The sequence below is a fragment of the Porphyromonas somerae genome (assembly GCF_022845615.1).
Lineage (GTDB): Bacteria > Bacteroidota > Bacteroidia > Bacteroidales > Porphyromonadaceae > Porphyromonas_A > Porphyromonas_A somerae.
Window position 1 is genome coordinate 2,536,679 of record NZ_AP025559.1, and the last position, 57,671, is coordinate 2,594,349.

A 57,671-nucleotide genomic window follows, 5' to 3' on the forward strand; every position below is an offset into this window, starting at 1 on the left:
AGGTGCTGGACCGTGCTACTGGTGCCCCTGTGCCCAACGTACGGATTGATCTAATGGATGGAGATCGCAAGGTATTTGCCACGATGGCGACCGATAGTGAAGGACGAGCTTTACTCCAGAGCAAAACAAATTATTACTGGGCAGTGGTGAAGGATCCACGGCTGATGCGTGAGGAGGAAATCTATATTAATGAACTACCAAGAGCTCAAAAACAGAGAGAGATAAAGATTACACGATTCTACACCGACCGCCCTATCTACCGTCGTGGGCAGGAGGTTAAGGTGGGCACCGTCACCGCTAAGTACAACAAAGGTGATGACCGACACGTTTTGCCCTTTGAGCCTCTGACGATTAAGCTCCAAGCCTACCACAACTTCGACTTGGTTACCCTCGAGACAAAGAAGGTGACCACCAACCAGCACGGTGTGGCGGAGCTTACCTTCACCCTACCAGAGGATCAGGATCTCTCCAACTTCCAGCTCACCTCTAAGTGGGGCAATAAGGAGTTAGAGGTGCAGGACTACAAGCGTAGTTACCTCCAGGTCTCTATAGATAGTATCCCCACTGGTTACCTCTATGGCCATCCGATGAAGTTCTATGGGCAAACGACCGACCTCAATGGGCTACCTACGCCAGCTACCGTGGAGCTTCTCTATGGAGGTGATAAACGGATAAAGGTGACTTCGGGTGCCGATGGTCACTTCGTCATCACCACGCCAGCACTGCCTGAGGAAGAGGATGAGTATGGAGATAGGATTGAGCTATCTGCCTCAGACGCTTTCGGCAATACCGCACGCACCTCTCGTCACCTAGAGCTACTCGATACCGATATGCCCCTGGTTGCGGAGTCCCTTACCGATGAGGACACCTCTATTTATAAGGAGCAATTCACGCTCTCTACTACCCTCCAGCCCTATAATCATCGGTTGCTCGGGGATATCTCCGACCGCGTTATCTCTGCCTACTTGGTGAATGAGCAGGATACCATTTCGCTAGGCAACCTCCCAGTGAATGGCGAGCAACAGTTCTCCCTTCCTAACCTCCCTAGCGGTGGCTACCACCTACAGCTCCGCACGGTAGATGGGTATGGAGAGGAGCAGCGAGACGAATCCTACCAAAAGTACTATTTCTATAGTTCCAGCGATACTCAGCTACACGATAAGTACCCAATTTGGGCTGAGTTCCTTCCCGATGGGGCACTTCTCTTTGGTTCGAGCAACGATCAGCTCATCATCCTTTCTCTTGAAAAAAAGGACAAGACTATCTACAACAAGACTATCTACAAGGAGTACATCCAGGTGGTAGCTGGCACGCTTTACAAGCACACGCTACCACAAGTGGGTGCCGAAAGAGTGATGCTACAGTCGCTCCGTAATATGGAGACGAGGGTAAAGCGATTGGACCTACCAAAGGAGGAGGTCGCAAAGGAGAAGGCGAAGCTCGAAGGCTTTGCTTTCGATGAAAGCATTCGCCCAGGTAGTGAGGTGGAAAAACGGATCAAGGTGATTGGTAAGTCGGGACAACCGCTCGCCAGCACTCCGGTCTTTGCCACTGTTTATGATAAAGCAGTCAATGATGCTGCTTTGAGTATAGGGGCTATGCCATGGATTTCTATTGAGAGTGGAGTAATGCTCGAGAATAACTTGGAGGGAGCCCTCTATGGGGCTCGGGCTCCACTCCGTCTGATGGCGGTAACCGAAGTGGCACCAATGGAGATGAGTAAGCAGGCAGCCCTAGATGAAGTGGTGGTTACTGAAGCACCTGAGGAGCCGGCTCTCCGCACCAACTTTGCCGAGACAGCCTACTTCTCGGCACTCCTTGAGACCGATCAAGAGGGTGAGCTACTTCTGAAGTTCAAAGCCCCCGACACGCAGACTAAGTATGTTGCTTACCTCTATGCCTTTAACGACAACCTCACCGAAGAGATCTTGGAGGATACCACCTTAGAGGTCTACTCGCCACTCAGCATAGAGCTTTCCACCCCACGTTACCTCGTTTGGGGCGACCGCCTCGATGGCTCCGCTCAGATACGAAATACCAGTGACCAAAGCTACACTCCCACTTATGTGATTACCTCTGGTGCTGCACTATTGGCAGTGGGAACAATTGAGGTGCCAGCCCACGAAACGGTTAGCGTCCCCTTTAGCATCACCGCTCCACAAGCAACAGAGCTCCAATTACAGGCGAAAGTCACTTTGGGCGACCTGAGTGACGGACTAGAGCGGGTGATTCCGCTGATCAGCAACCTCTCCACCTACACGGTGGCGCTCCCTATTTCACTCTACAAGGAGTCGCAAGTGACCCTTACCCCACCAAAGCAAGAGCTCGCCAGCAGTGACCTGATGCTCCAGCTTTACTTAGATCCTATCCAGTTGCTTCTAAGCAAATTGGCCATTAGCCACAGAGAGAGTATCGAGAGTGACCTTTCACTCTTCGGAGAGCTCCACTTCTATAGCGTCTACAGCCGTCTTCATAGTTACCTCAAGTCCAATCCCAAGCTGGCAGTGCGTCTACAGAAGGAGGCGAAGGAGCTGAGCTTGATTAAAGAGAAGCCAGCACACTGGAGCGACCGAATAGCCGACCCTCAGACCTTAGCCAGCTTCTACCAATTCATCACCAATGAAAAGGCACTTACAGAGCGATTAGCTCAGATAGAGAAGAGCATTCAGAGCCACGCCGTCGCGGGCGGAGGCTTCCGCTATAGCCTCAAGACGTTGCACGCTTCTCCTTGGCTCACCCATTATATACTAGAGCAATTGGGAGGCTTGGAGGTGACCAATCCGGAGCTACAAAAGAGCCTACAGGCCGCTCTTCCTTACTTGGCTAAAGAGCTACAGAAGGAGGGTAACTACTACGCGGACTTCGTCGCCTTTGCACTTGTTGCGCACCAATATAGCTACCCACTGCCCGACTTTGGCGAACCGATGAAAAAGCAAGTGGATGCTCTCCGAAAGGGCTATCAATCTGCTAGCAATAGCACGATGCTACGATTTGCGGAGTACAGCCGGATCTATGACCAACCCGAGGTCTACGCCCAGGTGCGTCAGTTTATCAAGGAACGCAGTGGCTACACCTTTAATGACGATGAGAAGCTCACCCTCATGCTCTTCCTCAATCAAGATGAGCCAGAGGTGAGCCAAGAGGTGGTGAAGTTTGCCTTGCAGGTGAAGCAAAATGCCATTTGGTATGACCAAGCGATCGTACGGGTGGCACAGCTGATTCTTGATAAGGTGACCCCCACCACCATTAGCGACCGTGCCACACTCACCATCAATGGCGAGCGCTACCAGCTTTCGCCTACGGAGCGAGTGACCGGCACCCTAGCAGTGCGGTACCCCGCCAAGGAGGGGGCGCTCACGCTCACCTGGAGTGGTATTCAGAGCGATTATATCTTTGGTGCCCTCTCCTATCTCGTGACCGAACCGAGTGCTAAGGCCACCCCAACGGGTAAGCAGCTGACGATTGAGAAACAGCTCTACGTCCGCAAGGTCGATAGCAACGGGAAAGAAAGCTTTACCCTAGCTACCAACGTGCAGAAGGGCGATAAGCTGATAGTCCGCTACCTCCTTGAGGCAAAGCAAGACCTCAGTCTGGTCACCATACAAGACCCACGCCCAGCTGCGGCGGAGATGGGCTACGACTTTGAAGGCTTCCGATTGGCTGATCGCCTTTGGTTCGACTATAGTCGTCGCGACAATCACGATCGACTATACATCGACTACCTACCACGCGGACGCCATCAGATAGAGCTTGAAGCGGTCGCTACCCAGAGCGGTCACTTCACCTACGGCCCCGCCCAGATCCAGAGCTACTACGCCCCCGAGTATGCTGGTAACTCCTCCGGCGGCTCTCTCGAAGTGGCGAGATAACATCCCAACACATATATATATGGTAAACGACCCTTGTGGCTGCACCCCTGCAATCACAAGGGTCGTTGGTTTTGGACCCCTCGTAACCCGCCAGTGTTTGGCTCTGGGGGAGGGCGAGTCTTGACTGGGGGTTAGCTGAATGGCACCCTGTCGGGTGCTGTGGAGCTACTTATCGGACAAGTTGAAAAACGCTTTTATATCTTGCTATAAATCAGATGGTTAGAAAGGCGAAAACTGAGATGCAACTAAGCAATTGCTTTGTTGCATCTCGGCAATTGCTTAGTTGCATCTCGCCGATCGCTTAGTTGCAACTCCACTTTTGCTCTGCTACGGGAGGGTTAAGGATCGGACAAATTGGAAGGGGAAGGTACAAAAAAGGACCTCGGTGGGGAGGTCCTTTTTGATGGGTGATAAGGTTTGATGACTACTCGTGGTTGTCGTCCTTATGGCCATATCCGTATCCGTAGCCATATCCGTATCCATAACCGTAGCTCTTGACAAAGATGGAGTTATTGGTGTTGATGTCGTTGAGTATTAGGCTCATGCTGGATAGTTTCTGGTGGTCGGCGAGGTAATTGATATACTCCACATCGCGCTTATTGGTCTTATCGGATCGCAGTACATAGAGTGTGTGATCCACTACGCGACTGAGTACCAAGCTATCTACTACTGGCCCAACAGGGGCGGAGTCAACTAGGATATAGTCGTAGTGCTTCCGGAAGGTCTCGAATACCTCCTCTAGCCTAGGCCTAGCGAGTAGCTCGGTAGGGTTGGGTGGGATAGCACCGGCATTGATGATATCTAGGTTGGGGTACTCCTCTAGGTGCTGTATGAAGTGTATTGGATCTGTTGAGGTATCATTGAGTAGGTCGGTCATTCCGCCTAGAGATGCATTCTTGATCCCAAAGGTACGCTTCAGCTGAGGGTTACGGATATCTAGCCCCACGAGTAGCACTTTATACTGAAGTGCTGAGAGCGAGATGGCTAGGTTGCTGACTACAAAGGTCTTTCCCTCTCCACTCACGGTGGAGGTACACATCAGTACCAATGGTCGCTTATTCTGAGTGAGGAAGCTGAGGTTGGTACGGATATTTCTAAAGGCCTCTGTGGCTACACTATTACCCTCTAGCTGCACCAATAGCTCGGGAAGATCGCCCTCTCCTGAGGCTGATTTTTGCTGAGGTATTCCTCCGGCAATCGGTAGGTTGGTGAGCTTTTTGAGATCCTCTTCTGTGCGAATCTTGGTTTGAGTGAGCTTCCAGAGGTAGATCGCTATCGTTGGCAATATCAAGCCGAGTAATAGGCTGGCCAAATAAATGATTGGCTTTTTGGGGCTCGAAGGCTTAGTGGCGGCAAGTGCATTATCCACTACCTTGGCACTCTCAAGTGATGAGGCGAGCTCAATGGAGGTCTCTTCCCGGCGGGTGAGTAGCATCAGGTAGAGATTGGAGCGGATAGATCGCTGACGCTCGATATCTGTGCTGATGCGCTCAAAGGTAGGAGCTTGCGAGATGCGAGAGCTGTAGCGTTGCTCCATTCCCTTCAGACCATTCAGCTGTATCTGAAGCCCTTGCTTTGCCACATCGGCGGCCTCTAAGATATTGGTTCGTGCTACATTGAGGTTTTCGGTGAGGCTCTTTACCTTGGGGTGGTCTTTATTGGCAGCCTCTAGCAGACCGTCTCGCTCAAAGACCATTTGATTGTATATCTCCACGGCGGTTTGTAGGGTACCGTCGGTAAACCCTAGGCTACCAGGTATGATTTCATACTTCCCCTCCTTTGCCTTTAGGTCATTGATAAGGAAAGCGACCAGCTTCAGCTGCGTCTCTGCCTCTGCCCGCTTTTGATCGATCATAGCGGTGGAGGAGACGACTACGCCGAGGTCTTGGTAGCTGGTGACACCTTGGCTCTTCTTTACCTCCTCTAGTTTTTTCTCCGTGGCATTGAGCTCCTCACCGATGAGGTTGATTCGCTCATTGATGAAGTCGTAGGTGCGCTGTGCGGTAGCATTTTTATCGATCGCCCGCTCCCTATTGTATACCTCAATGAGTTTGGAGAGAAAGCGCTCGCCCTTGGCTCTATTCTTGGCGGTAATCCCCAAGACTGCCACAGAGCCTTGCTTATTGGCTCTATCCACTGTGAGCCCGCCCTTCTCGGCATAGTAGATGGCGAGCTTTTGTGGTGATTGTATGGTGACATCAAAGCTGCTGGGGAGCTCCATTTTCCCCTCCTTGTAGCTCTCCCGCTTGGTGATGGAGGCGATGCCTTCGCCCAATACAAAGGTGGCTGGTAGGGAGTCGATGACTATGGCTTCGCCCTTGACATAGTCTGAAGAGATCTTGTACCCCTTGTCGCTAATCGACTCTATGGTGAGCGTAATGGGGGCACCTATTTTACTTAGCCCTACGGGGTCCATGGATATCTCAAAGGGGAGCTCGCTATCCCATACTGTAGTGGTGAGCCCCTTTCGACTGGTCACCTCTACATACTGCTGGCTCTCCTCTATGGTCTTTTGAAGGATCTCACGCGAACCGAGTATCTCTAGCTCGTTATCTACATTGACATTCTTTACCCCCATGCCTAGCTCGGCAAAGTCGAGTCCCTGTATCTGTGGGCTACTTTTATCTTTTTGCTCTAGGAATAGCACCGAGGCCTTAACGGGATACTGTGGGCTGCTACTTTTGATAAATAGCCAGCCGAGGAGCAGGCAAAGCACCAGTGCAATGAGGTAGATGGGCCAATACCTAAAGTAGTCTATTAGGATGCTTAGAATATCCACCTCTTCTTCATTTCCCATTGCCTGTGATGGGCTCATCTCGGGCGCCGCGGGGATATGGGTGGGCTGCTGTGGGTTAGGGTTGTTATTTATTTGAGTCATAAGCTATGATCGATTTCTGCTTATCGTCTTAATATGGTGACTAGAAGGTTGGCTACTGTAAGTGCAATCGAAGAGATGCTGATCCATACAGTGGTGCCCGAGCTGATGTTGGACGATGAGGCTATGGCATTATTGGGCATCACGTAGACTACATCTCCCTGCTGTAGGTAGTAGTAGGGCGAATTGATGATGTTGGGATCCATCAGATTGACACTCACCAAGGTGGTGGAGCCATCTTTATTCTCCCGAAGTATCTTCACCTGATCTCGTATACCATATATAGTAAGGTCTCCCGCATTGGCGAGTGCCTCGAAGAGATTTACCTTGCCATTGGCCGAAACAAATGCCCCTGGCTTGTGCACTTCACCGAGCACTGAGTAGCGGTAGTTTTGGATCTGGACATTGACGCTGGGCACCTCATTGAGATAGGTTGTTAGTGCCTTTTTGACCACCTCCTCCGCCTCCCTTAGGGTGAGACCACCGAGCTTCGTGAGCCCTAGCACTGGTAGGTCGACCTCGCCAGAATTATCCACCAAAAAGGTGCGTATTCCATTTTGCACGCTAGAATACTGCTGCTGAGGGTTCCAGTAAATCCCATTGAAGCTTGCCACCAACTCGGGCTTGGAAGCTTGGATATTGACCGTGAGGATATCCTTTGGTTTGATGGTAGCATCTTGGAGGGCACGGGCTTCCGTTTGCATCTTATTCTCCGCATATTGTAGATAGGCAACATCCTTGGTGCTGGCACAGCTAGCCAGTAATAATAGGAGCAGTGCCGATAGAAGGGTCGAATGCAGTCTCATATCGTTCATTATTAAATTTGAGTTTGAATACAACACACCATATGCAAAAGTAACAATAATAAGTGATATACGGGTATCCTTGAGTGGGGGTTACGCTTTAGAGCGTCGTATCGTGTTGCATTTATCTGAGTGTTTATAGGGCGGGCCTCTGCGAGATCCTTTCTCCATTACCCTCAAAAACCTATATGAGACTGTTGCACGAAGGCGGTCTCTAAAGTGTGGCAATATAAAAAAGAGTAGGCGGAAAGCTAATTAGCCTTCCGCCTACTTTATTTAGGGTGAACGACGGGGATCGAACCCGCGACAACTGGAACCACAATCCAGGGCTCTACCAGCTGAGCTACGTCCACCATGTCCGACTAGATAATTCTAATCGCGTGGACAAAGATACATAATATTTCTATAATCCAAAAGAAACCTCCCTAAAAAAATCAGTGGTTCCGCATTTGGTTTCTCTTGACGTGTGGCATCAATGGGAGTGTCTGTGGGGTAAGGACCTCTTCTAATGCGTAACCCCTGTATTGCGAGTGGTTTTTGGTCAGGCAGTAAAAAGTAATAGGGTTCATAGAAACCTATGAACCCTATTACTAGTGTTAATGTGTCTCTGTCGCTAGAGCTTTACACGACCTGTAATATCCTTTTGCCCTGCTGGGGTATCTTGGTCTTGGTCGTGAAGGGGAGCATATTTCCCATCAGGAATGTCAGAGAGGATAAAACCATTTGCTTTGCGTGCGGCTACAATGTTATCGGAAAGGGCTGTCGCTACTGCATTTGCTACCAAGTTAAGTAGCATACTACTGGTGTTGGCCACCTTGCAATCTACGGTAACATCAGCACTTCTCTGAAAGAGTACTTTATTATCCTTGGTAGATTTTAAGATGTATTCAATATTCACATCCATAGTATTTGTAAGCACAATCTTCTGCCACTTATTTATTACAGTAAAGAGCACGGCGTCAGCTGTGAACACGTTATTGAATGGCTTTAGACTACCGTCAATAAATAATTCAGCATCTTCTGCGCTTTCACTTTGTAAAAGTTCTTGAGCTAATAGTGGTGAAAAGACGTAGTATCCTCTCTCTACAAGAGGGTGGAAAAGTGAGGCATACACCGCCTCTTTAGCCTCTACTTTATTTGTCTTATTGATCGGAGGCATTACTAGTATGCTTAAAGGTTTCTGGGCGTATAGCTCTTTGTATACCTCCCCTTTCTTGCCATAGTTGGCAGTAAGCCCACATGATGAAAGTAGCAATAGCAAGCTCAGAAGCGAAGCTATTGAAAAGGCTAGTCTATTGTAGTGAGTTTTCATTTTTCAAACTGCTTAATTATCCTTGTAATAAATACTTTGCTCTCTGGGTATAGCTCAATCTCTTTTTTTAGGAGCTGTAGTCCCTCTTCTCTTTTCCCCTGTTTGATAAGGAGATACCCATATTCTGCACATATTCCAGGCTGGACCATTTTTCGAGTGCCATTTGGGGTGTTTATAAGGCGTTCGTACTCTTTAATAAGGTGCTCTTCGCTTTTGGGCGTTCTGTCCTTAGTGAAAGTATGAACAGCATTGTCATAACCGTACCAAGAATATAGGGTTTTTGTAGTGCTACAGCTACAAAGGGAAAGTGTCAAGATTACTGGTAGCAAAAAAAGAATTAAACGTTTCATGTTTATCGTAGCTCTATCAATTTGGTTTTTCTAGTTGATAAAAATATCTTGCCACTATAGAGCACCCTTCCCTCTTTGCTCTTAACAGCAATGGAATAAGTGCCTGGCTTAAGATAAAACTGTGGCTTCTTCCCCTCGCTCCCTTTTGTCTGTATTACCTTTGTCTCTGTGGGGTTACTACCATTAATGGTTACTACCACGGTTTCTTTAACAAGGGTCTTGTTGTCGCTAATTATCTTTAAATAGGCCTCATCAGCCAAGCCCCCTGTTGCGGAATTTACGGTGCCACAGGAAAGGAGAGCGACTGCTAGTATGGCACTCAATGCGAGGCCAATCCAATTCAAATGCTTCATTTTTTTTATCTTATTTCTTGTATATAATAATCCGAGAGCTTAGAGCCGTCAATAGCTCCTTCGACGATATTGACTATGGAGAACTCAGTCATCGGAGTGTCTCCCAAGGTCATTTGCACCTCAATTGCTCCCACTTTTTTACCTGGAAGTTCAATCATAGCACCTGTCTGAGGGTTCTTCACCCTTTTTCCTTTTGCGTAGATGTCAAATCTATCGCCTGCAACAAGTCCTTGAGAGGCTCCACCAGCAATGATAGTTCCGTCGTCATCCATGGAGATTATATAGGTACGCCAAGGCTTGTCCGCACATTTGTTGATGATATTCTCTACTAGCTGATCAATAGCAGCAGAAATAGCTTTGTCGGCTAGAGAAGCATCATACCCACTTACGCCCCCCATTCCTAGAGTAGACTTGCTAGTGGTATTGGCATACCCTTTAGCCTCCTCAGAATAGGTTGCGACCCCCGTAGCGACATCAACCAGCCTAAGGCTCACTCCAGCCTCTACCTGCTGGGTCTTTTTGGCAGTTAGAAGACCTACTTCGCCAGAAGTCTTACGTCCGAATTCTGTTACTGAACCGAGGATCACATAGTCGGCAGTTACCTTGTTGTCGTTGTTGCCATCGGCAATCTCTTTTGCGATTGCTTCGGCATCAGAGCGCTCAACGAGGATGAATTTACCTGAAGCAATTAATTTTGCGGTTAAGATGTCTTGAGCCTGCTTGGCGATTGGATCATTCTCACGGTCATAAAAGATGCCTTTGCCATATTGGGTCTCATTAGAAAACCTCCCGATAGCGACTTTCCATTTTAAGCTCCTTCCTTCATTTTCTTGACCATAGAGGTGTAGACCTCCAGATAGAAGGAGTAGAAAGACTATCCATACACGATACGATACATTTCTCATAAATACTTAATTATATGATTTGTGTTTCTTATTTCCTTGTGCAAGTTACCACTTTTTTGGAAATTGAACACATTAATGTCCTAACTTATTAAATTGATTTAAGTGATTTCTTTATTGGAGTAATGGAGCGCCTTATTAGGAGGACGAAGGGGGTGGCGGTGGAAATGCGGGTATTCGGAAAATTATGTGTACTTTTGTGCAGTATAATAGGGAGTTTGATAAGTCACTGAACGTATGGAGTACAATAAAGAGGCAGAAGGGATATTGCAGAGAATCGATAAGATGGCTGACGACTTGCAGCGACTTCGTCGAGAGGTGGCTCAGCTCCTTGTGAAGCATACCGAGCTATGTGCCAAAGGCGAGTCGACTGAAGCGGGTTCCACAGAAGCTCCTAGTGGTGAGCGAAGTGAGATATCCTGTATCTCGAGCCTTGAGGAGCTCTATGCACGGGACTTTGAGAGTGATGACGAGCCGACGGAGCATGAGCCAATTGCTTTTGAGCCAGTTGGCGAGCCGATAAAGAACGAAAAGGAGAGTAGCGACTCTCTGGACGACCTCTTCGTTAAGGCTGGCTCGGAAGAGGCGATGGAGGATCTTTTTGAGGTACGTAAGGGCTTTGACCTTCTCTCCAATCTGACCATTGCTGATCGGTACCTCTTTGCTAATGAGCTCTTCTATGGAGATCAGGCGGCGTTGGAGGATATGTTGCGGGAAATGGAACCTTTGAGCAGTATGGCCCATGTGGAGAGCTATCTCTACGATGTGCGTAAGCTGGGGCGTGATGAGGAGGTGGTGAAGCACCTATTGGCGTTTGTTCAGGAGCATCGTTGTAAGTAACAAGCCTATGGTCTACCCACTAGTCGTCATACCTACCCCTGTGGGGAATATGGAGGATATTACGCTGAGGGCGTTGCGGCTGCTGAGGGAGGCGGATATGGTCTATGCTGAGGATACGCGGACCACTGCCAAGCTCTTTCAGGCGCACGATATACAGGCACCGCTCAAGAGCTTTCATATCCACAATGAGCACTCTGTAGCGGGGGAATTGGCGAGTAGAGTGGAGCGTGGCGAGCGGGTAGCTTTGGTCTCGGATGCCGGTACACCTGGGATTTCCGATCCTGGCTTTATGGCGGTGCGGGCCTGCTTGGAGCGGGGGCTTGAGGTGACTTGTTTGCCAGGACCAACTGCTTTTGTACCTGCTTTGGTGGGCTCGGGTTTACCTTGTGAGCGCTTCTTTTTTGAAGGTTTCTTGCCAAATAAAAAAGGGCGAAAGACGCGGATAGAGGCGCTAATGGAGCGTGATGTGACAACGGTTCTCTATGAATCACCAAAGCGCTTGGTGAAGCTACTGGGGGAGTTGCAAGAGATTGTGGGCGGTGACCGCCAAGTGGTGGTTGCTCGTGAATTGAGTAAAAAGTTTGAGGAGTTCCACCGCGGAAGTGTGTCGGAGCTTCAGAGTTATTTTGAGGAAAATGAGCCACTAGGCGAGATAGTGGTGATGGTCGCCCCCCAAGAGAAGCAGGAGAGCGTCCATGTGAATAAGTATAAAGAGCATAATTTTAGATAACAAACAGTATGAAACATCTTTTTTCATTGGCGACTATCGCCGCAATTGTTATGGTAGGTCTGTCCTCTTGTGACGGTAAAGGCTCGTCCTATACCAAGCTACAGCAGAGCTACGATTCGCTCCTAGTTCAGAACACCCGTAGCCAGCAGGAGTTGGAGAGTGTGCTGGGACTAGTAATGGATGTGGAGCAGGAGATCAATAAAGTTTCGAACGCTGAGAATAAACTCCGTATGGGGCAAGCAAGTGGTGAATTTACTGAGAACGACCGTGAGCAGCTCCTCTCGGATGTCCGCTCTATGACTGCCTCTTTGGAGAAAAATAAAGAGGAACTAGCAAGAAAGCTGGAGGATCTGAAGCGTAAGGATATCAATATCTCTGCCCTTAATAAGAAGATCAATATGCTGCAGCAGCAGATTGTACAAAAGGAGAATGCCATTGCCCACATGACGCAGTTGCTAGCCTCTAAGGACTCTTTGATCTTGCAACAGGGTCAGCGCATCAGTGAGCTAGATGAGACTACTGGTGCTCAGGAGACAACGATTGCCCTACAGGATAAGACCATCTCGGATCAAGACCGTAAGCTGCACCGAGCACACTACTGCTTTGGTACTCACGAGGAGCTGAAGGAGCAAAACATCATCAGTAGTCGCTTCTTGCGCTCCGATAAGGTGCTTCCTGAGGGATATAATAAGGACTATCTCATCACCATTGATATCCGTGAGGTGAGGGAGATTCCTCTATTCGCGCCTAAGGCCAAGGTGCTTACCGAGCACCCAAGTAGCTCGTACGAATTGATTAAGGATGGTAATAAGAATATGATCCTCAAGATTAAGGACGTCGATAGCTTCTGGAGCTTAGGTCGTAACTTAGTGGTAGAGGTGAGTCTATAAACCAAGGTGTACAAGACCATACTGATAGACCTAGACGATACGCTCTGGGCCACTCAGCAAAATAATAAGGAGGCTATCCATCAGCTCTACCTCGAGGAGGGGTGGGCTGGTGGATATGCCTCCTTTGACCATTTTTGGTCGGTCTATTGGCCGAGCAATGAAGCTCTGTGGCATCAGTATCGACACTCGGAGATTACTAAGTACGAGCTTACAATAGAGCGATTTCGCCGACCCCTCGAGGCTATTCGACACTTTACAGAGGAGGAGATTCTCCGCTTCAATGACCGCTTTCTGCACCTCTCTTCGCATAAGGAGGGGGTGGTAGAGGGAGCTATTGAGCTGCTTCAACACCTCAAAACCCTCTATAAGGTGGTGGTGGTCTCTAATGGCTTTACAGAGGTACAGCGGCGTAAGATGGAGGTGTCGGGCATTGCTCCCTATATCGATGTGACAGTGCTGAGTGAGGAGGTGGGGATCAGCAAGCCCTACAAGGGGATATTTGACCAAGCACTCAGCAAAAGCGGTACTAGAAGGAGTGAGGCGATCATGATAGGCGATAGTTGGGACGCCGATATTTTGGGCGCCCAGAATGCCAAGCTACCCAGTATCTGGTTCAATCCAGAGCAGCTCCCTTTCCCTGAACAGTCGCTCCGCTATCCAGTCACTGAGGTGACTCGACTTGATGAGATTCCAGCATTACTACGGCAAACGATATGAAAAAGAAGATAGTATTCTCCACCCTTCTACTCTTTTCGCTCGTGATGATGAGTGGGGTAGAGCCTCACAGGCAAGGCCGCGAGCTTCCTGATGAAGTGCCTGTAGCTGAGGTGGATAGTTGTGCCTTGCTCTACAGTCAGTTGGGCTTGGAGGGGAAGGTGAGTCCGAAGGCTTTTAGAACCGCCTATTACGGCTACTACAAAGTGACGCAAAGACACAAGGAGCTGCTTACGCTTATTGACTTCACCAAGCCCTCCAATAGTGAGCGCCTCTATGTGATCAATATGGCGGAGGGCACGATGCTCTTTGAGAGTGTGGTGGCACACGGTCGGAATAGCGGTTCGCTCTACGCCACTGACTTCTCCAATCGGAGCAATAGCCACCAAAGCTCGCTTGGCTTTTACCTTACAGGGGAGACCTACAGGGGGAGTAATGGTTACTCACTTCGGCTTGATGGGCTGGAGAAGGGCTTTAATGACAATGCCCGAGCTAGAGCCATCGTGATTCACGGGGCTAAGTATGCCAATCCCGCCATCTGCCGAGGGGGGCAGCGACTAGGTAGGAGCTTCGGTTGCCCTGCCTTGCCGGAGCAACTTAATCGTCCGATAATTGATGCGATCAAAGGGGGCAGTGTCCTCTTTATCTATGCCGAAGATCCCAACTACCTCTCCCAAAGTCAGTTGGTAGGGGAAGGCAATTCTGCCCATCTGAGTTAGCTCTATTCGGTGATGGATTACCTATTAGTCGCCTTAGGAGGTGCCTTTGGTGCCTTCTCGAGATATGGGCTTTCGTCGCTTTGGTCCACGCACATCACTACCGCTCCATCGTGGAGTGGTACGCTACTGATCAATGTGGTTGGAGGTTTCCTCATCGGCCTATTTTATGCCCTTTCGCAGCAAGAGGGTGCCACGTGGGGTGGGTGGAGCCTGCTCCTGATCACTGGCTTTTGTGGCGGTTTTACCACCTTCTCCACCTTCGGGCTAGAGCTCTTCCACACCCTCTCAGAGGGGCATTACCTCTCGGCACTCCTCTATGTGCTCCTCTCCGTACTGCTCACCCTCTTAGCCGTAGCCGGAGGCATCTCAATCATCGGCATCAAACATTAGCTGGTAGATATAGAAACTCCGCCACCTGTAGGCTTAGACCTATAGGTGGCGGAGTTGTTATTGATACTCTGAGGGAAGGGGATTACTCCTCCTCGTCGGTGTGGTGAGCCTCGATGAGTGCCTCTTGGATATCTCCAGGCACTAGTTCGTAGCTTGCAAACGTCATGGTGAAGGAAGCTCTACCTCCGGTAAGCGAACTGAGGGCAGTGGAGTAGTTGGAGAGCTCCTTTAGAGGTACCTTAGCCTTGATCTCCTCATAATCGGCCTTACTATCCATACCCATGATGATGCCTCTACGTCCCTGTAGATCGCTCATCACATCACCCATATAGTCGGCAGGCACCGCTACCGTTACGTCGTAAATCGGCTCCAGAATCTTAGGCGCTGCATTGCGGAATGCCTCATTGAAGGCGTTGCGTCCGGCTAGCATAAAGGAGACCTCATTACTATCTACAGGGTGCATCTTACCATCATAAACGATCACACGCACGTCACGGGCATAAGAGCCGGTTAGTGGCCCTTGCTCCATACACCCCATAATACCCTTAAGGATAGCAGGCATAAAGCGGGCATCGATGCTACCGCCCACAATGCTATTCACAAAGACTAGCTTGCCACCCCACTCGAGTGGAATCTCCTGAGTCTCCTTGGGGTTGATCTTGAACTCCTGACCATTGAACTTATAGACGCTCTGCACTGGTTGACCCTCGGTATAGGGCTCTAGGATCAGGTGTACCTCACCAAATTGACCAGCACCACCCGACTGCTTCTTGTGACGATAATCGGCACGAGCTGTCTTCGTGATGGTCTCACGATAAGGGATACGAGGCTCAAGGTACTCCACCTCAATCTTCTCATTATTCTCTAAGCGCCACTTCAGCGTACGTAGGTGGAACTCTCCCTGTCCGTAAACGATCAACTGGCGGAGCTCCTTGCTATGCTCAATGATCCAGGTAGGATCCTCATAGTGCATACGGTGCAGTGCCTCACTCATCTTCTCAGAGTCGGCCTCATTCACCGCCTTAATGGCACGGCGATACTTAGGAGCTGGGTACTCCATTGGTGGGAAGGTATAGCTAACGCCCTTGGCATTCAGCGTATTCCCCACACGTACGTCCTTTAGCTTGACCACCGCACCGATATCTCCAGCATGAAGGACACTCACTTTGGTGCGGTTACCACCTTGTGGTGTAAAGAACTGGGTGAGTCGCTCCTTGGACTCATTACGGTCTTGATTTACAAGGTCCACACCCTCTGTAAGGGTACCACTCACTACCTTGAAGTAATCAACCTGACCGATATGTGGCTCCATAGCACTCTTGAAGAAGTAGAGCGATACAGGAGCATTAGAGTCGGGCTTCACCTCTGTGCCGTCACTAGCTACGATAGGCTTTACTTTCTCTGTAGTAGGCACTACATTCCCTAGGAATTCCATCGTCCTCCGAACGCACATATCCTTCCCTGCACTTACGCAGAATACTGGGTACATATCTCTATTGATCAGGCCTTGGCGGATCCCTTCGCGCATCTCATCCTCTGTGAGGGTGCCGAGGTCAAAGAACTTCTCCATCAAAGTCTCGTCATTCTCAGCTGCCGCCTCAATCAGAGCTTGCTGATACACCTTCGCCTTATCCATTAGCTCATCAGGGATATCTAGCACCTCAGGCTTGCCACCCTCTGGTCCCCACTGATAGAGTTTCATTTTTAGCACATCCACAATCTGATTGAAGTTAGGCCCTGTAGTCACTGGGAATTGTACTGCTACTACCTTAGTACCATAGTGCTCTCTGAGCTGATGATAGCTATTCTCAAAGTCGGCCTTTTCGTGATCCAGCTGATTGATGATAAAGATTACCGGTTTTTGGAAACGGCGGGTCTGCCTAAATTGATTGATCGTCCCCACCTCTAGCCCTTGCTGAGCATTGATCACCATCAGGGCACAGTCAGTCACGTAGAGTGCACTTACCGTACCGCCGATAAAATCGTCCGAACCAGGACAGTCTATAAAATTAAGTTTCTTATCTTGCCACGGTACAGAAAATACACTAGTAAATACTGAGTAACCGTAGTCCTTCTCTACTGGGAAGTAGTCACTCACCGTATTGCCAGCCTCTACTGTACCGCGGCGCTGAATAGCGCCAGCCTCAAAGAGCATCGACTCTATCAGCGTGGTCTTACCGGAGCCCGAGCTACCGAGTAGAGCGATGTTGCGGATCTCATTCGTCTGAAATTCCTTCATGTCGTTCGTTTTTTAGATGGTTTGTATATTCTTGGTTTTCTGTATTCAGTTTGGTTGCGAACGGTCATTATATACGGTCTTCCCGCTATTTGATGATGTTTTTTCCTTCCGCTCCACAAGTTACGTAATTATTACGATATTTCCAATAGCTGCCCTTCCAAACACCGCAAGTTATTTCCTTTTGTAAGTTGTTACACATATAATATATATAGGCTGTCAGACGAAGGTGATTTGAGGTGTCTCTTTAGAAATTCGTATTTGGTAAAGTAGATAGGTATACTTTTTGAGCTGGTAGTTCCTTGGTCTCTATCGTGAAAAAATCCCATTGGTAGTAAGCCAAAAGTTTAGTTGCAACAAAGCGATCGGTGAGTTGCAACTAAGCTTTTGCTGAGATGCAACTAAGCGATTGCTTTGTTGCAACTCAGTTGACGGCTATATATGGTGTTGGATATCAGTGAATTGCAAAGGTCGATTTTGTGCTTTGATATCAGCTCTATTTTTACTCTATTTTTCACGATTATTGCAAGAAACTACCTACTGATTTGCCTTAGGAATTATAATGTTTGGCTTGCAATTGATAAATAAAGGGAGTGCAAGACGCCTTTTATTGTGTTAAATACGACAAGTTGTTAGAAACAAAGTTAATGTAAAGATGTATTCAAGTTATTTTGTGGTTATAATAATAATTCGTAATATTGTGCCACGAAGCTAATCATATCCATATTATCGCTTTATTGTTTTACATAATGACGTAAATTCGTATATAATGGCGTATTGTTGGCTTTGCTATTAAAAACAATTTTAACAACTATTGGTTATGAAAACACAACAATTCCTGACCATTGTAGGTCTACAGAGGTGGTTACCGTTTATTGCGGTGCTACTGCTGTTGTCGTGTAGTAGGAATCAAGTGGCTCCTGAGGAGCCCGAGGTTGCTCCTACAGACCTTAGCCAGCTATCTCTAGCACCTGGTATGCTTAGAGGGGGTGATCCGATCGCCCCACCCGAGCCTATTGGTGAGCCTGGAGAGGGCGGTGAGGTTATCCCTACAGTTCGTGACGGGCTCAAGGGGGTCATCATTAGTCGAAGCTCTATGTACAGTGCTGGGGTAGTTTATAATGAGTACTTGCTCTTCAATCCTATGAGCAACCTAATCTATCCGGGCAATGTGCTAGTCGGTAATTCAATTAGCAATGGCCGTTATCTGCCAGTAAGAGGGCAAAAAATAGGGGAAGTGACCTGGTCCAGCCCCGATATGGTGCCCCTCAATCCACAGGAGATGCGGTTTGTTAAGACGGTGAATGAGCCAAAGTTTAGCGACTATGCGAGCACTATGCAGGAGTGGCGTGGAACACCCCAATTGCCTACTTCAGCAGTGACTACCTTTGAGATGACTGAGGTAAAAGATCTCCGTGAATTCAGCGCTAAACTAGGCATGGGCTTTGAGAGCGAAAATGCCAAGGCAGGAATTGTATTTGAGGGTAAGAGAGGTTTGCTACGCACTCACATCTTGGTGAAGTTTGTCCAGAAGCTCTACTCCGTTTCTATGGACCTCCCCAATCGCCAGCATCTACTCAGTGCCAGCCCCAACGCCCTAGGTGGGGTGATGCCCGTATACATCTCCGATGTATTTTATGGTCGTATGGGGTATGCACTCATTTCTTCCGACCATGATTATAGAGAGGTCTTAGCAGCCCTAGAGATTATGGTGCCTAAGTTCCACTTTGAGCTCTCTGCTAAGTACAAGAAGATTCTTGATGAGACCTTTACCCAGTATGTCTTTACCGGCGGTAAGTCTGGCGACCACGGTCTGTCTGTAAAGGAGGGCTGGGAAGGCTTTAAGCAAGGAATGAGTACCGAGCTCCTTCCTTCAGAGGCAGTGCCCGTAGCCATCACCCTTAGGTATGCCGATGATAATTCTGTTGCTCGAGTAGTGCAGAGTGGTCAGTACCCAGTCACTGAGAGCTACTTCGTAAAGGATTGCGATGAGATCACCTTCTCATTGCGCCCTGCTCAGCTCAAGGCCAATGCTGGTACCAAAGATGACCTCCAGGTATGGGGCCACACAGTGCTTACCGTGCCACGAGAGCTATCGACCACGGGGGAAAGCACCGATTATCGACTAGTATGGATCCCAATGAGTAAGTATATAAAGCTCGATAAGCAGAAGCAATCAGGGCTTCCAAGTGCCGAGAACACCACGATTACCATTAAGCGTCCTGAGGGAATGAGTATGCAAGACTTCCTCAATCAGAGGGTCTACATCGATACGCACTTCTATAATACCAATGCAGCAGGTACCATTACTGGTGACGACCTCGGAGAGAGCAAGTACAGCATACGCCTACAGGATCTGCTCTTTAATGCAGTTCACCACTCCCTTACTGTTACAACGCGCAAAAATGCTAGTAGAGATTACTCTGCTACTGTGCTATTTGACCTTTTCCATGATGTTAAGGAGGTAGAAGAGGTACCCAACGGTTATACTGCTGTATCCTTTGGTGATGGAGAGCCTATTACTACTAGGTGTCTAGGTAGCCAGCCTCGGTCTTACTTTAATCAGAAATAACAATAATAAACGATAAGCAACTATGAAAAAGATATTTATTTCACTGCTATTCATCTTCGGTATGGTGATAGCACTTGCTAGCTGTAAAAAGGATAATATTGAGGTGCCTAACACCCCAGAGGAGACTCAAGATGCCTCTAATCTAAAGGCTCAGGTACGTGCCTTGCCTCTACCTGATGGTATGGATCAAGGGGAAGTTGGACAAAATCTTCCACCTCTTGATCCTATCGCTCCACAGATTGATGGCGAGGTAGTCGAGCCAGGTACCTTCGGTGGTTTGCATGGTATCTATATCACCCAGCGTAAGGTGTATAATTCGGGATTTGCCTTTGATGAGCTCTCTATATTCAACCCAGCAGGTAGCCTTATCTACCCAGGAAGTGTCTTTGTAGGTAGCTCTATCACCAATGGTAGGTATGTAAAGCTTCCTGGGACTACTGGTGAGGTGACTTGGAGTGCCATAGACCTTATCCCTGCCTCTCCGATGAATAACTATGTAGCCAGCTATATCAATCCTAAGGCTAGCGACTACAATCTTACGGTACAGCGTTGGTTTGGCTCACAAAACATGCCACTAGCAGCTACCACCGTATACGAAATCAACGAACTCTCTAGCTCTACAGAGATCGGGGCAGAGCTGGGTGTCGGTTACCAAAAGGAGGACCTTATTGCTAAGCTCAACCTAAGCACTTCACACCAGAAGATGAAGACCCACGTGCTCGTCAAGGCGATTCAAAAGGTATTTAGCATCGCAGTGGATATCCCTGACGGATTTATCCTCAAGACTGCCAATGTAGAGGATATGGACGGTGTGATGCCAGTCTATGTGTCCGAGGTATTCTATGGTCGTATGGGCTTTGCTGTTATTTCAAGCCAGCATGAGTATCACGATGTGGTAGCCGCCCTTAACCTCAATGTACCTACTGAGAATATTGATATCAATCTCCAAACCAAGTACAAGGAGATCCTAGATGCCTCTGTATCTAAGTCTCGTATCATCGGTGGTACCTCTGAGGAGCACGGATATGGTATGTCTATGGGTTGGGAAGGATTCAAGAAGAGCCTTTCAAGTCCACTTTCCGCCTCTTCGGCTAAGCCAGTGGCCTATACACTTAGGTATGTTCATGATAATTCAGTAGCAAGAGTAGTGCTCACGAGTGACTTTGTTCGCAACGAGTCTTACTTCGTTCCAGATATGGATGAGCTAGTCCTTCGCTTTACTCCACGTACGCTGAGAGCTAAGTCGGATAATATCAAGCCTTTGTATGTACATGGTAAGGTGACTATCGCACTAGCAGGTGGTCGTGAGCAGACTATCTTTGAGCGTCCAGTGAATAACTATATCCGTATCGATGACCCAGAGCAAGATGTTGCACTTCCTGATACGGAGGGTCTCGAGGTGTCTCTTAAGCGCCCACAGGGTATGAGTATGGCCGACTTCCTAAAGATGGAGGTGACCATCAGTGGATACTTCGGGCATGCTGTAGCCAATGGTACTCGCAACCTTTATGACCTCGGCTCTGAGAGCACTACTTGCACCGTTCGCGAGCTGCTCATGATGGCGAATAGGGGAGCATTCAACTTCTTTACCCAAGAGAAGCGAACCAACCAGCGCGAAGCTAACCTAGTGCTCGATATCCAAGCTGATAATGGTATCCGTCAGGTGGATGGCACTATCTCTCAACTGTAATATTAATGTGAACTAAATAATAATTAACCCAAACAACTTTTGACTATGAACAGAAGAAGTTATTTGTGGCTGCTGCTCATCGCAGGTCTATTCTTTGCCTCTGCCAGCCTATTGATAGGCTGTAAGTCGGAGGGAAGAGGAGTGCCTAGCGATGGTGACGACCAGCCCATTACCACTGAGGCACGCCACCTCTCCGTAGATGAGGCCAAGGCGATTGCCCTTAGGTTTTTTGCGGAGAATGGAGCCCTAAAGGGGGCTACTGATACCGATCAGATTTCGGGAATAGAATTAGCTTTTGCCGAGCCGACAAGTTCCACCGCTCTTCGGGCTGCTTCGTCTGATGCACAGACCGATGCTCAGTCATCTCTCCCAGCCTATTATGTATTCAATATCAATAAAGGCTTTGTGGTGGTCTCTGCGTGGGATGTCACCTTCCCTATCTTAGGGTATTCTGAGGATGGTAGCTTTTTCGGAGCAGAGCTCGCCAATGCTAGCGTAGAGGAGCGCCCAGCCGAGGCCTCCAACGTGCTTAGCTTCCTAGGAGCTTATGCCAGAAGCATTGACTCTCTCCGTCAGGTAACTCCTGTGACAAAGGCTCTCCGAGCAGCTTACGACCAAGCTATCAATGGCGTGGTGGTAGAGGAGTCGCTACGTGCCTATAATAATATTGCCCCATTGCTAGGCAATATCCGCTGGAATCAATCTCCCTACTACAATGAGTACATCCCATACGGTCATCCAGTAGGCTGTGTTGCTACAGCCACTACTCAAATTATGAGATACTGGAAGTACCCACCTCGTGGTACTGGCTCTCATACCTCTACCCACGATGGAAAGTATGCCAATTTTAATAAAGAGTACCTCTGGGATCAAATGCCAGCGGCTACCCTTCGCCAACGCAATCACCAAATTGCACAGCTCTCCTATGATGTGGCAGTGGGACTTAATATGATGTTCTCTGCTTATGGTAGCGGTACATGGCAGTACTACGTGCCAGGGCTATTGAGAGATCACTTCTATTACAAAAATACCATCCGTGATATCTATCGCTCCAATTATAATACGGCTCAGTGGACCAATATCGTCTACAATGAGCTAGCCAACGGGCGCCCAGTACAGTATGCTGGCTCGGGCAATGGTGGTGGTCACTCCTTTGTCTGCGATGGCTATAGCGGAGGTTACTTCCATATCAATTGGGGGTGGGGAGGTATGTCGGATGGATACTTCCTACTCCATGCCCTTGACCCCAACTCTCTCGGTACTGGTGGCGGTAGCGGAGGCTTTAACTATGGTCAGGATATCGTGATCGGCATTGAGCCTAATCAGAGGCCTAACCCCAACCCTGATCCCGATCCTACTCCTGAGACTGGCGACATCACTCCACTCAACATCAACCAATACAAGCAGATGCTCACCTTCCGTGGTGGCAATCGTGTAGATGTTGGTCGTGGCTATACCGCACCTATGGTCGTTTATCTCAAGGCGACTGATTGTAGCTACTGCGAGCATACTCAGCCAAGTGTGGAGCTATTAGCCCGTGAGTACAAGGGGAAGGTGAAGTTTTATAGCTTCGACGTGAACCCAGGTGGTCAATGGGAGCATTGGGATTTCATCACTCAGCAGCTAGGTATCAAGACGGTACCCGACCTATTATTTATCAGTAAAGAGGGTACCTTTGTACTCAAAAATGGTGTGATCGATAAGGGGCTTAATGCTGCAGGTGGAGCCAAGATATTCCGTCCTTATGTAGAAGCACTACTCCAAGGTGGCGGTGTAGATCCTACTCCTACCCCTTCGGGTGACTACTGCAAGTCTATGGGTAGGTATGCACGGAGCACCTACATTGCACAAGTATCTCTTGCTAATGTCAATAACGTTACCCGTGGTAATACCGGTGGCTACAATTACTTTAGTAGCAAAGCTATTGAGCTAACGAAGGGGGAGAGCTATACACTCACCCTCACACCAGGATCTATCTATGGTAGCTACCCAGAGTACTTTAGAGTATGGATCGACTTTAATGGTGATAAGGTATTCTCTAGTAATGAGCTAGTTGCCGACTTTAATACCACTCAGTCCAATGTGGCAGTCTCCAAGCGGATCTCTATCCCAGCAAGTGCTACCAAGGGCAATACCCGCATGAGGGTATCCATGAAGTGGGGAGCTGCAGCCGAGCCTTGTGAGGTCTTTGACCACGGAGAGGTAGAGGACTATCTCGTAAATATCAAGGATAAGTACACGCCAACTCCTGACCCAACCCCCGACCCAACTCCTGACCCAACTCCTGATCCAGAGGATGACCCTTATCCAGTTTCCTACGGTAAGGACTCCAACTATGGCTATATCAGCAGTGTGTATATTGGCGATATGAAGAATAATTCACGAGGTGATAACTATGCCTCCTATATCAATACCCATCACATAACTGGTACTCCTGGACGAGCACTTAGCTATTCTTTGAGCCCATCATTCGGAACTCAGCAGACCTATTGGTGCTACTGGCGTATTTGGATCGACTACAATAAGGACGGTAAGTTTACCAATAACGAGTTGGTAGCATCAAGATACGGTTACCAGCAAGTGAGCGGGTGGTTTACCCTTCCTTACAGAATGGAGCCAGGGCTCTATCGTGTAAGAGTAAGTATGAAGATGAACGAAGGCTATCCAATGCCTGATGAGGTCTTCAATTACGGAGAGGTAGAGGACTATCGACTAAGAATCCGCTAACCCACTACCCTTTTAAGTTACCCCGAGGGGGCTCCACCGCATTAAATAGCGATGGAGCCCTTTCCTTTCATCTTAACTCCTAGCCTACAAAATACCCGCCACTATAGTAGGGTAAAATTCGAGTTGCAACTAAGCGATCGGCGAGATGCAACTCAGTTTCCGATCAGATAAGACTATTGATTATCAGGTAGTTACAAAATCCCATCCCGAAAGCTTTTCAGCCATTCCCAATGACCTATTTTCACAAGGGAATCCTTACCTACGAGGGTGCCCTATTTTGTCCATCTGCAGATGGATAAAATAGGGCACTGCTGAACGAAAATGAGACTTATAGGTCAAAATGGTGGGTGAGTTAAAGGTCTTTTCTAGGTATAGAGAGACATATAAGGGTTTGAAAAGCTTTGAAGTGTTAAAAGTGAGCCAACGCGAATGTATAGGTCAAAACGGTGGGTGATACAGGGGGATAAGCCAGTGTTTATCGTATCTTTGAGCATTTGAAAAGGCGAAAAAATGAACCAAAAAATGTCCGAAGTGTGGGAGCCTCAGTGTGATTAGTCATGGACGCAGGGGTACACACAAGAGATATTTGTGCAAGAACTGTGGCTCATCGTTCACAGGAAAAAGGCACATAAGTAAGGAGCAGATATGGGACTTGTACCAGAGTGGCTTATCGCAGGCTAAAATCGCGGAAGCACTTGGAGTAAGTCCGAGCACGATAAAACGGAGACTTCAGGAGGTCTCAGTTGACTTTAAGACGCCCATATTAAGCGAGGGAGTTATTCACATAGATGCGACGTATTGGGGTAGAAACCAAGGACTAATCGTTGCGTTGGACGATAAAAGTGGTTGCGTACTCTATCGGGAGTGGATCTCTCACGAAAGCAAAGTGGACTACGCAACAGCCCTTAAAAAGATAGAGGAAGGGGGCTATAAGATATTGGCAGTGGTAACTGATGGAGGAGTCGGTCTTGATGTGGCACTGAAGCATTTTCCCACACAAATGTGCCAGTATCACTTTATCGCAATCGTCCGACGAAAACTTACTCTTCGACCCAAACTACCGGCGTCTCAAGAGCTTCTGGCACTTGCTATGAGTGTAGGAAAGATGTCCCATATCACATTCTGCTCGCAGCTCAAAAAGTGGGAGACCAAGTGGGATACTTTTCTCAAGGAGAAGACCATAAATGATGAAAACGGCAAATGGCAATACACGCACAAATCACTTAGATCAGCCCACTTTTCCTTTCGTCAATACCTCCCTACACTCTTTACTTACGAGGAACATCCGGATATACAGATCCCTAAAACCAATAACGCCATTGAAGGGCTATTTACTGCACTCAAAAGCCGTCTTAGAGCGCATAATGGAATGTCCCAAGCTCACAAGAAACGATTCGTGGATGGGTTTTTTAGGCATAGGGATATCGCCCAGTTTACATCCAAAAAAGAGGAGGGGCAATAGTACCCCTCCCCTGTCAGTGTAAACTGTTCTGACTCCATTGACCGTATCCCTCACCGGTTGCACCCCTGCAGAGCCGGCTACGTTTCAGGTCAACGAACAAAGGTATCTGTTTTTTTCTTCTACTTCGCCCACCATTTTGACCTATACTTCAGTACGAAAATGGCTATTAGGCTGTTTTACCCACCATTTTGACCTATACGCCGAAAATGATCGTCTGATCCTTGGTTACCGAAAGGTGTGGTGGCTGGCTTTATGACCCCTACATGGTGCTATAATGCCCTTTGGCGGTATGTACTTTACCGAATCGGTCGGTAGCTCTCACCTCTACCTCATATAGTCCAGGAGCTAGCGTTTTATCTAGCCTTCCGATCCAAATATGAGAGGATTCTATAGGTGAGGAGGGGCGCCTTCCCGATAGTTTTTCGGAGGTTGTATCCCATTTCATTACCATTTCGGTGAGAGAAGGATCGGCCATAGGGGTATGTCTCATCTTCTTCCACGCTCCGCCATTGATGCGATACTCTACGAGGTCATTCTCGTGACCCATAAAGAAGTTGGCGACAAAGTGGTAATTGCTACGCCCTTTGTGAGGCACTACTTTCGGGATAAATAGATTGATCTGATACTCAGATGGAGCACCTGCTACCCGATACTCGAGGGAGTACTGGGTACCATTGATATTGAGGTAGGCATATCCTTGGGGTGTTCCATCGCGCATCATAGCACAAGGTAGCCCATCGGCATCGAGCTCGCCACTATACCAATCGCCTGAGGTGGTGCCTACATTGTATTCCCAAATGGTCTCCTTGCCTTTCCACCCATCTTTGGCTGTAATTGGCAGCTGCATTTGGAAGTGAGTGTGACCTGAGAGAAAGAGTACCTTGGGGTAGTCTTTCAGGAGATCCAGTAATTGTTGTCTCTCCTCCTCATTGCCGAAGGGCTTATCGTCGGCCGAGGTGTCTTTCAGCTGGATATGCTGTGCAATGACTATTAGCTTGTCCTTTGGCACGAATTGTAAGTTGTTCTTCACAAACTTAAGCTGATCCTCGCGGTATCCAGCGGTATAGCCTCGCCCTCCATTGGGGTTGGGGTATCTGATATCATCAAGGATAATAAAGTGTGTATTTCCATAGTTGAATGCCGAGTTGGCCAAGCCATACTCAAGCTCAAAACGCTCATCGGCGAGCCATTCATTGGGGGCATCGTAATTATGATCGTGATTGCCGATCACGTGGTACCATGGGAGCTCTAGAGCTGCTAGCTCGGCCTTATATCCCTTATTTAGTGGCAGTGAGTCGCCTACGATATCGCCTAGTGATATGCCGAATAAAGTATCCTCTTTCTTGACCACTCTATCTACTATGGAGCGTCCGAAGTAGTTGACTTCGGTATCTGTATAGGGTTGGGGATCGCCAAATAGGATCACGGAGTAGTCTACCGGCTCATCATACTTGGTGAGACCAAAATTGACCTCCTTGGGTAGTTGCCCAGTCTTTGGTACCCCAGGGTACTTAAAAGCATCACTCTTGCCCATAGGTTTGTGATGATAGAAGTATTGAGGGATAAATTGGTGGTCGGTAGGCACTTTGTAGCCAGCTGGTTTTATCACAAAGATGGTAGTATCGTCGCCAATAGGTAGCTCATAGCAACCTCTGCTATCCGTCTGTACCACGTCCACACCATTAGAGACAGCTATTCCAGAAATCCCTTTCTCGCTTCGATCCATGCGTCCGTTGGCATTTTGGTCTTCAAATACATATCCTGTCACCTTGTCTTGTGCTACGGCGCTTGTGGCTAGTAGCAGTAAGGTACCTATGGTTAGGGTTATTTTCTTCATATCTCAGTCTATTAATCTATTATGTAATCTTATTAGTTTGTCACTTATCTAGTCCATCGACCCATCCTGGATTTTGTGTCAGGTTGGGGTTGAGTGTCCTATCATCAATAGGAATAGGGTAGAAGTAGTCTCTTTGCGCATTGAAGCCATTTCTCTCTGAATTATGATGAGGGTTGAGATACCCTTTGTCACCACCCGTTAGGAATATCTTCTTGCCGATTTCCAAGGTGACTACCCCCTCCTTTTCCTTGGGCTTACCTTGTTGGCTTGTATATAGGATGGTATCAATGTTTCCATCGCCAGAGAGGTCATACTCTCCAGGACCAGGAAAGTACATGCCGGTGATGGCTTGGTCAATAACGTACCCTGCTTTCCACCGCCTAATATCGTCAAACCTCAGTCCTTCGCGGTGAAGCTCAATAGTCCTCTCTCGGCGGATCTCTAGGATAACGCCCTTATTTGCACCTTCCACATTAGGATATCCTGTAATATCTGAGGTGAGATAGGGATCGGGAATAGCATTGGCATCGGCCATATTTATATTGGGGATTCCTGCACGGTCACGGATCACTTTTACCGTCTTATCCAAGTCCGCTTGCTCCAAAGTGCCTAGCTCTGCTTTTGCCTCTGCATAATTCAGCATCACCTCTGCTAGCCTGAATATGGGTAGGTCTACGTCCGAGGAGCCTGTGCGGTCGTTATTCCCGCTATTGGAGGCTGGATCTTGTACAAACTTAATAGGTTGATAGCCAGTTGGAGCAACGTTGAGATCCGGAGGAAGGATTTCCGATGTATTGATACGGGTATATCCTGGGGTGCGTATACTCTGAGCTAGTCTAGGATCGCGGTTAAGGACTTCTTCATTGAAGGTCATTGTCTCCCAACCGCTTTGATCCGTAAATCGAGACCCATCTTTCATCAGGAATGTATTGACAAATTTACGAGTGATGCCTGGAAGGCCTTGGGAAGGCTGAATGGTAAAGGCTGTGGTATTATTCCTAATACCGAGTGCATAGTCAAACTTAATCGCAAGGATGTACTCCTCTTTATTGGCATCGGGGGTTGCAAATAGCATGAGGTAGTCACGCTCGGGGTGTCCGGTATTATAGATCTTATAAGGACCTTTTTGGATGACCTCCAAGGCAGACTGCTCCGCGAGCTCTAGATAATACTTATAATCGTGCCCAGGTAAATTGATATTGTGGTACTTCCTAAAGGTTCCCTCAAAAAGTGTGACGCGCGACTTAAGTGCTAGAGCCGACCACTTATTCACTCTATAGACACTCTTTTTGGTTGGCAGGTATTTAATGGCATAATCAAGGTCTTCGATGATTTTGGTCATGATAAGCTCTCTCGAGTCTCTCGCTTTGTATAGCCCTTCATTCCCATCTTCCAAAGGCTTATCATACCATGGTACATCACCGAATCTCACCACCTTATCATAATAGAAGAATGCGCGGAAAAACTTAGCAACGGCCGAGTAATGGTTAACGGCCTCTTTATCTTCACACCGATCAATATATTCCAGAAGTGTATTGATGTCTCTGAGTACACCCCAGCTCCACCCTTTACCAGAGGCTGGCACTGTGCGACGGTTACCACCCTCCATCACCTCGCTCAGGATAGATTGTACCATAATATCGCTCTGCTTATCATAGGGGCTCTTATCTAAGATATCATCGTAAAATGGGTTGCTAAAGAGCTCCAACTCTGTTGCATTTTTGAAGTACTCTGGTTCTGTCATTTTATCTTTCGGAGATAGGTCCAGACCCTTACAGCTTGTCAGACCTATTACGAGCGTTAGTACAGTTGCGAGCAATATATCTTTTCGTTTCATACTTACTTCCTATTTATTAGAATTTTATATCGATTCCAATCATATACGTTTTGGGCCAAGGGTAATAGGCATTATTATTGACGGCACTCGACCTATTGAACGCTGCCTCAGGATCAATGTACTGTGTGACCTTTTTTAATGGCGACCAATAGTAGATATTTTCACCGCTAGCATATAGACGTAGGCTCTCTATGCCTACTTTTTCGAGTAGTTTGTGGGGTAATGAATAGCCTATGGTAAGGTTTTTAAGCCTTAGATACCTAGCGTTTAAGAGGTATCTATCATTCACCACGGCCAAGTAACCACCTGTTGCCCCATATGCACGAGGGCGGGGGAAGTAAGAGTCGGGGTTTTCTTCAGTCCATACTTTATCCATAAACCCCTTTGGGAGGTATGATAGATATGGATAACCAAAACCTCCCCAGTAGCTCATCGTCTGGCCATGAGGGTACCAGTAATGATTGCCGGTACCTTGGAAAAAGAGTGATACATCTATGCCACTCCAATTAAAGCTTGAGCTGATACCATAGGATAAGGAGGGGAGAGAGTTGCCCAGTATCTTTCGATCTCCTGGGTGATCCACTGTGTTTTGACCAATACCCCATTGCCCATCACCATCGAGGTCTACAAACTTGACGTCGCCTGCCAGCCACCCGCCAGTCAATCGCCCGCTCCTGTAGCTCAGATCTACTTCCTTAGCATACTGCTTTGCCTCTTCATCTGTCTTGAAAAGCCCATCAGTGACAAATCCCCAGATCTCTCCTAGTCTCATCCCTTCGTAATACTTCTTGGCAAAAGTCTTATTGGGATTGTCGAACTTAGTAATATAGCTGCGGTAGTCACTGAGTGAAAACCCTAGTGAATATCTGAATGGCTTATCGGCAAGCACTAGTTGATCCCGCCAATCGATAGAGATTTCATACCCCTTCGTTTGCATATCTGCAGCATTTGTTTCGGGCGATTTGGCTCCATACACACTTGGCAGTGCCACGCCTTCGGTGAGCATATTGAGCGTATTGCGTAGATAGATATCTGCGTCAATATTTAGCCTATTATTGAGCATCGCTAGGTCAAAGCCAAGATTCCACTGCTGTACAGTCTCCCAAGTCAAGTCGGGTGCGAGAGGGTCTGTAAGCTTTGAGTACTTAGCTTTCAAACCACCCTCCCCAAAGGTATACTCTCTGAGTGTGCCCATTTTTACCAGCCTCAGGTAGGGATAATAGGAGGAGACACTCTGATTACCGAGTGAACCAAATGATAGCCTTAGTTTGAGATTATCCACCCACGATTTAAGGGGTCTAAAAAATGGCTCCTCTGAGACTCTCCAACCAACCGATGCTGAGGGAAAGAAGCCCCATCGCTGACCCTCTTTGAAGCGTGAAGTGCCATCATACCTACTGCTTATCTCAATGAGGTACCGATCCATATAGGAGTAGTTGATTCTCCCGAAAAAGCCCAGTAGAGCGTAATCGACTTGCCCTCCACCTACGCCAGTTTCGGTAATTCCATCCTCATTCATGCCTACGAGGTCAAGGTCATCAAGGTCTATTGATGTGAGGTCATTTCCCCAAGCACTGATATTTTTCCGATAGTAATACTCAGAGTTCATACCAACGACAGCCGAGATGGAATGGACTTCATTAAACTTTTGATCGTAATTGACAAAGACATTGGTGGCGTAGAAGTCAGAGTTGGAGATCGTCTCAGTCAGATTATTCTGCCCTGCGCCTGTATTATACGATTCCAGCTTGTCACCTGGTCGTTGCCTAAACCACATCTCCGAGGAGCGTGCCTTTTTCTGCGACTGATTAAATCGGTAGGTAAAGTCGGCTGTCACAGAGAGTGGCTCAATGGGATGAAATACCAGCCTCGTGGTACTCGTCAAGTTGAGCCCTTTCTCGAGAAGTCTATGAGTATTCTCATTGAGCATAATATGCCGCCCATTTCCTACTTTATAGCTTTGATAGGGAGTGCCGTAGAGCCACGATCCATCTGGATTCTTGAGTGGGTAAACTGCCAAAGCATGCCTAGCACTATAAGCAATTAAATCCTCAATATCTCCATCCCCTATGGATGAGTAAGACGACTTGTAGAATGACGTGTTATTCTCAAGATCTAGCCACTTATTGATTTTTATTCCCACTTTGGACCGAAGCGTATACCTATCAAATATATCAGGATAGGTTCTCTGCATTCCTTCTTGACGGTTGTAATTGCCAGAGATAAAGTAAGATACAGCCTCCGTCCCACCAGAGATACTCACATTATGCTGCTGCACAGGGCGTTTGTCGCGAAATAATAGATGCCACCAATCGTTATTGCCGTAGTAAACCCATTGTTTCTTGCCATCGCGGATCTCCTCAACTACCCAAGGGCGCCCTGGTTGTTCAGTGGTGTCATTGACACGCGCCCAGAGCTCCTCCATATCTTTGTCGGTATACCTTATGTAGTTTTTACCATTATCTGCCTGCCAAAAAGTATTGACGTGGAGTACCGAATAATATCCTCTGCTATCAAAGTCTGTGGAGGTGGTTGGTTCGTCCCAACCAAAGCGGCCACTATACCTCACAGAAGTCTTTTGACTATCCGAGCCCGACTTAGTGCTTACAAGTACTACACCAAAAGCAGCACGGGCACCATATATAGCTGCTGCTGAGGCATCTTTAATGATCGAGATCGTTTTAATGTCGCTAGGATTAAGACGTGCAAGATCTGCCGCTGTCCCTGTGATTCCATCTATCACCACGAGAGGATCAGCTGAGTTGATAGAGTTGACGCCTCTAATATTCAGTGCACCTGAGGAGCCTGGTTTGCCCTTAGAGGTAGTGACATTTAGTCCAGGCACCGCTCCTTGTAGCATATTGGCTACGGAGTGTGAGAGCCTATCCTCCAGATCGTTACTGCTAATGGTAGATACCGCACCGGTTAGGTTAACCTTTTTCTGAGTTCCATACCCGATGACCACCACCTCACCCAAGAGCTGATTATCCTCCCTCAAAACCACATCAATCACGCTCCTACCATTGACCTTCTCCTCTACAGTATGAAAGCCCACAAAAGTAAAAGTCAGTCGGGCGTCACTGGAGACGTTTAGCCTATAGAGACCATCAGCATTGGTCGTGGTCCCTTTCCCTGCACCTTTTTGGGTTACCGTCACCCCTATCAGTGGTTGGTTTTGTTCATCCACCACCTTACCACGCACCTCTATCTCTTGCCCTTGTGCCATACCAAAGGAGGATAGAAGTATGAGCAACACAGGTAATAAATGATGTACCCACGCAGCCCTCATCTCATCATTAATCATCTTCATCTGTACTTCTGTAATCATTCATTTCGCTTAAGACACATGCAGTAGCTAGTGACAGTAAGCGGTTACCACCATTTTAGTTTGTATTTGAAATAACTTGTGCAAAAGTATCATTTCTAAGTAACCATCAGATTGCGCTCCCATTAAGCTACTGCGTCAAACAAATTAAGAAGTAGCAACAACCAATTGGAGGATTATATATAAAAAGCGAGGCATCTTTTGGGAGATGCCTCGCTTCGCAGTTGGTTGTATGTAGGTTGGGATGGCTACTTCTCGAGCCTGCGATTAATGGTGTTGAGGAGTAGCTTGTAGTGGGCTTTGAGGGTAGGGTCGCTGGTGTTTTTTGTGACCTTCTCAAGTAGCTTTCTCACCTTGATGGTATAGTCGAGGGTATAGTCGGTGGTGAGGTTGACTGCCTGTGCCCATAGGTGGTCCACCATACCGTAGTCATTGCCAAATCCGAGGAGTTGGATGGATGTTTCCTCACACTCGGTATGTGGGCATATAGGGCGTAGGTGGGGGTAGTTCTGGGCAAATTGAAGTGCTAGGTCGTCACTACCTTTGAAGCCTACTGGGTAGATGTTATCTAGTGAGTAGGCCATTGCTGCCACTAGGTACCTCACGAATATCTCCTGAAAACGCCGCTCGTAGCTGTTCACTCTTTCGTCTCCACTGAGGGTCTTACGGAATACGTGTTGGTAGACGTCCTCTAGATACTCTAATGGGGAGTAGGAGGTGGGGTCGAAGTAATTGGAGATGGCTAGCTTACTGGTATTGAGCATCGCCATCTTCATGATATCGCCCTCTGCTAGTTCGAAAGGTTTCAAAGCAGCCACTTGTAGGTGTGTTGCTTGTGCCTGCTCCCCTAGCTTGCGGAAGTTGGCTACATTATTGAGTAACCAAAGGGCTGCGGCGCGTTGCTTCTCGCGTGGTAGCACTTGGTATCGGGGTATTCCCGACTGCTCCGAGGACTGGGTGAGTATGACGCCAGGGACAAAGGCAAAGATGTTATTGTAATAGCCGTAGGCCTGTCCTAGGATCTGCTCATAGAGGTCGTTGCGGTGGTCGGCATCGGGGTCGTCTTGGATCCACTCATCGAGGTGGCTGAGGATGTACTGTAGGTTGCGTAGCCCTAGCTCACCTGCCTTTACAGGGTCATCGCTGAGGTCCTCCTCAATCGCTGAGGGGTCTAGGCGAAGTCCCAATTGCTGTGCACCGTACTTATAGAGGCGGTTGCTCTCGTGCTTTGCTACAAACTTTTGCAGTGCTTTGCTCTCCTTGATAAAGTCGCCACCTAGCTCAGGGAACACCTTGTATCCCCACTCAATGGCGTAGTAGTCGTAGACGCCTAAGAAGGGAGGATTGAGGTTGACCCCTTTGTCTTCGGGCTGTGCCACGTAGTTCCAGCGAGCATAGTCCATGATACTGGGGGTGGTACCGTACTTCTTGGTGAATTCGGGAGAGCGGAGTTGCTCTACCGTGTAGGCACTTGAAGCGGCCATATTATGCATCAGTCCAAGGGTATGACCTATCTCGTGTGCGATCACATACTCTAGTGCTTCCATAAATCGGTCGTCGGGAAGCGTTTTGGTGCGTACGGTAGGATCGAGCTGTGCGGTCTGTACAAAGCACCAGTTGTTGAGGGTCTTGATCACATTGCTATAGACCATCACCGAGGCATTGATGATCTCCCCTGTGCGGGGGTCATACCACGATGGACCCATAGCATTCTCAATCCCTACAGGGATGTAGCGGATGCAAGAGTACTTGATATTATCTGGGTCGAACTGTGGGTCGTCCTTTGGGAAGTCCCTTACCTGCACTACATCCTTGAGTCCAATCCGCTCAAAGGCTTTATTCCACCTAAGCACCCCTGCTTTGATAGCGGCACGCCATCGCTCGGGGAAGGTATCCTCTATGTAGTAGACGATTGGTTTCTTTACCTCCGATAGGCCGCCCTGGGCAATGACCTCGGGGTGGAGTGGCTCTACCCTCCAGCGTCGTGCAAAGGTGGCTGGCTCTATCTGACCGCTCTCGGTGTGTAGAATGTTTTTCTCCGTGAGGAAGTAGCCGATACGGGTATCGCTTAGTCGCGGTATCATCGGCTCCTCGGGGAGCTCTACAATGGAGTAGGTGAGGCGATAGGTGACGGGGTAATCCTTGAGGGCGGTACCCCTCTGATTGGCTAGCGATACCATAGCTGAGCGCTCAACGGTAACGACGGCATTATTTTCAAAAGACTTGATCTGATCGATGTAGGATAGTCCCGAATTGGGGCTAGAGGAGAGCCGGTAGGAGCCGACGTTGCTCACCAAGCCGTCAAAGAAACGCTGCTCTTTGAGGAAGAAGTCGGTCACCTCAAAAAGCAAGCTGGTGCTATCCGTTGCATAGCCTACCAACTTAAAGGTGTGGAGAGTGACATTGGTGTAGCTCCCCTTTACCTCCTCCAGGAGGTGCTGGCTGGCTTGGTCGAGCATCAGGTCGTTATTCACCACCTCCATGGTGATGAGGCTATCCTTCTGCACAAATTGGATAGGGATGGGACCATTATTCTTAAAGCCTGGGAGCGCGAGCTGTGGATTGGAAACATCGGTGACGGTAGCGGCCATCAGCATCTCCTTTTGTAGCTGCTCCACGGGTAGTTCAATATAGAGTCTTTGCTCCTTTTGATGTAGCTTTAGGAACTCTCCTTGGCTACTCTTGGGCTTATCCTTTTCAAAGAAACGCTCATAGGGGCTCAGCTTACTATCACGCTCCTTCTCCTCACGTTGTTCCTTAGCAAAGGTACGCTTGGACTTGAGCCACTGCGCCGAGACCTCTGGGCCCCCTAGCAGAAAGAGAAGCATCAATAGGAGGGGGAGCCTAGAGTGCTGTATCATATTACTTTTCATTACTTTCCTTCAAGTGCTTTCTTAGTCTTGAATACCATTACGGAGTAGTGCGCTTTGGCCTCGGGCGACTTTGCCTCTTTCGCTGCGCGCTCTAGCTGAGGGAGTAGCTTCTCTAGGGCAATCATAAAGTGGAGCCCCGACTCGTCGATATCCTCTAGCCGGATCATAGGGTAGGGGCTACGCTGTGGGTCGCCAAAGGAGGTAAGGGTAGGGGTATTTTCCTCCTTGAGTGCAGCAGGAATCATCTTGGTAGGGATCGTGGTGCCACTCACCTCTGCCTTGCCTAGGTTGATAAAGCCACGCTGTAACAAGATCTCGGCGTGCGTGGGGTCGCGATGCTCGCGGATGTTCCGAAAGACCTCTTGGCTCATATCGGCAAACCACTCTGCCTGAGAGTAGCTCCCCGGTACGATGTGAGAGGAGGTGAGCACTCTCATGCGGGTATTGTAGAGGTCGTTGATGAGGAATTCGAAGAGCTGGTCGTAGTAGCTAATGCGGATATTGCTCATGCGCTCTAGATCTTGATTGCCGTAGCTCTTAAATTCCTTGATCCTATCTACGCACCAGCGGAGAGAGTTTCGCTGTACCTCTTTGGAGAGCACGGTGTAGAGTGGGGTCTCCTTGGTGGGCTTTGCAGGATTAACCTGTATGCCACCGATCTGATGCATCACGTTTTTGAGGAGCTGATGAAATTGCTGTGCTATCACTAGGTCTAGGGCATCCTTCTTTCGGCTATCCTCATCATCTTTGATCCATGCAGGGAAGTTGTGAGAGATCTGCTGAAGGTTTTTAATCGCCAAGGTGCTGCTCTCGATCGGGTCGTCGCCAAGGTCATTGGCAATCACCCGTGGGTCAAAGGCATAGCTCTGCTCTGGGAGGTACTGGTAGATACGCTCTTGGCTCTTCTTATCGACCATTGCTTGGAGCACTTCGGAATCTTTATTGGTATCGCCATGGTGCTCGGGGAAGTAGCGATATAACCACTCCACTACATACTTATCATAAGGACCTACCTGTGGGAGGACAAAGGGAACCCGATCCTCGGGCTGAGCTACGTAATTGAGCCTTACGTAGTCCATAATACTGGGTGAGATACCGTGCTTAGCAACAAATGCAGGGTCTCGTAGGTCTTTGGTGCGATAGGCACTAGAGGCAAGCATATTGTGCTGCAGCCCTAGTATATGCCCTATTTCATGGGCAATTACCATGGTGAGCATGGCATCACGACGCTCTTTTGGAAGGGGGGTATTACGAATGGAAGGATCTACCAATGCCGATTGCGTAAAGTACCACTTGTAGAATAGCTTCTCGATATTATTGGAGACAAGAAGGCTCGAAGCAATGATCTCGCCCGTACGAGGATCCACCCACGAAGGGGCATAAATCTCTTCATCTCCATTGGGGATATATCGGATGCAGGAGTACTTAAGGTTGTCGGGATCAAAGTCGGGTACATCAGTCGGGTAGTCTACCACGCGAAGGGCATCCTTGAAGCCTGCCTGTGCCAGTGCCCCTTGCCATTGTAGCACCCCCTGTCGGATCGGTTCTTTCCAATCTTCGGGGAAGGTGGGGTCTAGGTAGAGTACGATTGGCTCTATCGGAGCTACTAACTCGCCACGCTGATAGGCCTCTAGGTCGCGGGGAATCAGGCGATACCTATTGGCGAGGTAGAGGCTTGAGGACTTATCGAGGTCGGGGCGGAACTGTAGTTTGGTAGTGGTGTAGGTGCCTACGCGTGTATCGGCAACCCTTACCGGCATGGCCTCTTTGGGAAGCTTAATGAGGGTAAAGGTGGCCTCTACAGTGGTGGGCATATCACTTGCCACAGAGACCATTCCCAGCATGGTGGCAGAGAGCTTGTAATTGAGCTCCACGCGCACTTGGACGTTATCCTCAAAGGAGCTCAGTGATTTGATAAAAGACATAGAGCTCTCGGGGGTAGCGGAAAGGGTAAATTCGCCTGAATGCTTGGGGATGACGCTGACCAGCTTATTCTCCCGAGCTAGTAGATTGGTGGCATCGATGAGAAAAGCACTTGAGTCGGGGGCGTATGCCTCAATCGGGAAAGCCTGTACGTAGGGGTCACGATAACTGATAGAGAGCGCCTTCTTTAGTTGTTCGTCGGCTCCATCATCATAGACGATGGTATTGGCTTTCTTGACTACTACGGTGCTATCTCTTAGCTCAAAGCTCATCAAGAGCGGCTCCTCGCTCTTCATGCCTAGTGTGAGGATGGTGCCGTCTGAGACACTCGATAGGGCGGCACCGAGGAGTAGCTCACTCCCTAGCTCCGACTTGGGGATCTCTAGGTAGAGCTTTCCATCTTTTTTGTATAGTCCAAGGAAGCCATCAACCGCTTTCTCTACCTTGGCATCCTTAAATACTTTGGCGTACTTCTCCTCCTTGCGCTTCTTCCCACCAGCAGACACTTCAGTGGGATTGCCCCACAGAAGTGCTACTGATAGAAGAAGAGCCGTAAGGACTCTTATCTCCTTTGTCATTACTCTTTACTCTGCGTTTGTTTTGTAATTATAGATTGGTTGGGTTGTCCTCTCTGAGTGCTATCTTCACGATCTTGACCTGAAGGTCGGTCCACTCCATATCTACCTGGTGATTCTCAAGGTCGATCCGCTGAATCGTAGACTTAGAGCCATCGGTAAGGGCTATATAGAGATACTTACTCTCTTTATCTACCTTCATATCCACCACCTTTTGCCCGGCAGGGGTCTTGAGGAGTGGTGAGCCTTGGTAATTGCCTTCCGATACGATGCTGTACCCATAGATATCTTTCCCCTCAGGGTCGGTATAATAAATCAGGTTGCGTAGTGAGGCAGCCACAAGGATACTTCCTTTAGCTAGCTTGGCATTTGCAGGTACCATTCCAGAGTAGGTGAGCTCCTTGTCGTGGTTATACTTCTTACCCGCCTTATACAGACCCGGCTTGAGCTTTAGCTCCTTAATAGAACTGTCGCTCTTTGAGCGGAGGTAAAGGACCATCTGCTGCGATTGGTCGAGCGACAGCATCTCTAGTAGCTCATAACCCTTGGTCTCATCCTTGAACCACACCTCAGCCTTTTTGTGTTTAGCTAGGAGGACTTCATTTTGATTGTCGTATACTAGATAACCATCGGTAGAAGCCTCACCCACCTTTCTCCAATAAAGTAGTCTTGGAGCGAGATAAGGCTCTTGTCCAAACTCTTTCTTGGTTAATGGGGTCAGCACTTTTCGATAGTCTTGATTATTAACGGAAAGAAGTACCGCATCCATAATGCCAAAGCGCCCATTGTAGAAAAAAGGACCTAGCTTATCATTAGGGTCGCCCATTAAGCCTACCACGTTGGTGGAGAGCTTCAGTGGCTTTAAAAACCTCATCTCGTCGGGGCTGAAGCTATATAGATTCTTGCCGGCGGCGAGGAGGAAGCCTTTGTAGCCATACTTCTCATTGGCATAAAAGGCAAGGTCGTGAGGCTCTCCCTCGAAGGTCACCTTGGGATTTTTGAGAGCCAGTGAGTTGAGGTCGATATCCTCTTTGGGCTGAAGCGGGTCAATATACCCTACTTTTGCTTCTGAAGCATCACCCCAAAGGAAGTAAATCCCCTTGCGGTACCGGTACTGTACATCGATTTGGCTCGTGAAGAAGAGTGTAGTCTCTCCATTGGTTACCTTAAGGCGTACAGGGAAGATGCCGAATTCATTGCAGGGATATACCAGGTCTTTCTCCTTTGAGACCTCTTTGTAATTGACTTCCCATGAGTAGGTCAGTGGCTTCTCAACCCCCTTCATCTCTATCTCTGGGCAAGGGATTGTCAGGGGTAGACCCTGAGCTCTTCGGTAGATCTCTTGTAGCTCTCCTTTGGGAACAAGCTCCGTGATGGCCACGTCTGCTTCGGTGCTGTGATCCTTAAAGCATGAGGAGAGTGCTAGCATAGTAGCTAGGGCGATTAAAATATATCTTTTGCTCATATCGTTGACTGTTTATTCTACAAATGTTAGGTAGGCAGATGGATCTGGAATGGGAGGAACCTCTAGCTCGGGGTGAGCTAGGAAGTAATCGCGTACATTCTTGATGTTGAGCATCCACTCGGCAAACTTTGCACCAAAGTTCTCGTCGGCCCAAAACTTATTCTCATCGTGGTCATAAGCCTCTAATAGCTTGATGTACTTGAGTGTGTGATAGTCTCCAAGGTAATATGGTCCCAAGTAGATCCAGGGGGAAGGGATAGCTAAGTAGTTATTGAAGGTGATGGTGTATTGGTTTTGCTTTTCAAAGGCAACCTGTAGATCCGTGGTTCCCTCTAACTTAATAGTAAGCTGTACGGGCTCTTCGACTTCGGCAGATAGTTCACTACGAAGTAGCTCGATACGGAGGGTATCGGTGTACTCACCAGCTCTAAATTGGTAGCTCTCCTTGAGTGGGGTGAAGTGCTTGCCAGCCTCTGCAGTGGTCTTATCTTTTACGATGGTGACCTTGTAGCTACGAGCCTGCTCCGACTTATCCCCAAGTACACGGAGAGGTATTTTCACCTCGTGAGATTGCTCCTCTAGCGGATTAGGGCCAAAGGAGTAATTGATGAGGGTATCTGCTTTGGTCTGTTGGTCAAAGTATATTTTGCCCTCACCATGGTACGCACCGTCGGTGGATATCCCTAGCTCATCGGTCTTTTGTGACAAGGGAGTGGTGCAACCACCTAGTAGTAGGCCCCCTGTGGCACCGATGATTAGTAGTGACTTATATAATGTACTTTTCATATGCTTATATTTACTTGCTTACGTTACCAAACTCCTTTTCGTTCTCTGGCCATGGAAGTACAAAGATCTCCTCTGATGGCTCAAAACTCTGATTGCTACTAGTGTGATCTAAGATAGGTAGGTTGTAGAGCTTATAGGCAAAGAAGATCTGTCCTTCGCCTGGCATCTCACGCATCCGCTCCCGTAGCATCTCCTGGATATAGTTTTCCTTGGTATCCAAAGAGTTGTCTGTAATGGGCTCTAACCCACGGCTAGCACGTACCTCATTAAGTAGCTTGATGGACTCTTCCTTATTGGTGTCATATAGACTCTCCGAGAGGATGTAGTACATCTCAGGCAGACGTATCAGAGGGATGCCCCTGAAGGTCTTTTGAGTCAATTCGTTTTCAGACTCTATAAGTCGGGTATAGACAAAGGTGCCTCTGCTCTCCTCCTTGTAGAAGGCTGCATAACGATGATCGGTATTGGTGGCGGTAAACTTATCGGTCTCGTAGAGAGCCTTAAGGTCTTTACGCGCCTCGGTAAAGTTGCCCGACTGAGGGTTGGTGAGGAATAGGTCGTAGATATTCTGTGCCTGCTTATCGGCATAGATACCAAAGAGTATCTCCCCTGTGCCTGGGAAGTTCTTGATATTCTTAAACTCATTGGGCTTGGTCAGAGCTAGCCCTTTCACCTCCTCTGATTCGCTATTACCTTTCACATCGGCATTAATGACCTTTCGGGCATACTCAGCGGCCTTGGTCTTGTCGCCCATAGTGTAGTAGACACGTGCCTTCAATGCCATCACAGCATACTTATTCAGCTCCGAATAGCGCTCATCATAATAGGGGTCTTTCGATAGACCGAGTGGTGCATTGAGGGTATTATCCTTCTGCAAAAGGGTCTCCGCTTTGTCGAGGTCGGCAAGGATATTCTTGTAGACCCCTTCGATATCAAAGAGTTCCTTATTATTTTGGTCAGCCTCAAAGGCGTAGGGGATACCACTCTTGCCACTGCGGTCGGCATACCTTACGCAGAATAGGCGGACAAGATCAAAGTGAAGGAAGGCACGCAGTGCATAGGCTTCACCCTTGATGATATCCATAGTTTCACCTGTGAGGTCGGTCGTCTCGGCATGCTTGATAATCAGATTGACCGCGGCGATAGTGGAATATTGCGAAGCCCATATATTATCTATGATAGGGCGGACATTAAGGTTAGTGTACTCATACTTGGTGATCTCGTTGTCGAGATTGGCGGTGTTGATGTACTTAAACATCTGACCTAACTTGTCCACAAATCCATAGGAGAGGTTCTCACCATAGAGTGCCTGATCACCCATCAATGCATAAACTCCATAGAGGGCATCTTTGAATCCTTGCTCGTCGCTAAACTGTACATCCTCTGGCAAAGTTCCCTTGGGTTGGACGTCGAGAAACTTATTGCAGCTCACAAGGCTACCAGAAAGTAGTAGCAGAGTGGTGACGAATAGGTATATATTATTCTTTTTCATCATTCGATCCTAACTTCATTAAAGGGTAAAACGTATGGTCATCTCCACCGACCTAGCATAAGGGTACGATAGTCCACGCTCCTGCTTGATGCTAGAGTAGTGGAAAATATCATTCGCCATCAGCTCGAGGCGTAGATTGCGGATATTGAAGTACTTAAGGTCAATAGGCTTAAAGTCGTAAGCCAGTGAGAGCGTACTGAGCTCTAGGAAGTTGTGTACCGACACAAAGCGAGTGGTCTGCATAGGTACCGTAGAGTCAGCAATATCTTTGTACGAAGCCTTATCGCCAGGCTTTGTCCAGCGGTCGTTGAAGACACGCTCATCGGCATTCTTCTTAGGGTCGGCTCCCTCTACTCGGCTAGCGAGAGTGGTATTGTAGTCCATAGCTCCTAGCTGGTACCTCAGACCTGCAGTGAGTGAGAAACCTTTGTAGGTGAGGTAAGAGCTCATCATACCCGATACCACAGGGCTGGTGTCACCCACAGTGATCTTATCCCTTGGGTCATAATCAAAGGTGAGTGAACCATCTCGCTTGATGTAGATCTCCTTACCTGTAGCAGGATCAATACCGGCCGAAGGTACCACCTTTAGTGTAGATAGCGACTCACCCTCCACGTAGATAGGCAGTGGCTTGCCAGCCTCATTCTTCTCCATATTCTTCTCGTTTTGAGCCTTCAGTGCATTACTGATCTTGCGGATCTTATTGCGGTTGTGCGAAGCGGTTAGAGAAAGGGTCCAGTTCCAATCCTTAGTACGGATAGGCACCACTCTAGTGCTGAGCTCGATACCCTTATTCTCTATCTCGCCCACGTTTTGCTTAGCCGTCTGCACACCTACTGATGGGGCTTTCGTCACATCTAGAAGTAGGTTGTCGGTGATCTTCCAGTAAAGGTCGAGCGACATATCCCAGCGACCGTTGAAGATATTAAGGTCTAGTCCGAGGTTATTATTCATGGTCCGCTCCCACTTCAGATCGGGGTTACCAATCGTGATAGGCACCGAGCCAGCTCCCTTTACATAGGTAAATCGCTCACCATACTGGTAGGTAGTAAGGGCTTGGTAGGGCGAGAAGGAAACATTTCCAAGATACCCTGTACTTACTCTTAGCTTCAGAAGGTCCACATTCACCCCCTCCATAAAGGGCTCCTTGTGGATATTCCAGCCCGCGCCTGCCGACCAGAATGGGGCGAAGCGGGTGTTCTTACCAAAGAGCGAGGATCCCTCATAGCGGTAGATAAAGTCAAGGAAGTAGCGCTCCTTGTAGATCGTATTGAGGTTGACAAAGAAGCCCACACCCGTCACGATCTCATCACTACTCACTGGGCGGCTACCGGCACTATATCCCGAGGAGAAGCCTGGGTCGGCTAGCTTCTCAGAGAAGTAACCGATAGAGGAGTAGCTCGATAGTTGAGAGGAGCGATACTCGATGTTACTACCGCCCATCACGCTGAGGAAGAGGTCGTCAATCACATTCTTATTGTACGAAAGCAGTAGCTTCGCTGCAAAGTCGGTAGAGCGTCGGAAAGTCTCTGAGAGCCTACCCCTTTGGCTTAAGTTTTTAGTAGTAGCAAATTCGCCCGATCGTGGGGAGACGAACCTTAGGCTATTAGAGCGCCCTCTTTGGAAAGTCGCATCACCATCAATTCGAAAGTCGCCAAGCCACACACGTAGAGTTGTGGTATTGAAAAAGTCGAAGTTGCTAGAGTTGCTCTTATTCCCCACCGACGCCTCGTAGAGAGGGTTGCGGAGATTATGATTCAGGAGCTGACGCAATTCGCCAGTCTGATCGTAAGGACTATCATAGGGGTTGGCATTCACGAAACTGGTAAAGTCACCATAAGGCGAATCATAGCTATTCACAAAGCTCACACGAGCTAGATTAGAGATGAAAAATAGATTCTCACGACTGTAGGAGAGGTTAAAGGTAAAGTTAAGACGATCTCTACCAGAGCCTTTCATCACACCGGCGTCCTTACCATAGCGAAGCCCAAGGCTGTAGCGAGCGTAATCGTCACCTCCATCCACATTGATATTGTGGTTTTGAGAAACTCCCACTCTCAGTGGCTTTGCGAGCCAGTCGGTATCCACTCCTCTAGCCACTTCTGTAGCAAGAGCTGCATACTTCTTATCCAACTCATATCGGTGCTGAGGGTTTGCATCATTGTAGAGCCCTGCCAGTCTTTCGTACTCTAGCTTTTGCGATGCATTGAGAAGGTGATAGTCCGAAAGGTCGGGGAAAGAGGTACGTATCGTTCCATTGTAGCGGAGCTTCAGCTTACCACCCTCCAGTGCTCTCGTGGTGATCACAATCACTCCAGCCGAGCCCTTAGCACCGTATAGTGCTGTAGCGGAGGCGTCACGAAGTACCGTCACACTCTCCACCTCGTTCATATCCATATCAAAGACAAATTCGCTCGAGACGATAGAACCATCCACCACAAAGACCGGCATATTGGCCTTTCCCTCAAAGGTGGCACGACCACGGATGTTGATCTCCTGCTGTGCGTTAGGGTTAGATCCCATAGCACTATTCTCCATCGTCACCATACCAGGGACAAATGCCTCAAGGCTCTGCAGAATGTTCTTGGTGCCGATGCTCATGATCTGCTTCTTATCCACAGTTGTCTGCGAACCTGTAAAGCTGCTCTTATTCTTAGTCATGTAACCAGTCACCACCACTTCGTCAAGGAGATCCACATCCTCCTCCAACTGAATGGTGACCTCAGCGCCAGCTTTTACCTCTTGCTCTACGGTCTTAAAGCCCACGAACGAAAAGGTCATGATTACTCGTTCCTTGGTTACAGGGATCTCAAACCTACCAGAGGCATTAGTGCCCCAAGCGCCCTTCATCCCTTTGATGCGGATTCCGACGCCAGGGAGAGGCTCGCCTAGGTCGTCCAAAACCACTCCCTTAACCACTTTCTTACCATCGCTCTGAAGCTCGGTTAGCTCCTCTGAAGTGGGGAGCACTGACCTACTAGCGTGTAGAGAAATAGGTAGCAATAGGAGTAGCAGACCCACTGAGAGTAGGCCCATTAGCTCACGTGGAGCATTCCATTTTGTCATTCTATTCATGTTTTAATTCTGAGTGGGTGATATGTGAATATCTTAATATTGGGTTGACCCTTCTCAATGTGGCTATATTGAAAACCTACAGTGAGTTGGGAAATAATTTTACAAATATAAGAAAATTAATGCCCGATGTCAACTATTAGGTCAGAGTTAACGCATTAGAAAGGTCTTACCGATTGGTCTTCATAGACGTGTTTATGGATAAGGAGGATGCAGGGGTTACGCATTAGAAGTGTTTGTGTGGTATTCATTGGAGTGTCTATGGGTAAAGGACCTCTGCGAGGTCCTTTCCTCCGACCTGTCCGACTCGTCAGACCTGTCCGACTTGTCTGACTCGTCCGATTAGGCACTCTCCCCCCCCCCTGATTAGGTGCCTTGGAAGAGGGGGGTGCCGAGGAGGTGGGGTGGGTAGGTGACCGCTTCTAGGCGGAGGCCAGTGGCGGAGGCGGTATTGAAGGGGTATTCATCATCGGCACGCTCTAGGATCGCCGCAAACTCCTCGGGGGTGAGGTTGCCCATCCCCACCTCTAGGAGTGTGCCTACGAGTGCCCGAACCATACTTCGGAGAAATCGATTGGCCGTCACCTTGAAGACCCATTCCCCATCGCCCAAGTCCTGCCACTCCGCTTGGGTGACGGAGCAGAAGTGGTTGGTGACATCGGAGTGCTTCTTGGCAAAGGAAGAGAAGTCGTGCCGACCTAGGAGCTGACTTGCCGCCCGATTCATCTGCTCAAAGTCAAGCGGAGTGGTCACCAGCGTATGGTACTTCCGCCGAAATGGGCTAGGGTAGAGGGTGAGGTAATAGCCGTAGCTCCGACTGGTGGCACTAAAACGTGCGTGAAAGTCGGGAGCAACGCTCTGCAGCTTCAGGATCAATATATCGGGCGGAAGGAAGCGATTGAGCCGAAAGATCGCCTCTGGGAGTCGCTCCCCTATCTCCTCGCTCACATCTAGGTGGGCGACCATTGAAGTGGCATGAACCCCCGTATCGGTTCGCCCCGCCCCCACCACCTTAATCGGTTGTCGGAGGATGGTCGAGAGCCGCTCCTGTAGCTCTCCCTGCACCGTACGGCCATTGGGTTGCTCTTGCCAGCCGACAAAGTCGGTGCCATCGTATTGTAACTCAATCAGAAATCTACTCATGGTGATAAGGGTGGTTGTGGATAATCGTATAGGCTCTGTAGACTTGCTCAATAAGGAAGAGGCGCACCATCTGATGATTAAAGGTGAGACAGCTCAAGGAGAGACGCTCCGGATAGGCTTGGTAGATCTCATCGGAAAAACCGTAAGGTCCACCGATCACCAGTACCAGTTTGCGTGCCACCGTCATCTGCCACCCCTCCACCATCTTAGCGAGTTGCAGAGAGGTCGGCTCCTTGCCCCGCTCATCGAGTAGCACCACCTGATCCTGCGGACCTATCGCAGCCTTGATCAGCCGCCCCTCCTCCAGCTTCTGCTCCTCTTGGCTCAGCCGCTTTCGGTTCTTCAGGTCTGGCAGCTCCTCCACCTCTATCGGCACAAAGCGTGAGAGGCGTCTCTGGTACTCCTGCATCAGTTTCTGTATCTCCGGGCTATCCGTTTTGCCCACAAAGAGTAGTTTGATCCCTTGCATCAGTATAAGTCTATATATATAGGTAAATGGTCGGAGTAGCCCCCAGTGTAGTGCGTGCCGAGGTAAGTGCGATGGAGGTGCTTCCCATCCTTCGTCAGTAGCTCCGGGTGCGAAAAGATCTGCTGGCGTCGCTCCCTCAGTAGTGGCTCCTCTCCGAGAAAAAGCCCCCCTGATACGATGATTTGGTCGGGTATCCACACCTCCTTCCCAAAGCGATGCGTCCCCTTACCCCCATTATAAAGTGGGTAGGCGAGATTGTAGAGAAAGCGTTGCTTAGGTTGGGTATTGTGCTCAATGCCCCCCGCTCTGAGTGCCCGTCGCATTGAGGGATCAGAGGGGTTGTCATTAAAGTCGCCCATCACCACCACATAGCGGCTAGGGTCCTCCTCCAGCAGATGGTCGATGAGCTTCCGCACCTTGGCATTCACCCGCTCCCGCTTCTGCGAAGTCGCTCGTACCCCTCCACGTCGGCTCGGGTTGTGCATCACAAATAGCTCCAACTTACGTTGTGTGGCTCGATGCTCCAGCGTCACCCACAGCGTATTTCGCCCGCTCCCATCTGCCTCGCTCGGTGTGCGAGGGTCTTGGCCTAGAGGAAAGCAGTCGGTCGCTCCGTAGTGCGGAATCTCGTATGCCTCAATATAGGCAAACCGCTTTTGGTCCCATAGGAGTGCCACATCCACACCACGAGGGTCAGAGCCATTCGTCACCACATAGTCGTACGTCACTGAGCTAAGCGTCGGGTGCTTCACGAGGTCCCGTATCACGTCACTATTCTCCACCTCCACCATGCCAATCAGCGAGGGGAATCTCCACTCCCCCACATTACTGATCACCCATGCCAGGTGCTCGCACTTGCGTCGGTACCGCCCCTCAGTCCAATGGTAGATGCCTTCGGGGGTAAAGGCATCATCATCGGTGAGTGGGTCATCAATCGTATCGAATAGATTTTCTACATTATAAAACATCATACGCCCGATCGTCTCCTTGCTATTCGTCCTCTCTTGAGCTGATAGGGGAGGGACTACAAAAGCACTTAATAGCCACAAAGCCACCACCAGCACGAAGGCTTGTGGTGGCTTTGGATAGCTAATTGTAAATATCGGTTTACGCCTTGCGTGGTGCATTCTTGAGGATCGCTAGCAGATGCTTCCACCACATCTCTACCGTCTTCAGCTCCAGACGCTCCTCAGGGGAGTGTACATCACGCATCGTAGGACCAAAGGAGAGCATATCTAGGTGTGGGTACTTCTCCTTGAAGAGACCGCACTCCAGACCGGCGTGGATCGCCATGATCTTTGGATCCTTGCCGAATAGGTCGTTGTATGTTCTCTTTGCTACCTCCATAATCTCCGACTCAGGGTTAGGCTCCCAACCTGGATATCCGTCACGCTCCGATACATAAGCACCCGAGAGGTCAAATACCGCAGTCACCATATCCCCTACCATACGCTTAGCACTCTCTACCGAGCTACGCTGGCTAGTCTCTACATAGATTACAGGGTATCCCTCCTCACTCTCGATCATCTTCACCGAAGCGAGGTTATTAGAGGTCTCCACCAATCCCTCAATGGTGTGGCTCATGCCGAGTACGCCGTGAGGACAAGCGATCAGAGCATTGATCAGGTTGGCAGAAGTCTGAGCGTCGATGCACCACTTAGGTTGCTCCGTAGTAGAAGCACGCACCTCCACCTCTGGGTCTACCGCCTTCAGCTCATTATGAATTTCGCTAGAGAAAGTATTGATCCAAGCTGCTACCGGCTCACGGTCACTTGGGTCAATACCGATCACCGCATGTGCCTCACGAGCAATCGCATTGTGGAGGTTACCGCCTTGGATACTACCCAATACATAGTCCACATCATCAGCCAGACCATAGAGAGCACGAGCAAGGATCTTCACCGCATTGCCCCTACCTAGGTGGATATCACCACCCGAGTGACCACCTCTCAGACCGCTCACCTTGATCTCAATATAGGTGAGATTGGGGTCGGTATAAGCAGGCTCATAGTAGTACTCCGCCATGGTACCCATACCACCAGCACAGCCTACAAACATCTCCCCTTCATCCTCGCTATCGAGGTTGAGGAGGATATCGCTATCAAAGAAGCCCTTCTCCACATTCATCGCACCGGTAAGACCAGTCTCCTCATCTACAGTGAAGAGTGCCTCGATCGGACCATGCTCAATATCATCACTTGCCAATACAGCCAGCTGAGTAGCTACGCCGATACCATTGTCGGCACCCAGTGTCGTTCCCTCTGCCTTGAGCCAGCCATCCACAATCTTGGTGCGGATTGCATCCTTCTCAAAGTCAAACTCCACATCATTATTCTTCTCGCATACCATATCAATATGGCTCTGCATAATGATGCTCTTGCGGTCTTCCATCCCCTTGGTAGCCCCCTTCTTCATCACTATGTTACCCACCTTATCCTTGTGGTATTCAATATTGTGCTCCTTGGCAAAGTTCTCAAGATAAGCGATCATCTTCTCCTCCTTCTTGCTTGGGCGAGGAGTCTTGGTGATCTCATCAAAGTACTTAAAGACAATTTTTGGTTCGTGTGTTGTCATACGTTCTACGATTATATTATGATTGTTCAATAATTCATTTCAGTGGTAAAGATACCCTTTTCTCTCCTAATAGAGGAGCGGATATGTGTAAAAAGACTTAAAACCTTTGCGGCTGTTGATAAAAAACTTACCTTTGTATCCGTTAAATCTTTGAGAAATGATGATAAAGATGCTACTCATAACGCTCGTAGTCGTTGCTATATGCGTCCTACTCCTTGGAGTGAGGGTCTTCTTCACCAAGCGTTGGGGCTTCCCAAATACACACGTAGAGGGCCAGCCAAAGCTTGAGGAGCAGGGGATCACCTGCCACCGCCACCAGCACAAAGATGCGGTGCGGCACCAGAATCTCTTCGACCGTGTAGCCAAGGAGGAGCGTATACAGTAGTTGCACACTTTAATTACCGATTTAGTAATAATGATGATCAAATCCAACACCCTATCAGCACTCACGCTAGCCCTCGTGCTAGCTTTGGCCACCATCAGTTGTAATAAGAGTGACCAGCAGAGCAACAACCAAGCTACAGCTACCCCAGTAGGCGATAGTACCATTGCACGCCTTCCTATAGCTTATGTAGACCTTGATAGCCTGCTCGCCAATTACAAGTATGCCAATCAAGTACAGGACGAGCTGATGCGCGAGATGGAGAGCCGCCAAGCTACTTTCAATCAAAAGCAGCGTAACTTTGAGAGCGAGGCTAGGGAGTTTCAGCGTAAGGTGGAGAATAATGCATTCTTCGATCAAGGACGTGCACAGCGCGAGCAGGAGCGCATCATGAAGCTACAGCAGCAACTCCAAGAGCTGAGCCAAAAGCTACAGGTGGAGCTGATGCAGCTAGAGGCCGATAAGATGCAAGCCCTCTCCGACACCATCATGGCACATGTACAGCAGTACAATAACGAGGTGGGTAAGTACCAGATGATCCTGAGCAATAAGGCCCACGATAATATCCTCTGTGCCGATAAGAGCTACGACATCACCACTCAGGTGACTAAGTACCTCAACGACCGCTACACTCCTGCTAAGAAGGAGGAGACCACCGAGAAAAAGTGATAGAGGAGAATGTTGCACGAAGTGCCACATTCTCGCACATTTTGTAAAATGTGCTGAGGCTTTGCACGAGGGATGAGATGCCCGGCGCTGAGGGCAAGGTGCACGTAGGGCACCAGGCACACACAAAAGGATGAGGCCGAAGGGAGCGTACTCACGTACGTGACCGAGACCGAATTCCGAAAGCAACGCAGCAGATCGCACTCGTGCAATAGTCTCAAAGAGAGGAAATCTCCACTATAAAGTAATACAAGGAGCCACACCTCAACATGCCAACTGAGGTGTGGCTCTATATATATCAATTAAATATATGAAAGAGCAAGCAACAGAGCAAGAGCTACGCCAATCCCTCTCTCTACTCGGGAGTGGCAGCACCAAATACCCTACAGAGTACGATCCTACCGTTCTGGAGACCTTCGAGAATAGGCACCCTGGGCGAGACTACTGGGTGAAGTTCAATTGCCCAGAGTTTACCAGCCTTTGCCCCATCACCCACCAACCCGACTTCGCCGAGATCATCATCTCCTACATCCCCGATATCAAGATGGTCGAGAGTAAGAGCCTCAAACTCTACCTCTTTAGCTACCGAAATCATGGCGACTTCCACGAGAATTGCGTCAACGTCATCCTCGACGACCTCGTAGAGCTAATGGACCCACGCTACATCGAAGTAACCGGTATCTTCACCCCACGAGGAGGCATCTCCATCCACCCCTACGCCAATTACGGTCGCCCTGGCACCAAGTTCGAGCAGCTCGCCCTCGACCGCCTCGCCAACCACCAGTAAGCCCCATGTCGGGGGGCCTAGTCGGGGGGGTGCCTTATCGGACAGATCGGACAAGTCGGACAAGTCGGACAATCCCCTATCTACCCCCATCTAGCGCGACGTCCGACCTGTCTGACTTGTCCGATCTGTCCGACTTGTCCGATAAGACGCTCCCGATAAAGATCCCCATCTTCCAGAGGGGTTTTCTTCTCAATAAACACACCCATAGATTTTCTCCTTGGAGCAGGGCAAAAGTTGAGTTGCAACTAAGCGATCGGCGAGTTGCAACTAAGCAAACGGCGAGATGCAACAAAGCAATTGCTTAGTTGCATCTCAGTTTTTGATCAGATGATCGTACTGATTATCAGAGAGTTGCAAAAGCCCTTCTCCGACCGTTTTCCCGCCACCTCCAATAGTTGGTTTCCTCATCGGACGAGTCGGACAAGTCAGACAGGTCGGACAATACCCTATCTCCCCCTATTCGGTGCGGCGTCCGACTTGTCCGATCAGGCACTCCCTAAAGGGCTCTTTGAGGTGCTTTTGGAGTGATTACGGAAATCATTCGTCATTGTATTTTAGGAGGCGTTGTATTTTTTTTGTACTTTTGCTACAGTTTGGTCATATGGGAAGCTGAACCCTCTACTCACCGACTCTGTAGAGGAGAGATAAAAAGGCTACGCGACTTAACAACAACCTATAACGACACACCTACATTATGGACTGCAAAGAGGGGACAATTAGTCAGATAAAGGACGATAGGATCGTGGTGCTCATAGAGCGTCGCTCGGCCTGTAGCACTTGCCACGCTCGTGGCGCTTGTCTCTCTTCGGATAAGGATGAACAGTTGATTGAGGTCTCGGATTACCCCCTCGGAGTGCAGGTGGGTGATCGGGTTCGCTTGATCCCAGCTAAGGGGGGTAGCCCTCTGAAGGCGGTGCTCTTTGCCTTTGTGATACCGATTATCCTCTTGGCAGTGCTTTCCATCGGGATGAATATGGCGGGGGTGAGTGAAGAGATCCTATTGGTATCGCTTGTGGGGGTGCTTTTGCTTTATGCGGGGCTCCTGAAGTTGTTGGGTGGCTATTTCAACCAGACGTTTAAGCTCCGTGCGGAGTTGGTGAAGTGAATGTATGGTGGCGGTAGTATGCCACAGCGAATTATATATATCAATAAGCAATAAGTTATGATAGTGACGATTCTGTTCCTTGCCATTGTAGGTGCCCTTGCAGCCCTGCTTCTCTTTGTGGTCTCTAAGAAGTTCCACGTAGAGGAGGATGCTCGTATTGAGCTGGTGAATGAGGCGCTCCCTGGTGCTAACTGTGGAGGGTGTGGCTATCCTGGCTGCTCTGGCTTTGCACGTGCCTGTGTGGAAGCGGAGTCGATGGAGGGGCTATTTTGTACCGTAGGTGGTAATGATACGATGCTCAAGGTGGCTGACATCTTGGGGCGTACTGCGGTAGAGGCGGAGCCCCAACTGGCGGTGGTGAGATGCAATGGTACCTGCGATGCCCGCCCCAAGGTCAATCAGTACGATGGAGCTAGTAGCTGTGCGATAGCAGCAGCGACCTATGGCGGTGAGACGGGTTGTACCTTTGGCTGTCTCGGCCTAGGCGATTGTACACTGGCGTGTGGCTTTGATGCGATCAAGATGAATCCGCTTACGGGACTGCCTGAGGTGGATGAGGAGCGTTGTACTGCCTGCGGCGCCTGTGTGAAGGCTTGCCCAAAGATGATTATTGAACTCCGCAAGAAGGGACCTAAGGGCCGCCGTGTCTTTGTCTCTTGCGTGAATAAGGAGAAGGGTGGTGTGGCTAAGAAGGCGTGTGATAATGCCTGTATCGGCTGCTCGAAGTGCTTCAAGGAGTGTAAGTTTGAAGCGATCACCATTGCTAATAACCTTGCTTATATTGATCCCAATAAGTGCCGTCTCTGCCGCAAGTGTGTAGAGGCGTGCCCTACTGGAGCGATCCACGAGGTTAATTTCCCTCCCCGCAAACCTAAGGCGGAGCCTGTAGTAGAGACAGCGGAGGCGTGATCAGTACGAAATATAGATACCTTATATATATAGGAGTATGTTGAAGACATTTAGAATCGGTGGTATTCATCCACCAGAGAGGAAGCTCTCTAGCGACCGTGCGATAGAGGAGCTGCCTATGCCAGAGCGTGTCCGTATCCCGCTTGGTCAGCATATTGGTGCACCTGCCGAGGCACTTGTGAAGCGAGGCGACACGGTGAAGGTAGGTACCCTTATCGCCAAGGCTGGCGGTTTTATCTCGGCCAATATCCACTCGAGCGTATCGGGTGTGGTGGAGAAGCTGGAGGAGGTGGTGGATGCCTCGGGTTATCCCAAGACGGTCATCACTATCAAGACCGATGGCGAGGACACGTGGGAGGAGACTATTGACCGCTCACCCGAAGTGATCCGAGAGGTGACGATGAGCCCTGAGGATATTGTGGCTCGTATTCAGGAGTGTGGTATCGTGGGTATGGGAGGTGCTACCTTCCCAACCAATGTGAAGCTACTGCCCCCTAAGGGAAGCCAACCAGAGGTGGTGATCATCAATGGTGTGGAGTGTGAGCCTTATCTAACTGCCGACCACCGGCTGATGCTGGAGCGTGGTGAGGAGCTCTTGGTGGGGCTCTCTATCCTGATGAAGGCCGCAGGGGTATCAAGAGGGGTGATCGGTATTGAGAATAATAAGAAGGATGCGATACAGCACCTTACGGAGCTAGCGAAGTCTTTTGCGGGGATTGAGATCCAACCGCTGAAGGTGAAGTACCCACAAGGTGGTGAGAAGCAGCTGATTGATTCGGTACTGAAGCGACAGGTGAAGAGTGGGCAGCTACCTATTACGGTGGGAGCCATTGTGCAGAATGTGGGGACAACCCTAGCTGTCTATGAGGCGGTACAGAAGCACAAGCCTCTCTTTGAGCGTATTGTGACGGTAACGGGAGTGGACCTTCCGAAGCCCTCCAACTTCCTCGTACGTATCGGCACCAGTTCGGCTATGCTGATTGAGGCGGCCGGCGGTCTTCCTGAGTCGAGTGGCAAGATCATCAGTGGTGGTCCTATGATGGGTAAAGCCCTGGTGACTGATGATGTGCCTATTGCCAAGGGTAGTAGCGGTATCCTAGTTTTGAAGAAGGAGGAGACTGCACGTAAGCCAATGCGTAGCTGTATCCGCTGTGCTAAGTGTGTACACGCTTGCCCTATGGGGCTCAATCCCGCCTTCTTGATGAGAGATACGGTATTTAAGGATTGGGAGGTATTGGAGAAGAATCATGTGGTGGACTGTATTGAATGTGGCTCTTGTAGCTACAGCTGTCCAGCTAATCGACCATTGCTCGACCATATCCGCCAAGGTAAGCGGACGGTGATGGGTATTATGCGAAGCCGTAAGTCCTAAACGAATATAAGTAATAGAGATATGTCAACTAGTCATAAACTACTCGTATCACCCTCACCACACATACATAGTGGCGACTCGATTGAGCGCAATATGTATGATGTGATCATTGCATTGATTCCTGCACTGGCGGTCTCCTTTTATTTCTTTGGATGGGGCGCCTTTGTGGTGACGCTTACTTCTGTGGCCGCTTGTATGCTCTTTGAGTGGCTGATCAGTCGCTTCTTGATGGGGCGTAAGGAGCTAACTATCTTGGATGGTTCGGCGATCCTCACGGGTCTCCTACTGGCGCTCAACGTGCCCTCTACTCTTCCTTTATGGATCATCGTTATCGGTGCCTTGGTGGCGATTGGTATCGGCAAGATGTCGTTTGGTGGCCTTGGTAGTAATATCTTCAACCCTGCTATCGTGGGTCGTGTGATGCTACTCATCTCCTTCCCAGTGCAGATGACTAGCTATCCGATGCCTAGGGGCATGGAGGCTACATTGGATGCTACCTCTGGTGCTACTCCATTGGCGATTGCTAAGGGGGTGGTACGTGGGTCGGAAGGCTTTACGATGGATAAGCTCCCTAGCTTGGTGGATAACCTCCTCGGCTCTGTGGGTGGTTCGCTAGGTGAGGTGAGTGCGGTGGCACTGCTCATTGGTTTCGCCTATCTGCTGATTCGCAAGGTGATCACTTGGCACATTCCAGTAGCCATTATCGCTACGGTAGCTATCTTTGCTGGCATTATGAATCTCGCCAACCCTGAAGTCTATGCTGGTCCTCTCTTCCATATCCTAAGCGGTGGCTTGCTACTTGGTGCTATCTATATGGCGACTGACTATGTCACCAGCCCTATGAGCAATAGCGGTATGCTGCTCTACGGAGTGATGATAGGTATCATTACGATGCTGATCCGTCTCTTTGGTGCCTACCCCGAGGGGATGTCGTTTGCGATTCTCTTTATGAATGGTATCGTGCCTATTATCAATAGGTATATGCCACCTCACCTCTTTGGAAAAGCTAAAAAGTGATGAAGAAGTTACAATCAACCTTACCCAATATGCTGCTTTCGCTTACGATTATAGCAGCAGTGGCAGCAGCTTTGCTCGCCTTTGTATACGAGACTACTAAGCCGGTGATTGACGCCTCCAAGACGGAAGCCCTCAAGGCTGGTATCGCCAAAGTACTTCCCGAGGGCTATGACAATGACCCCTACGAGGAGCGGGTGGAGATGAATGAGTATGTCCTTTATCCTGCACGCCAAGGTGATCAATTGATCGGTGTGGCGGTGAAGAGCTTTACCAATAATGGCTTTGATGGCTTTATCAGTGTGCTGGTAGGAATGGATATGGAGGGCAATATCATCGACTACGCTGTGCAAGAGCAGAGCGAAACCCCTGGACTGGGCAGTAAGATGGAGGAGTGGTTCCGCACGGAAGGAACTGCGAGAAGTGTGCTAGGTGCCAATCTAGCGGAGCCGATCAAGGTGTCGAAGGATGGCGGTAGCGTGGATGCCATTAGTGCCGCAACGATCTCAAGCCGTGCTTTCTTGGAAACCCTCAATAGTGCCTACAGTGTGATGCAACAAGCCATCGCCGATGGTCAACTAAAGTAAATGTGTGAGTGACTATGAAGAAATTACAGATATTACTCAATGGACTGATTAAGGAGAATCCTACGCTGGTATTGCTCCTAGGTATGTGTCCGACACTTGGTACCACCTCTAGTGCCAATAACGGTCTGGGAATGGGGCTGGCAACAACATTTGTGCTGATCTGCTCCAACATGGTGGTGGCCTCGGTGAAAAAGCTGATCCCCGATGCGGTACGTATCCCTGCCTATATTGTGATTATTGCCGCCTTTACCACTTTGGTGCAGATGCTTTGTGAGGCTTATGTGCCTGCACTCTATGCATCGCTCGGTATCTTCTTACCTCTGATCGTGGTGAACTGTATCGTGCTAGGTCGTGCGGAGTCTTTCGCAGCTAAGAATAATGTGTTTGACTCAGCTCTTGACGGCATTGGTATCGGTCTTGGCTTTACTATCGCTCTGACCATTATTGGATTTGTGAGAGAGGTGCTGGGCTCAGGCCGTGCTTTTGACCATGTCCTTTTCCCTGAGGAGTATGGGGCACTGGTATTTGTGCTGGCTCCTGGTGCTTTTATCGTGCTAGGCTTTGTGATTGGAATTAAGAATGCGATTGACCGCAAACGCAATAAGACAGCTTAACGACTTATGGAATATTTACTACTATTTATCAGTGCGATCCTAGTTAATAACGTCGTATTCTCACAGTTCTTGGGGATTTGCCCCTTCTTGGGTGTTTCTAAGAAGTTGGATACTGCGGTGGGCATGGGTGCTGCGGTGACCTTTGTGGTGACCATTGCGACACTCGTGACTTATGCGATTCAGAAGCTGGTGCTAGACCCCTACGAGATAGGGTATATGCAGAATATTGCCTTTATCCTAGTGATTGCCTCTGTGGTGCAGATGCTCGAGATGATTCTGAAGAAGATCTCACCGGCTTTATTCCAGGCACTCGGTGTATTCTTGCCTTTGATTACTACTAACTGTATGATCCTAGGTGTGGCGATTACGGTGATCCAAAAGGACTTTAATCTAGGGGAGTCTATCGTCTATGCTATTGCTACCGCTATTGGTTATACCATGGCGATTGTGATCTTTGCAGTGATTAGGGAGCAATTGGCGAAGACCAATGTACCTGCTCCACTTGCTGGTATTCCTATCGCCCTTGTAACGGCAGGCATCTTGGCGATGGCCTTTATGGGCTTTGCTGGTTTGGTATAAGCTACCTATCAATTAAGAAATATAGTGGACGCCTTGGGATAGACTATCTCAAGGCGTCTTTTTGCACCGCTAAACCACTTAATAGAGGCATTTTAACAGGGGTTACGCATTAGAAAAGACTATTGTACGAATGATGATATACAATCTGTTGAGGGTAATGGCGTAAGGACCTCGGCAGAGGTCCCTCTTAAATAGGCACAGGTCGGAGGGGCGTTAGCCCCGAACGACCTGTGTGTAAGAGCATATTCACCATCTCCATGACCCCGGCTGAGGGGTCAGACCTAGATAGGATTGTCCGACCCCTCGGCCGGGGTCGTAAGGGTGTTATGTACCTCTTTATACACAGGTCTTCGGCACTGCGTGCCTTGACCTGTGCCTATTTAGCACGGACCTCTGCCGAGGTCCTTCCTCATAGACACCTCGCTAAAAACCTTAAGGTAAGAACTTCCTAATGCATACCCCTGTGCGTTGCCTTTGCTTTTTACCTTATAAACCACTTAAATTGGTATCTTTGTGGAGAATGTTGCACGAAGTGCCATTCTCGCACATTTGATTCAAATGTGCTGAGACTTTGAACGAAGGATGAGATGCAAGGCACTGAGGGTGAGGGCTAGGCACCTGTATAGGTGCCAAGGCCCCACTGGAGCGCTGGGAGCGTACTCAAGTACGTGACCGAGCCCGAATCCCGAAAGCAACGCAGCAGATCGCCTTCGTGCAACAGTCTCTTGTGGGAAATAATATGCGATACTTATGAAGCTAAGGACAGAGGATTTAGTAAAGAAATACAAGAGCCGTACCGTGGTCAACCATGTCTCCATTGAGGTGGAGCAGGGGGAGATCGTGGGGTTGTT

At 48.9% G+C, this 57,671-nt stretch carries 42 protein-coding genes, 1 tRNA gene and 1 pseudogene (2 of these 44 running past the window's edge); 23 read left to right on the forward strand and 21 right to left on the reverse strand.

Features of this window, described 5'->3' with window-relative positions; all coding sequences use genetic code 11:
• On the forward strand, positions 1 to 3,869 hold the 3' portion of the coding sequence (locus MWL85_RS10685) for an alpha-2-macroglobulin family protein (RefSeq protein ID WP_244400702.1). Its footprint begins 1,054 nt before the window's first position; the window shows 3,869 of its 4,923 coding nt (coding positions 1,055–4,923); its start codon lies off the left edge, out of view; it ends in the stop codon at positions 3,867 to 3,869.
• Between the two features lie 424 nt (positions 3,870 to 4,293).
• On the opposite strand, the gene MWL85_RS10690 is transcribed toward MWL85_RS10685, so the two are convergent.
• The 7 genes from MWL85_RS10690 to MWL85_RS10720 form a co-directional block, all read right to left on the reverse strand.
• The gene (locus MWL85_RS10690) at positions 4,294 to 6,747 is read right to left on the reverse strand and encodes a polysaccharide biosynthesis tyrosine autokinase (RefSeq protein ID WP_018028624.1); all 2,454 of its coding nucleotides are present in this window, start codon (positions 6,745 to 6,747) and stop codon (positions 4,294 to 4,296) included.
• Positions 6,748 to 6,767: 20 nt separating this feature from the next.
• Positions 6,768 to 7,550, reverse strand: a complete 783-nt coding sequence (locus MWL85_RS10695) for a polysaccharide biosynthesis/export family protein (protein WP_026161764.1) — start codon at positions 7,548 to 7,550, stop codon at positions 6,768 to 6,770.
• 277 nt (positions 7,551 to 7,827) lie between these two features.
• Positions 7,828 to 7,900: transfer RNA gene (locus MWL85_RS10700), tRNA-His, on the reverse strand.
• Between the two features lie 260 nt (positions 7,901 to 8,160).
• Positions 8,161 to 8,859: a GNA1162 family protein gene (locus MWL85_RS10705; RefSeq protein ID WP_018028626.1), complete on the reverse strand. Its 699-nt coding sequence runs from the start codon at positions 8,857 to 8,859 to the stop codon at positions 8,161 to 8,163.
• Positions 8,856 to 9,209: a DUF4810 domain-containing protein gene (locus MWL85_RS10710; protein WP_018028627.1), complete on the reverse strand. Its 354-nt coding sequence runs from the start codon at positions 9,207 to 9,209 to the stop codon at positions 8,856 to 8,858. Before MWL85_RS10710 ends, MWL85_RS10705 begins: the two co-directional genes overlap by 4 nt.
• A gap of 2 nt (positions 9,210 to 9,211) precedes the next feature.
• The gene (locus tag MWL85_RS10715) at positions 9,212 to 9,562 is read right to left on the reverse strand and encodes a hypothetical protein (RefSeq protein WP_018028628.1); all 351 of its coding nucleotides are present in this window, start codon (positions 9,560 to 9,562) and stop codon (positions 9,212 to 9,214) included.
• Positions 9,563 to 9,567: 5 nt separating this feature from the next.
• The gene (locus tag MWL85_RS10720; protein WP_018028629.1) at positions 9,568 to 10,467 is read right to left on the reverse strand and encodes a CsgG/HfaB family protein; all 900 of its coding nucleotides are present in this window, start codon (positions 10,465 to 10,467) and stop codon (positions 9,568 to 9,570) included.
• Positions 10,468 to 10,701: 234 nt separating this feature from the next.
• On the opposite strand from MWL85_RS10720, the gene MWL85_RS10725 reads away from it, so the two are divergent.
• Genes MWL85_RS10725 through crcB form a run of 6 tightly spaced genes read left to right on the forward strand, consistent with a single transcriptional unit; the run spans position 10,702 to position 14,747 of the window.
• Positions 10,702 to 11,304 (forward strand): DUF8457 domain-containing protein, encoded by a 603-nt coding sequence (locus MWL85_RS10725; protein ID WP_244400703.1) that lies wholly within the window; start codon positions 10,702 to 10,704, stop codon positions 11,302 to 11,304.
• Positions 11,305 to 11,311: 7 nt separating this feature from the next.
• The gene (gene rsmI, locus MWL85_RS10730) at positions 11,312 to 12,034 is read left to right on the forward strand and encodes a 16S rRNA (cytidine(1402)-2'-O)-methyltransferase (protein ID WP_021902852.1); all 723 of its coding nucleotides are present in this window, start codon (positions 11,312 to 11,314) and stop codon (positions 12,032 to 12,034) included.
• A gap of 8 nt (positions 12,035 to 12,042) precedes the next feature.
• Positions 12,043 to 12,924, forward strand: a complete 882-nt coding sequence (locus MWL85_RS10735) for a coiled-coil domain-containing protein (RefSeq protein WP_244400704.1) — start codon at positions 12,043 to 12,045, stop codon at positions 12,922 to 12,924.
• 6 nt (positions 12,925 to 12,930) lie between these two features.
• Positions 12,931 to 13,641: a YjjG family noncanonical pyrimidine nucleotidase gene (locus tag MWL85_RS10740; protein ID WP_244400705.1), complete on the forward strand. Its 711-nt coding sequence runs from the start codon at positions 12,931 to 12,933 to the stop codon at positions 13,639 to 13,641.
• Complete coding sequence (locus MWL85_RS10745) at positions 13,638 to 14,357, forward strand: murein L,D-transpeptidase catalytic domain family protein (RefSeq protein ID WP_244400706.1); 720 nt, start codon at positions 13,638 to 13,640, stop codon at positions 14,355 to 14,357. The genes MWL85_RS10740 and MWL85_RS10745 overlap by 4 nt, the downstream gene beginning before the upstream one ends.
• A 12-nt stretch (positions 14,358 to 14,369) precedes the next feature.
• Positions 14,370 to 14,747 (forward strand): fluoride efflux transporter CrcB, encoded by a 378-nt coding sequence (gene crcB / locus MWL85_RS10750; protein WP_244400707.1) that lies wholly within the window; start codon positions 14,370 to 14,372, stop codon positions 14,745 to 14,747.
• Positions 14,748 to 14,829: 82 nt separating this feature from the next.
• Here the strand turns inward: crcB and MWL85_RS10755 are convergent, their stop codons facing one another.
• Positions 14,830 to 16,986: an elongation factor G2 gene (locus tag MWL85_RS10755; protein WP_244400708.1), complete on the reverse strand. Its 2,157-nt coding sequence runs from the start codon at positions 16,984 to 16,986 to the stop codon at positions 14,830 to 14,832.
• Between the two features lie 817 nt (positions 16,987 to 17,803).
• On the opposite strand from MWL85_RS10755, the gene MWL85_RS10760 reads away from it, so the two are divergent.
• The 4 genes and pseudogenes from MWL85_RS10760 to MWL85_RS10775 form a co-directional block, all read left to right on the forward strand.
• Positions 17,804 to 19,555 (forward strand): thiol-activated cytolysin family protein, encoded by a 1,752-nt coding sequence (locus MWL85_RS10760; protein ID WP_244400709.1) that lies wholly within the window; start codon positions 17,804 to 17,806, stop codon positions 19,553 to 19,555.
• Positions 19,556 to 19,577: 22 nt separating this feature from the next.
• Positions 19,578 to 21,245, forward strand: coding sequence for a thiol-activated cytolysin family protein (locus MWL85_RS10765; RefSeq protein ID WP_244400710.1), 1,668 nt, complete (start codon positions 19,578 to 19,580; stop codon positions 21,243 to 21,245).
• Between the two features lie 45 nt (positions 21,246 to 21,290).
• Complete coding sequence (locus tag MWL85_RS10770) at positions 21,291 to 23,972, forward strand: C10 family peptidase (RefSeq protein ID WP_244400711.1); 2,682 nt, start codon at positions 21,291 to 21,293, stop codon at positions 23,970 to 23,972.
• Between the two features lie 532 nt (positions 23,973 to 24,504).
• Positions 24,505 to 25,434, forward strand: a pseudogene (locus tag MWL85_RS10775) (IS256 family transposase, variant Zn-binding type); the annotation flags it as partial.
• 259 nt (positions 25,435 to 25,693) lie between these two features.
• Here MWL85_RS10775 and MWL85_RS10780 read toward each other — a convergent pair.
• The 13 genes from MWL85_RS10780 to MWL85_RS10840 form a co-directional block, all read right to left on the reverse strand.
• On the reverse strand, positions 25,694 to 27,271 hold the full coding sequence (locus tag MWL85_RS10780) for a calcineurin-like phosphoesterase C-terminal domain-containing protein (protein ID WP_244400713.1): 1,578 nt from the start codon (positions 27,269 to 27,271) through the stop codon (positions 25,694 to 25,696).
• A gap of 40 nt (positions 27,272 to 27,311) precedes the next feature.
• The gene (locus MWL85_RS10785) at positions 27,312 to 29,108 is read right to left on the reverse strand and encodes a RagB/SusD family nutrient uptake outer membrane protein (protein WP_244400714.1); all 1,797 of its coding nucleotides are present in this window, start codon (positions 29,106 to 29,108) and stop codon (positions 27,312 to 27,314) included.
• Between the two features lie 16 nt (positions 29,109 to 29,124).
• Positions 29,125 to 32,436, reverse strand: a complete 3,312-nt coding sequence (locus MWL85_RS10790) for a SusC/RagA family TonB-linked outer membrane protein (RefSeq protein WP_244400715.1) — start codon at positions 32,434 to 32,436, stop codon at positions 29,125 to 29,127.
• Between the two features lie 245 nt (positions 32,437 to 32,681).
• Positions 32,682 to 35,306 (reverse strand): zinc-dependent metalloprotease, encoded by a 2,625-nt coding sequence (locus tag MWL85_RS10795; RefSeq protein WP_244400716.1) that lies wholly within the window; start codon positions 35,304 to 35,306, stop codon positions 32,682 to 32,684.
• Positions 35,306 to 37,807, reverse strand: coding sequence for a zinc-dependent metalloprotease (locus MWL85_RS10800; RefSeq protein ID WP_244400717.1), 2,502 nt, complete (start codon positions 37,805 to 37,807; stop codon positions 35,306 to 35,308). The genes MWL85_RS10795 and MWL85_RS10800 overlap by 1 nt, the downstream gene beginning before the upstream one ends.
• Before the next feature lie 28 nt (positions 37,808 to 37,835).
• On the reverse strand, positions 37,836 to 39,269 hold the full coding sequence (locus tag MWL85_RS10805; RefSeq protein ID WP_244400718.1) for a hypothetical protein: 1,434 nt from the start codon (positions 39,267 to 39,269) through the stop codon (positions 37,836 to 37,838).
• A 12-nt stretch (positions 39,270 to 39,281) separates the two neighbouring features.
• The gene (locus MWL85_RS10810) at positions 39,282 to 40,055 is read right to left on the reverse strand and encodes a DUF4843 domain-containing protein (RefSeq protein WP_244400719.1); all 774 of its coding nucleotides are present in this window, start codon (positions 40,053 to 40,055) and stop codon (positions 39,282 to 39,284) included.
• A gap of 10 nt (positions 40,056 to 40,065) precedes the next feature.
• The gene (locus MWL85_RS10815) at positions 40,066 to 41,550 is read right to left on the reverse strand and encodes a RagB/SusD family nutrient uptake outer membrane protein (RefSeq protein ID WP_244400720.1); all 1,485 of its coding nucleotides are present in this window, start codon (positions 41,548 to 41,550) and stop codon (positions 40,066 to 40,068) included.
• Between the two features lie 15 nt (positions 41,551 to 41,565).
• Positions 41,566 to 44,622: a SusC/RagA family TonB-linked outer membrane protein gene (locus tag MWL85_RS10820; protein ID WP_018028429.1), complete on the reverse strand. Its 3,057-nt coding sequence runs from the start codon at positions 44,620 to 44,622 to the stop codon at positions 41,566 to 41,568.
• Positions 44,623 to 44,985: 363 nt separating this feature from the next.
• Entirely contained in the window at positions 44,986 to 45,762 is a 777-nt protein-coding gene (gene truA, locus MWL85_RS10825; RefSeq protein ID WP_244400721.1) for a tRNA pseudouridine(38-40) synthase TruA, read from the reverse strand.
• A complete protein-coding gene (locus MWL85_RS10830; protein WP_244400722.1) occupies positions 45,755 to 46,231 on the reverse strand; it encodes a 23S rRNA (pseudouridine(1915)-N(3))-methyltransferase RlmH in 477 nt (158 codons plus the stop codon). The genes truA and MWL85_RS10830 overlap by 8 nt, the downstream gene beginning before the upstream one ends.
• Positions 46,231 to 47,358, reverse strand: coding sequence for an endonuclease/exonuclease/phosphatase family protein (locus tag MWL85_RS10835; protein WP_244400723.1), 1,128 nt, complete (start codon positions 47,356 to 47,358; stop codon positions 46,231 to 46,233). The genes MWL85_RS10830 and MWL85_RS10835 overlap by 1 nt, the downstream gene beginning before the upstream one ends.
• Positions 47,339 to 48,805, reverse strand: coding sequence for an aminoacyl-histidine dipeptidase (locus MWL85_RS10840; protein ID WP_021902523.1), 1,467 nt, complete (start codon positions 48,803 to 48,805; stop codon positions 47,339 to 47,341). The genes MWL85_RS10835 and MWL85_RS10840 overlap by 20 nt, the downstream gene beginning before the upstream one ends.
• A 157-nt stretch (positions 48,806 to 48,962) precedes the next feature.
• Between MWL85_RS10840 and MWL85_RS10845 the strand changes: the two genes are divergently transcribed.
• The 12 genes from MWL85_RS10845 to lptB all read left to right on the forward strand — a co-directional run.
• The gene (locus MWL85_RS10845) at positions 48,963 to 49,190 is read left to right on the forward strand and encodes a hypothetical protein (RefSeq protein WP_244400724.1); all 228 of its coding nucleotides are present in this window, start codon (positions 48,963 to 48,965) and stop codon (positions 49,188 to 49,190) included.
• A 30-nt stretch (positions 49,191 to 49,220) separates the two neighbouring features.
• Entirely contained in the window at positions 49,221 to 49,856 is a 636-nt protein-coding gene (locus MWL85_RS10850; RefSeq protein ID WP_244400725.1) for an OmpH/Skp family outer membrane protein, read from the forward strand.
• Positions 49,857 to 50,163: 307 nt separating this feature from the next.
• On the forward strand, positions 50,164 to 50,640 hold the full coding sequence (queF, locus tag MWL85_RS10855) for a preQ(1) synthase (protein WP_018028421.1): 477 nt from the start codon (positions 50,164 to 50,166) through the stop codon (positions 50,638 to 50,640).
• A gap of 327 nt (positions 50,641 to 50,967) precedes the next feature.
• The gene (locus MWL85_RS10860; RefSeq protein WP_244400726.1) at positions 50,968 to 51,168 is read left to right on the forward strand and encodes a hypothetical protein; all 201 of its coding nucleotides are present in this window, start codon (positions 50,968 to 50,970) and stop codon (positions 51,166 to 51,168) included.
• A gap of 166 nt (positions 51,169 to 51,334) precedes the next feature.
• The gene (locus MWL85_RS10865) at positions 51,335 to 51,745 is read left to right on the forward strand and encodes a SoxR reducing system RseC family protein (protein WP_021903813.1); all 411 of its coding nucleotides are present in this window, start codon (positions 51,335 to 51,337) and stop codon (positions 51,743 to 51,745) included.
• 57 nt (positions 51,746 to 51,802) lie between these two features.
• Complete coding sequence (locus MWL85_RS10870; protein ID WP_244400727.1) at positions 51,803 to 52,654, forward strand: Fe-S cluster domain-containing protein; 852 nt, start codon at positions 51,803 to 51,805, stop codon at positions 52,652 to 52,654.
• Between the two features lie 37 nt (positions 52,655 to 52,691).
• On the forward strand, positions 52,692 to 54,026 hold the full coding sequence (rsxC, locus tag MWL85_RS10875) for an electron transport complex subunit RsxC (RefSeq protein WP_244400728.1): 1,335 nt from the start codon (positions 52,692 to 52,694) through the stop codon (positions 54,024 to 54,026).
• A gap of 21 nt (positions 54,027 to 54,047) precedes the next feature.
• Positions 54,048 to 55,043, forward strand: a complete 996-nt coding sequence (locus tag MWL85_RS10880) for an RnfABCDGE type electron transport complex subunit D (protein WP_244400729.1) — start codon at positions 54,048 to 54,050, stop codon at positions 55,041 to 55,043.
• Positions 55,043 to 55,627 (forward strand): RnfABCDGE type electron transport complex subunit G, encoded by a 585-nt coding sequence (locus tag MWL85_RS10885; RefSeq protein WP_018028415.1) that lies wholly within the window; start codon positions 55,043 to 55,045, stop codon positions 55,625 to 55,627. Before MWL85_RS10880 ends, MWL85_RS10885 begins: the two co-directional genes overlap by 1 nt.
• 14 nt (positions 55,628 to 55,641) lie before the next feature.
• Positions 55,642 to 56,241 (forward strand): electron transport complex subunit RsxE, encoded by a 600-nt coding sequence (gene rsxE, locus MWL85_RS10890; RefSeq protein ID WP_018028414.1) that lies wholly within the window; start codon positions 55,642 to 55,644, stop codon positions 56,239 to 56,241.
• Between the two features lie 6 nt (positions 56,242 to 56,247).
• Positions 56,248 to 56,820, forward strand: a complete 573-nt coding sequence (gene rsxA / locus MWL85_RS10895; protein ID WP_018028413.1) for an electron transport complex subunit RsxA — start codon at positions 56,248 to 56,250, stop codon at positions 56,818 to 56,820.
• Positions 56,821 to 57,570: 750 nt separating this feature from the next.
• Positions 57,571 to 57,671: the start of an LPS export ABC transporter ATP-binding protein gene (gene lptB, locus MWL85_RS10900; protein ID WP_018028412.1), read on the forward strand. Its footprint extends 670 nt past the window's final position; only the first 101 of its 771 coding nucleotides appear in the window; it begins with the start codon at positions 57,571 to 57,573; the stop codon falls past the right edge of the window.

What these genes read in the sequence shown, in the direction of transcription:
- MWL85_RS10690 (WP_018028624.1), bottom strand. Translation starts at nt 6,747, where the DNA reads ATGACTCAAATAAATAACAACCCTAACCCACAGCAGCCCACCCATATC.
- MWL85_RS10695 (WP_026161764.1), bottom strand. Translation starts at nt 7,550, where the DNA reads ATGAGACTGCATTCGACCCTTCTATCGGCACTGCTCCTATTATTACTG.
- MWL85_RS10705 (WP_018028626.1), bottom strand. Translation starts at nt 8,859, where the DNA reads ATGAAAACTCACTACAATAGACTAGCCTTTTCAATAGCTTCGCTTCTG.
- MWL85_RS10710 (WP_018028627.1), bottom strand. Translation starts at nt 9,209, where the DNA reads ATGAAACGTTTAATTCTTTTTTTGCTACCAGTAATCTTGACACTTTCC.
- MWL85_RS10715 (WP_018028628.1), bottom strand. Translation starts at nt 9,562, where the DNA reads ATGAAGCATTTGAATTGGATTGGCCTCGCATTGAGTGCCATACTAGCA.
- MWL85_RS10720 (WP_018028629.1), bottom strand. Translation starts at nt 10,467, where the DNA reads ATGAGAAATGTATCGTATCGTGTATGGATAGTCTTTCTACTCCTTCTA.
- MWL85_RS10725 (WP_244400703.1), top strand. Translation starts at nt 10,702, where the DNA reads ATGGAGTACAATAAAGAGGCAGAAGGGATATTGCAGAGAATCGATAAG.
- rsmI (WP_021902852.1), top strand. Translation starts at nt 11,312, where the DNA reads ATGGTCTACCCACTAGTCGTCATACCTACCCCTGTGGGGAATATGGAG.
- MWL85_RS10735 (WP_244400704.1), top strand. Translation starts at nt 12,043, where the DNA reads ATGAAACATCTTTTTTCATTGGCGACTATCGCCGCAATTGTTATGGTA.
- MWL85_RS10745 (WP_244400706.1), top strand. Translation starts at nt 13,638, where the DNA reads ATGAAAAAGAAGATAGTATTCTCCACCCTTCTACTCTTTTCGCTCGTG.
- crcB (WP_244400707.1), top strand. Translation starts at nt 14,370, where the DNA reads ATGGATTACCTATTAGTCGCCTTAGGAGGTGCCTTTGGTGCCTTCTCG.
- MWL85_RS10755 (WP_244400708.1), bottom strand. Translation starts at nt 16,986, where the DNA reads ATGAAGGAATTTCAGACGAATGAGATCCGCAACATCGCTCTACTCGGT.
- MWL85_RS10760 (WP_244400709.1), top strand. Translation starts at nt 17,804, where the DNA reads ATGAAAACACAACAATTCCTGACCATTGTAGGTCTACAGAGGTGGTTA.
- MWL85_RS10765 (WP_244400710.1), top strand. Translation starts at nt 19,578, where the DNA reads ATGAAAAAGATATTTATTTCACTGCTATTCATCTTCGGTATGGTGATA.
- MWL85_RS10770 (WP_244400711.1), top strand. Translation starts at nt 21,291, where the DNA reads ATGAACAGAAGAAGTTATTTGTGGCTGCTGCTCATCGCAGGTCTATTC.
- MWL85_RS10780 (WP_244400713.1), bottom strand. Translation starts at nt 27,271, where the DNA reads ATGAAGAAAATAACCCTAACCATAGGTACCTTACTGCTACTAGCCACA.
- MWL85_RS10785 (WP_244400714.1), bottom strand. Translation starts at nt 29,108, where the DNA reads ATGAAACGAAAAGATATATTGCTCGCAACTGTACTAACGCTCGTAATA.
- MWL85_RS10790 (WP_244400715.1), bottom strand. Translation starts at nt 32,436, where the DNA reads ATGATTACAGAAGTACAGATGAAGATGATTAATGATGAGATGAGGGCT.
- MWL85_RS10795 (WP_244400716.1), bottom strand. Translation starts at nt 35,306, where the DNA reads ATGAAAAGTAATATGATACAGCACTCTAGGCTCCCCCTCCTATTGATG.
- MWL85_RS10800 (WP_244400717.1), bottom strand. Translation starts at nt 37,807, where the DNA reads ATGACAAAGGAGATAAGAGTCCTTACGGCTCTTCTTCTATCAGTAGCA.
- MWL85_RS10805 (WP_244400718.1), bottom strand. Translation starts at nt 39,269, where the DNA reads ATGAGCAAAAGATATATTTTAATCGCCCTAGCTACTATGCTAGCACTC.
- MWL85_RS10810 (WP_244400719.1), bottom strand. Translation starts at nt 40,055, where the DNA reads ATGAAAAGTACATTATATAAGTCACTACTAATCATCGGTGCCACAGGG.
- MWL85_RS10815 (WP_244400720.1), bottom strand. Translation starts at nt 41,550, where the DNA reads ATGATGAAAAAGAATAATATATACCTATTCGTCACCACTCTGCTACTA.
- MWL85_RS10820 (WP_018028429.1), bottom strand. Translation starts at nt 44,622, where the DNA reads ATGAATAGAATGACAAAATGGAATGCTCCACGTGAGCTAATGGGCCTA.
- truA (WP_244400721.1), bottom strand. Translation starts at nt 45,762, where the DNA reads ATGAGTAGATTTCTGATTGAGTTACAATACGATGGCACCGACTTTGTC.
- MWL85_RS10830 (WP_244400722.1), bottom strand. Translation starts at nt 46,231, where the DNA reads ATGCAAGGGATCAAACTACTCTTTGTGGGCAAAACGGATAGCCCGGAG.
- MWL85_RS10835 (WP_244400723.1), bottom strand. Translation starts at nt 47,358, where the DNA reads ATGCACCACGCAAGGCGTAAACCGATATTTACAATTAGCTATCCAAAG.
- MWL85_RS10840 (WP_021902523.1), bottom strand. Translation starts at nt 48,805, where the DNA reads ATGACAACACACGAACCAAAAATTGTCTTTAAGTACTTTGATGAGATC.
- MWL85_RS10845 (WP_244400724.1), top strand. Translation starts at nt 48,963, where the DNA reads ATGATGATAAAGATGCTACTCATAACGCTCGTAGTCGTTGCTATATGC.
- MWL85_RS10850 (WP_244400725.1), top strand. Translation starts at nt 49,221, where the DNA reads ATGATGATCAAATCCAACACCCTATCAGCACTCACGCTAGCCCTCGTG.
- queF (WP_018028421.1), top strand. Translation starts at nt 50,164, where the DNA reads ATGAAAGAGCAAGCAACAGAGCAAGAGCTACGCCAATCCCTCTCTCTA.
- MWL85_RS10860 (WP_244400726.1), top strand. Translation starts at nt 50,968, where the DNA reads ATGATCGTACTGATTATCAGAGAGTTGCAAAAGCCCTTCTCCGACCGT.
- MWL85_RS10865 (WP_021903813.1), top strand. Translation starts at nt 51,335, where the DNA reads ATGGACTGCAAAGAGGGGACAATTAGTCAGATAAAGGACGATAGGATC.
- MWL85_RS10870 (WP_244400727.1), top strand. Translation starts at nt 51,803, where the DNA reads ATGATAGTGACGATTCTGTTCCTTGCCATTGTAGGTGCCCTTGCAGCC.
- rsxC (WP_244400728.1), top strand. Translation starts at nt 52,692, where the DNA reads ATGTTGAAGACATTTAGAATCGGTGGTATTCATCCACCAGAGAGGAAG.
- MWL85_RS10880 (WP_244400729.1), top strand. Translation starts at nt 54,048, where the DNA reads ATGTCAACTAGTCATAAACTACTCGTATCACCCTCACCACACATACAT.
- MWL85_RS10885 (WP_018028415.1), top strand. Translation starts at nt 55,043, where the DNA reads ATGAAGAAGTTACAATCAACCTTACCCAATATGCTGCTTTCGCTTACG.
- rsxE (WP_018028414.1), top strand. Translation starts at nt 55,642, where the DNA reads ATGAAGAAATTACAGATATTACTCAATGGACTGATTAAGGAGAATCCT.
- rsxA (WP_018028413.1), top strand. Translation starts at nt 56,248, where the DNA reads ATGGAATATTTACTACTATTTATCAGTGCGATCCTAGTTAATAACGTC.